This window comes from Zobellia uliginosa (assembly GCF_018860745.1).
Classification (GTDB): Bacteria; Bacteroidota; Bacteroidia; order Flavobacteriales; family Flavobacteriaceae; genus Zobellia; species Zobellia uliginosa_B.
Genome location: NZ_JAHKPY010000003.1, coordinates 978,091 through 1,035,761 on the forward strand (window position 1 = coordinate 978,091; position 57,671 = coordinate 1,035,761).

General features: G+C 35.8%; 54 protein-coding genes (2 of these 54 only partly in view). 30 read left to right on the plus strand and 24 right to left on the minus strand.

Annotated features, from left to right (window positions below; genetic code table 11):
- From KO521_RS08010 to KO521_RS08060, 11 genes are all read right to left on the minus strand, one after another.
- Nucleotides 1–200: the start of a hypothetical protein gene (locus KO521_RS08010; RefSeq protein ID WP_215939373.1), read on the minus strand. The gene continues 262 nt to the left of window position 1, outside the view; 200 of the gene's 462 nt are visible here — the first part of the coding sequence; it begins with the start codon at nt 198–200; its stop codon lies beyond the left edge, outside the window.
- Between the two features lie 200 nt (nt 201–400).
- Entirely contained in the window at nt 401–1,129 is a 729-nt protein-coding gene (locus KO521_RS08015) for an FAD-binding oxidoreductase (RefSeq protein ID WP_215939374.1), read from the minus strand.
- An 11-nt stretch (nt 1,130–1,140) separates the two neighbouring features.
- Nucleotides 1,141–2,001, minus strand: a complete 861-nt coding sequence (locus KO521_RS08020) for an SDR family oxidoreductase (RefSeq protein ID WP_215939375.1) — start codon at nt 1,999–2,001, stop codon at nt 1,141–1,143.
- A gap of 116 nt (nt 2,002–2,117) precedes the next feature.
- Nucleotides 2,118–2,744 (minus strand): ferric reductase-like transmembrane domain-containing protein, encoded by a 627-nt coding sequence (locus KO521_RS08025; RefSeq protein ID WP_215939376.1) that lies wholly within the window; start codon nt 2,742–2,744, stop codon nt 2,118–2,120.
- Nucleotides 2,745–2,748: 4 nt separating this feature from the next.
- Nucleotides 2,749–2,943 (minus strand): hypothetical protein, encoded by a 195-nt coding sequence (locus tag KO521_RS08030; protein WP_215939377.1) that lies wholly within the window; start codon nt 2,941–2,943, stop codon nt 2,749–2,751.
- Between the two features lie 363 nt (nt 2,944–3,306).
- Entirely contained in the window at nt 3,307–3,750 is a 444-nt protein-coding gene (locus KO521_RS08035) for a MoaF-related domain-containing protein (RefSeq protein WP_215939378.1), read from the minus strand.
- Between the two features lie 99 nt (nt 3,751–3,849).
- Nucleotides 3,850–4,713 carry a helix-turn-helix domain-containing protein gene (locus KO521_RS08040; protein ID WP_252729937.1) on the minus strand — a complete coding sequence of 288 codons (864 nt, stop codon included), beginning with the start codon at nt 4,711–4,713 and terminating at the stop codon, nt 3,850–3,852.
- A gap of 120 nt (nt 4,714–4,833) precedes the next feature.
- Entirely contained in the window at nt 4,834–5,937 is a 1,104-nt protein-coding gene (locus KO521_RS08045) for a DUF1574 family protein (RefSeq protein WP_215939379.1), read from the minus strand.
- Between the two features lies 1 nt (nt 5,938).
- Complete coding sequence (locus tag KO521_RS08050; RefSeq protein WP_215939380.1) at nt 5,939–7,390, minus strand: MBOAT family O-acyltransferase; 1,452 nt, start codon at nt 7,388–7,390, stop codon at nt 5,939–5,941.
- Nucleotides 7,391–7,712: 322 nt separating this feature from the next.
- The gene (locus tag KO521_RS08055; protein WP_215939381.1) at nt 7,713–8,855 is read right to left on the minus strand and encodes a DUF4394 domain-containing protein; all 1,143 of its coding nucleotides are present in this window, start codon (nt 8,853–8,855) and stop codon (nt 7,713–7,715) included.
- A 248-nt stretch (nt 8,856–9,103) separates the two neighbouring features.
- The gene (locus KO521_RS08060; RefSeq protein WP_215939382.1) at nt 9,104–10,222 is read right to left on the minus strand and encodes a histidine decarboxylase; all 1,119 of its coding nucleotides are present in this window, start codon (nt 10,220–10,222) and stop codon (nt 9,104–9,106) included.
- Nucleotides 10,223–10,389: 167 nt separating this feature from the next.
- Here KO521_RS08060 and KO521_RS08065 point away from each other — a divergent pair, with 167 nt between their 5' ends.
- The gene (locus tag KO521_RS08065) at nt 10,390–10,842 is read left to right on the plus strand and encodes an Lrp/AsnC family transcriptional regulator (RefSeq protein WP_215939383.1); all 453 of its coding nucleotides are present in this window, start codon (nt 10,390–10,392) and stop codon (nt 10,840–10,842) included.
- A 7-nt stretch (nt 10,843–10,849) separates the two neighbouring features.
- Here KO521_RS08065 and folE read toward each other — a convergent pair whose 3' ends face one another.
- Nucleotides 10,850–11,521 carry a GTP cyclohydrolase I FolE gene (gene folE / locus KO521_RS08070; RefSeq protein ID WP_215939384.1) on the minus strand — a complete coding sequence of 224 codons (672 nt, stop codon included), beginning with the start codon at nt 11,519–11,521 and terminating at the stop codon, nt 10,850–10,852.
- Nucleotides 11,514–11,918, minus strand: a complete 405-nt coding sequence (locus KO521_RS08075) for a MerC domain-containing protein (RefSeq protein WP_215939385.1) — start codon at nt 11,916–11,918, stop codon at nt 11,514–11,516. Before KO521_RS08075 ends, folE begins: the two co-directional genes overlap by 8 nt.
- 81 nt (nt 11,919–11,999) lie before the next feature.
- Here KO521_RS08075 and KO521_RS08080 point away from each other — a divergent pair, with 81 nt between their 5' ends.
- Nucleotides 12,000–12,380, plus strand: a complete 381-nt coding sequence (locus KO521_RS08080; protein WP_194527186.1) for a Fur family transcriptional regulator — start codon at nt 12,000–12,002, stop codon at nt 12,378–12,380.
- Nucleotides 12,381–12,388: 8 nt separating this feature from the next.
- On the opposite strand, the gene KO521_RS08085 is transcribed toward KO521_RS08080, so the two are convergent.
- From KO521_RS08085 to KO521_RS08100, 4 genes are all read right to left on the minus strand, one after another.
- A complete protein-coding gene (locus KO521_RS08085; RefSeq protein ID WP_215939386.1) occupies nt 12,389–13,249 on the minus strand; it encodes a hypothetical protein in 861 nt (286 codons plus the stop codon).
- Complete coding sequence (locus tag KO521_RS08090) at nt 13,250–13,960, minus strand: hypothetical protein (RefSeq protein ID WP_215939387.1); 711 nt, start codon at nt 13,958–13,960, stop codon at nt 13,250–13,252. It abuts the gene before it with no gap.
- Between the two features lie 211 nt (nt 13,961–14,171).
- The gene (locus KO521_RS08095; protein ID WP_215939388.1) at nt 14,172–14,999 is read right to left on the minus strand and encodes an alpha/beta hydrolase; all 828 of its coding nucleotides are present in this window, start codon (nt 14,997–14,999) and stop codon (nt 14,172–14,174) included.
- A gap of 124 nt (nt 15,000–15,123) precedes the next feature.
- Nucleotides 15,124–15,945: a hypothetical protein gene (locus tag KO521_RS08100; RefSeq protein ID WP_215939389.1), complete on the minus strand. Its 822-nt coding sequence runs from the start codon at nt 15,943–15,945 to the stop codon at nt 15,124–15,126.
- 286 nt (nt 15,946–16,231) lie between these two features.
- On the opposite strand from KO521_RS08100, the gene KO521_RS08105 reads away from it, so the two are divergent.
- Complete coding sequence (locus KO521_RS08105; RefSeq protein WP_215939390.1) at nt 16,232–18,793, plus strand: GDSL-type esterase/lipase family protein; 2,562 nt, start codon at nt 16,232–16,234, stop codon at nt 18,791–18,793.
- Nucleotides 18,794–18,816: 23 nt separating this feature from the next.
- On the opposite strand, the gene KO521_RS08110 is transcribed toward KO521_RS08105, so the two are convergent.
- Complete coding sequence (locus tag KO521_RS08110; RefSeq protein ID WP_215939391.1) at nt 18,817–20,115, minus strand: serine hydrolase domain-containing protein; 1,299 nt, start codon at nt 20,113–20,115, stop codon at nt 18,817–18,819.
- Nucleotides 20,116–20,342: 227 nt separating this feature from the next.
- Here KO521_RS08110 and KO521_RS08115 point away from each other — a divergent pair, with 227 nt between their 5' ends.
- The 4 genes from KO521_RS08115 (at nt 20,343) to KO521_RS08130 (ending at nt 24,615) form a co-directional block, all read left to right on the plus strand.
- Complete coding sequence (locus KO521_RS08115; RefSeq protein ID WP_215939392.1) at nt 20,343–21,536, plus strand: winged helix-turn-helix domain-containing protein; 1,194 nt, start codon at nt 20,343–20,345, stop codon at nt 21,534–21,536.
- A 125-nt stretch (nt 21,537–21,661) separates the two neighbouring features.
- A complete protein-coding gene (locus tag KO521_RS08120; protein WP_215939393.1) occupies nt 21,662–22,534 on the plus strand; it encodes an AraC family transcriptional regulator in 873 nt (290 codons plus the stop codon).
- Between the two features lie 112 nt (nt 22,535–22,646).
- Nucleotides 22,647–23,492 carry an SDR family oxidoreductase gene (locus tag KO521_RS08125; protein WP_215939394.1) on the plus strand — a complete coding sequence of 282 codons (846 nt, stop codon included), beginning with the start codon at nt 22,647–22,649 and terminating at the stop codon, nt 23,490–23,492.
- 271 nt (nt 23,493–23,763) lie between these two features.
- A complete protein-coding gene (locus KO521_RS08130; RefSeq protein WP_215939395.1) occupies nt 23,764–24,615 on the plus strand; it encodes a nuclear transport factor 2 family protein in 852 nt (283 codons plus the stop codon).
- A gap of 63 nt (nt 24,616–24,678) precedes the next feature.
- Here the strand turns inward: KO521_RS08130 and KO521_RS08135 are convergent, their stop codons facing one another.
- Nucleotides 24,679–25,062 carry a winged helix-turn-helix transcriptional regulator gene (locus KO521_RS08135; protein ID WP_215939396.1) on the minus strand — a complete coding sequence of 128 codons (384 nt, stop codon included), beginning with the start codon at nt 25,060–25,062 and terminating at the stop codon, nt 24,679–24,681.
- 264 nt (nt 25,063–25,326) lie between these two features.
- On the opposite strand from KO521_RS08135, the gene nfsB reads away from it, so the two are divergent.
- From nfsB to KO521_RS08195, 12 genes are all read left to right on the plus strand, one after another.
- Complete coding sequence (gene nfsB / locus KO521_RS08140) at nt 25,327–25,980, plus strand: oxygen-insensitive NAD(P)H nitroreductase (protein ID WP_215939397.1); 654 nt, start codon at nt 25,327–25,329, stop codon at nt 25,978–25,980.
- A 23-nt stretch (nt 25,981–26,003) separates the two neighbouring features.
- Nucleotides 26,004–26,933, plus strand: a complete 930-nt coding sequence (locus KO521_RS08145) for an alpha/beta fold hydrolase (RefSeq protein ID WP_215939398.1) — start codon at nt 26,004–26,006, stop codon at nt 26,931–26,933.
- A 3-nt stretch (nt 26,934–26,936) separates the two neighbouring features.
- Nucleotides 26,937–27,785: a hypothetical protein gene (locus KO521_RS08150; protein WP_215939399.1), complete on the plus strand. Its 849-nt coding sequence runs from the start codon at nt 26,937–26,939 to the stop codon at nt 27,783–27,785.
- A gap of 29 nt (nt 27,786–27,814) precedes the next feature.
- Complete coding sequence (locus tag KO521_RS08155; RefSeq protein ID WP_215939400.1) at nt 27,815–28,438, plus strand: putative quinol monooxygenase; 624 nt, start codon at nt 27,815–27,817, stop codon at nt 28,436–28,438.
- Between the two features lie 32 nt (nt 28,439–28,470).
- Entirely contained in the window at nt 28,471–29,328 is an 858-nt protein-coding gene (gene budA / locus KO521_RS08160; RefSeq protein WP_215939401.1) for an acetolactate decarboxylase, read from the plus strand.
- A 7-nt stretch (nt 29,329–29,335) separates the two neighbouring features.
- The gene (locus KO521_RS08165) at nt 29,336–30,907 is read left to right on the plus strand and encodes a carboxymuconolactone decarboxylase family protein (RefSeq protein WP_215939402.1); all 1,572 of its coding nucleotides are present in this window, start codon (nt 29,336–29,338) and stop codon (nt 30,905–30,907) included.
- A gap of 15 nt (nt 30,908–30,922) precedes the next feature.
- Nucleotides 30,923–31,441: a nuclear transport factor 2 family protein gene (locus KO521_RS08170; RefSeq protein WP_215939403.1), complete on the plus strand. Its 519-nt coding sequence runs from the start codon at nt 30,923–30,925 to the stop codon at nt 31,439–31,441.
- Between the two features lie 18 nt (nt 31,442–31,459).
- The gene (locus tag KO521_RS08175) at nt 31,460–32,398 is read left to right on the plus strand and encodes an NADP-dependent oxidoreductase (RefSeq protein ID WP_215939404.1); all 939 of its coding nucleotides are present in this window, start codon (nt 31,460–31,462) and stop codon (nt 32,396–32,398) included.
- Nucleotides 32,399–32,423: 25 nt separating this feature from the next.
- Complete coding sequence (locus tag KO521_RS08180) at nt 32,424–33,914, plus strand: aldehyde dehydrogenase family protein (RefSeq protein WP_215939405.1); 1,491 nt, start codon at nt 32,424–32,426, stop codon at nt 33,912–33,914.
- 118 nt (nt 33,915–34,032) lie between these two features.
- Entirely contained in the window at nt 34,033–34,653 is a 621-nt protein-coding gene (locus KO521_RS08185; RefSeq protein WP_215939406.1) for a MarC family protein, read from the plus strand.
- A gap of 38 nt (nt 34,654–34,691) precedes the next feature.
- Nucleotides 34,692–35,069: a nuclear transport factor 2 family protein gene (locus tag KO521_RS08190; RefSeq protein WP_215939407.1), complete on the plus strand. Its 378-nt coding sequence runs from the start codon at nt 34,692–34,694 to the stop codon at nt 35,067–35,069.
- Between the two features lie 117 nt (nt 35,070–35,186).
- On the plus strand, nt 35,187–35,621 hold the full coding sequence (locus KO521_RS08195) for a GNAT family N-acetyltransferase (protein WP_215939408.1): 435 nt from the start codon (nt 35,187–35,189) through the stop codon (nt 35,619–35,621).
- Nucleotides 35,622–35,628: 7 nt separating this feature from the next.
- Here the strand turns inward: KO521_RS08195 and KO521_RS08200 are convergent, their stop codons facing one another.
- A complete protein-coding gene (locus tag KO521_RS08200; RefSeq protein WP_215939409.1) occupies nt 35,629–36,393 on the minus strand; it encodes an XRE family transcriptional regulator in 765 nt (254 codons plus the stop codon).
- Between the two features lie 170 nt (nt 36,394–36,563).
- On the opposite strand from KO521_RS08200, the gene KO521_RS08205 reads away from it, so the two are divergent.
- The 7 genes from KO521_RS08205 to KO521_RS08235 all read left to right on the plus strand — a co-directional run bounded on the left by KO521_RS08205 (nt 36,564) and on the right by KO521_RS08235 (nt 48,549).
- On the plus strand, nt 36,564–37,826 hold the full coding sequence (locus tag KO521_RS08205; RefSeq protein WP_215939584.1) for a putative DNA modification/repair radical SAM protein: 1,263 nt from the start codon (nt 36,564–36,566) through the stop codon (nt 37,824–37,826).
- A 47-nt stretch (nt 37,827–37,873) separates the two neighbouring features.
- Nucleotides 37,874–38,647: a TIGR03915 family putative DNA repair protein gene (locus KO521_RS08210; protein WP_215939410.1), complete on the plus strand. Its 774-nt coding sequence runs from the start codon at nt 37,874–37,876 to the stop codon at nt 38,645–38,647.
- A 189-nt stretch (nt 38,648–38,836) separates the two neighbouring features.
- Nucleotides 38,837–41,677 (plus strand): excinuclease ABC subunit UvrA, encoded by a 2,841-nt coding sequence (gene uvrA, locus KO521_RS08215; protein ID WP_215939411.1) that lies wholly within the window; start codon nt 38,837–38,839, stop codon nt 41,675–41,677.
- A 225-nt stretch (nt 41,678–41,902) separates the two neighbouring features.
- The gene (locus KO521_RS08220; RefSeq protein WP_215939412.1) at nt 41,903–42,589 is read left to right on the plus strand and encodes a TIGR00730 family Rossman fold protein; all 687 of its coding nucleotides are present in this window, start codon (nt 41,903–41,905) and stop codon (nt 42,587–42,589) included.
- A gap of 14 nt (nt 42,590–42,603) precedes the next feature.
- Nucleotides 42,604–45,453 (plus strand): metalloprotease, encoded by a 2,850-nt coding sequence (locus KO521_RS08225; RefSeq protein WP_436801486.1) that lies wholly within the window; start codon nt 42,604–42,606, stop codon nt 45,451–45,453.
- A 164-nt stretch (nt 45,454–45,617) separates the two neighbouring features.
- Nucleotides 45,618–48,029 (plus strand): alpha-ketoacid dehydrogenase subunit alpha/beta, encoded by a 2,412-nt coding sequence (locus KO521_RS08230; protein ID WP_215939586.1) that lies wholly within the window; start codon nt 45,618–45,620, stop codon nt 48,027–48,029.
- Nucleotides 48,030–48,174: 145 nt separating this feature from the next.
- Nucleotides 48,175–48,549, plus strand: coding sequence for a DoxX family protein (locus KO521_RS08235; RefSeq protein ID WP_215939413.1), 375 nt, complete (start codon nt 48,175–48,177; stop codon nt 48,547–48,549).
- 1 nt (nt 48,550) lies between these two features.
- Here the strand turns inward: KO521_RS08235 and holA are convergent, their stop codons facing one another.
- A complete protein-coding gene (holA, locus tag KO521_RS08240; protein WP_215939414.1) occupies nt 48,551–49,552 on the minus strand; it encodes a DNA polymerase III subunit delta in 1,002 nt (333 codons plus the stop codon).
- Nucleotides 49,553–49,578: 26 nt separating this feature from the next.
- On the opposite strand from holA, the gene KO521_RS08245 reads away from it, so the two are divergent.
- From KO521_RS08245 to KO521_RS08255, 3 genes are all read left to right on the plus strand, one after another.
- Nucleotides 49,579–50,025 (plus strand): type I restriction enzyme HsdR N-terminal domain-containing protein, encoded by a 447-nt coding sequence (locus tag KO521_RS08245; protein WP_215939415.1) that lies wholly within the window; start codon nt 49,579–49,581, stop codon nt 50,023–50,025.
- 12 nt (nt 50,026–50,037) lie between these two features.
- The gene (locus KO521_RS08250; protein ID WP_215939416.1) at nt 50,038–51,039 is read left to right on the plus strand and encodes a glycosyltransferase family 2 protein; all 1,002 of its coding nucleotides are present in this window, start codon (nt 50,038–50,040) and stop codon (nt 51,037–51,039) included.
- A gap of 103 nt (nt 51,040–51,142) precedes the next feature.
- On the plus strand, nt 51,143–51,994 hold the full coding sequence (locus tag KO521_RS08255) for an OmpA/MotB family protein (protein WP_215939417.1): 852 nt from the start codon (nt 51,143–51,145) through the stop codon (nt 51,992–51,994).
- A gap of 95 nt (nt 51,995–52,089) precedes the next feature.
- On the opposite strand, the gene KO521_RS08260 is transcribed toward KO521_RS08255, so the two are convergent.
- Nucleotides 52,090–52,710 (minus strand): L-threonylcarbamoyladenylate synthase, encoded by a 621-nt coding sequence (locus KO521_RS08260; protein ID WP_215939418.1) that lies wholly within the window; start codon nt 52,708–52,710, stop codon nt 52,090–52,092.
- Between the two features lie 188 nt (nt 52,711–52,898).
- Between KO521_RS08260 and KO521_RS08265 the strand changes: the two genes are divergently transcribed.
- Nucleotides 52,899–54,824 (plus strand): DUF5018 domain-containing protein, encoded by a 1,926-nt coding sequence (locus tag KO521_RS08265; protein ID WP_215939419.1) that lies wholly within the window; start codon nt 52,899–52,901, stop codon nt 54,822–54,824.
- Nucleotides 54,825–54,916: 92 nt separating this feature from the next.
- Here the strand turns inward: KO521_RS08265 and KO521_RS08270 are convergent, their stop codons facing one another.
- Entirely contained in the window at nt 54,917–57,244 is a 2,328-nt protein-coding gene (locus KO521_RS08270; protein WP_215939420.1) for an ATP-dependent helicase, read from the minus strand.
- A gap of 199 nt (nt 57,245–57,443) precedes the next feature.
- Nucleotides 57,444–57,671, minus strand: the 3' end of a protein-coding gene (gene ychF / locus KO521_RS08275) for a redox-regulated ATPase YchF (protein WP_215939587.1). The gene runs 867 nt beyond the window's last position; 228 of the gene's 1,095 nt are visible here — the last part of the coding sequence; its start codon lies beyond the right edge, outside the window — the gene reads right to left on this strand; its stop codon occupies nt 57,444–57,446.

Genomic DNA, 57,671 nt, shown 5'->3' on the forward strand with positions numbered 1-57,671 from the left:
TGTTGCACTTTACTGGTGTCAACACTAAGCGTGTCTCCGTTTCCTAGGTTATAGAAATGGCTCAATTTCCAAACCCCATCTATAGCGCTTGAATTACTTACTTTTTCTAGATTACCGGTTGCATTACAAGAAATGCAAATGCCTATTAGGACAAATGTGCTGGCAAAAACGAAGTATTTGAGAGTGGCTTTTTGTTTCATGACTTAGGCAGGTTTCATTAGGTTAAAATTGTAACTCTTAGTTTAGTAACCAATTTACAACCTTTAATAGCCTATCCTACGAAAACACGCAAGATTTTAATTAAAAAGCTAAGCAACTAATATTTAAAAACAAAAAAGCGGCAAAAACTTCAAATTGTTGCCGCGTAGGGTACTACCTAAATCTATATATTTAAATGAGGTTACTCCAACCCCTTTTTTTCTGGATTCCAAAAAGGTTTTGTTTTAATCTGCTTAGTTGGCCACTGCAATTCTTTTCTAAAAAATTGATTTAGTGCAACACATAGCCTACTATCGCCAGCAACATAGACCATCTTCTTACCTTTTAGTTCAGGAACTATTTTCTTTAGTTTAGCAATGATTTCAGTACTTGGGTTTTGAGGAAAATCATAGAAGTCAAAGGGAGTGCTTCCATCAATATCCGGGAATAATTCGCTTTTTTGTTGACTGTATATGAGACTAGCTAGTTGTTTGTTTTCGCCAATATTTCGGTTTACCATATACAAGTGAGAAAGAGCAGAAAGGTCTCCTACCATAAGATAACTATCCGCAGAATCATCTGCTAAAAAATTGCCTTTCTTCCATTTAAAATAAATCTGGTCGCCCATTTGGCATTCTTTTGCCCATTGTGAACCAATTCCATTGCTATGCGTAGCGATTGCTAAATCTAGAAAACCTTCATTACTGTTAATATCCCACACGCTGTAACTCCTTATTTTATCTTTTAAGGATACCTCTTCATTACCAATGCCAATAGCCATTCGCAAGAAAGAACCAGGTAAAAAACTAGCGTTGAGAATACTTTCACTTTGCAGCCGGATTCTAAAAACTGACTGAGAAAGGGCTTTCTTTTCTGTAATGACAGCCTCATTTAAGACTACCTTTTTTAAGATGTTTTCTATGATGCTCACTGCTGCTCTGTTTAGATTTGTGGATGGTTTTGATGATAATTCTCTATTATCCCTAGCGGAGATTTATGAGGTCTTCCGGCTACTTTTTCAAAATCTGAAGGTACATCATTCGCGCCATTTTTAATACCTTCATAAATACCGGCAATGACGGTACCCAAAAATTCACCCAGCGCATCTTGACGTTCTTTTTTATACTCCGCAACAGGAACCGAAGTATATTTTAAATTCGTCTTGTACACCTCATTAATATATGCTGCCAGTTGTGCTTGCGTAATAGCTTCGCCCAATAGATTATAGGTATTGCCATCCAGATGATCATTGTTAAGCATTTGCGCGTAAGCAAAGCCCAGCTCTTCCCTACTGGTATAACCACATTTACCATCTGCAGCACAATTCCTGATTTCACCTTCTTTTACATAGGTATCTATATATTCTAAATCTGGCTCAATATAAATTCCGTTTCTGCCAATTATATAGTCCAATCCTGAATTACGAACATCTTCTTCCGTCTGTCGATTGCTGTTTACTACAGGGCTAAAAGCCGTTCCCGTTTCACTACCAATAATGCTTGTGTAGACTATCTTTTGTACACCATTATTCTTGGCTGCTTCTATCACATTTCTATGTTGTTCAATTCTCTTTTGAGGCTCGTCCATACCTGAGACGAGTAATATTTTATCTACTCCTTTTAGAGCGCTATTAAAATCTTCCCGATTGTTATAATCGCCTTTTCTGATTTCTACGCCTAAATGTTTTGCTTTTTCAGGGGTTCTAGCAATACCGATTACGTTGTCTTTCCCTATTAAATCAACTAAGTGCTTTACAATGGAAGCCCCCAATTTTCCACTTGCCGATGTGACTGCTATTTTCATATGTTTTCTTTTTACTTGATAATTGAGATTAAGTGTTCCGAGGCTTGCCTCGAATCATAGTATATTTCTTTTAATCCCTCGTGGGCTTGCCCAGAGATAGTTTACTTCTATTAATTTTAAGCTAGGCCTGCTCTCTTTTTACGAATGGCCATAATCTTTTTTCTCACCAATGGAATTCTAATAATAAAGCCTAAGCCTACTATTACCGCATAGATAATCCACGTTTTATCTAAAATAGCTACGTGTACCAAACTAAGGAAAATAGCGGCATAAGCTAAACTTTGTAGCTTTTTCCAGTTCTTTTTCAATAGCTTCATAGATTTTCTGTTGGAGGTAAAAAACAGAGGTACTAAAATGAGGATTGCTATAAACCCCGCTACATAATTCACTTGGGTAAAGGTTTCCATAAAACCTTCTGCCCAAATAAAAATTATAAAATGAATAAAACTCCAAACTGCTGTGGCAATACCCATAGCTTGCCTTACAAGAAGATTGGTAACACCAAAGAGAATAAAAAACGGAGTGCAGGTAAGTACCGCGGTCATCCACCTTATGGCAAACTCTCCAGAAACGTGGTACAGCATTTCTAGAGTGGTTCTTCCCTCTCCTCCTGCGCCTTCTACCAAAGTTATTGAAACCCCGTTAGATAGATTCAAGTCTAACATGTTGGTCAAGACAAGTAATGGTAAACTACCCAAGATAGCCACCAACATCCAACCATAATGATTTTTCAAAAAGTCCATGTTATTAAGATGATTTTAATTCCCTTAACTCTTCTTCTAGAGCTTCAGCTTTTAATTTAAACTTTTCCATGGCTTTTTTAAGCTGGCCAATTTTTTTGAAAGCTTCTTCATCTTGAACCGCTTCATAAGTGGTTACACCTTCTTTTTCTTTAATTTTTGACTTACTGCCACAGGTTGGGCATATCGCAACTTGACTCATCTGTATTTTATTTAATATGAGTTAGTACTAAATAACACCGCTGTTCTCTAGAAATGGGAAAGTAAGAATCTTTAAAATCTGTCGGACGCATGAGTCTCACGTGTCTTTTTGTCAAACCCTTTATTATTTTTCAATAATATCATTCTTAGCATTATCAAATAAATGATCTATGGTCAACTTTATTTTATCCAGTTCTTTAACAACTAGCCTAACTTTAAATTAGATTACAAAGTTCCCATATTTACCGTTCTAAAATAACATCAAAGCGAAACCAAGAATGGTAAATCTATAACCAAAAAAGCATCAACCTATTCATTTGTTTATGGACTACTATTTGGAGTGCTGGTATAAACCAAAATGGACTTACTCCGAAATTTTCAAATGATCGATTATACCACTCCTAAAGACGGTCTTTAAAGTTCGTTCAGGTCTGTTTTCATACCCTACTATAATAGAACTATGCACTAGCATTTTTTCAAAATCCAATACAATGGTCAAGTAATCTTTTTTACCTGTTTCGTGCCAATTAATTAGATAAAGCTTATCACCTATTTTCTTAGAGCGGTACTCAATATCCTGATTTTTGTTTCCTTTTGCAGGACCAGCAAGCCACTCGTATTTAGCTTGGCCATTGTAAAACTCAAAGTGAAGAGCTGTACCATTTTGATACTGAAAATTAAATGAATACCCATCTAATAAATGTTCCGCTACACTAAATTGGAATTTATTTTCTTCTGTAGATTGTGCTTGTGAGAACCCTATACCAACGTTTACCAATACTATTAAAATAAATGTTCCTAGTTTCATTTTCTGTAATTTTAAAATTCATTACAAAAGTGATACTACATTAAGAAACCCGGTAGGTTAATTTTGGTGTTAAAATGGTAAATATGGAAAAACCACCGCCTATATAGCGGCTTTGAACTCTTTTGGTGTCGTACCAATGTGTTTTTTAAAGAATTTGGTGAAATTCGTTACTTCATCAAAACCGACAGCAAAACCTATTTCCTTTAAACTTTTATCCGTACTCACAATTGCTCTTTTGGTTTCCAGAATAACAAAATTATCTATAAAATTCTTGGCCGTAGTAAAAGTGAACTCTTTTACAACCAGGTTTAAGTGCTTTGTAGAAACAAAGAGCATATCTGCATAATCCTTTACATTTCGGGTATTTGTGTAGTTCTTCTCAACCAAATCTTTAAAGTTCATAAAAATAGTTTGGTGTTGTTTATTGTAGTTTTTAATTGGTGCAATATGTGCATGGCGTTCCAATCTTAGAAGATACAATTCCAATATTTTAGCTACTATCTCTTTCTGGGCATAGCTATTCTCTCTATGAAGCTCACTATTTAATTGTTCTAAGAAGAAGTCGTTAAATGTGCTATTTTCTACTAAAGGAGAAGAAATATGGTAATTATACAAGTGTGAAATAACTTTGATAGACGATTTTGAAAAATATCTCAAAACAAAATCTTCGGTGAACACGACTAGATAGCCTTTATAGTTGGGATTTTCCTGAAAAGCATGCACCTGACCTTTGGCGATTTTAATCACACAACCCTTACGTACAGAATAGTGCGTTAAATCTACTTGGTGTTCCCCCTCACCTTCCGTTATGATCAGCAGAGCAAAAAATGAAATTCTATGTGGTTGCTTAGGATTGTGATTAGGGTCTTTTTTAATCCTCGAAAACATTTCGGCCAAACTAAGAAACTCAATATCCGTGGCACCTTCGCTACTCTCAAAAGTTATATTAGGAATGGTGTTCAAGGCTAAGGTTTTATTATTAGGCCGTATTAGTTTATTTAAATACTAGTTAGTTTTTATTAGAAGATAGTTCAATGGTATAGATAATTTAGAGTAGAACTATTTAAAAGAACAAATACTAATCTACCAATCACTTATAGGAATATAAGGATTATTATCATCTTTTACTTTCATAAGTTTCTTAATGGTATTTTCTTTACTATGCATACCATCATAGAAATCATCTTCGGTTAAATTAGATTTTAATGGATCATAAGAACTTAATACCTCAATATTATGTTCTTTTGCATATTGTAATATCATATTTTCAACTTCCAAAACAATCTGATATTCATTCTCTATTTTTTGATACACAAGAGGATGATAAGGTGCTAAAAAAAACACCAAGTCGACATTATTTTCAAGTATCTCTTCACATAGTTTATTAAATTCGGTAACAACCTTAGGAGAGATTTCTTCGAATTCTTCTAAAGCATAAAGTTTTACTTTAATATATTGGTGAGCTTTAATCAAGATTTGCCTTTTAGTGGCATCTCTATACTCTTTGCGATAAGATAATGACCCGTCAACAAGCTTAGTGTTTCCAGTATTATTAATTTCATTTGTAGCAACTGGATCTAAACTCCGAGCCGTGGAGTCTAACTTTTCCTCTAATACGTCGGGTAGCTTATCCAGAGAAGCTTGAAAATAGGAAAAAGAGAATAACTGTTTAGTCTTATCATTTAATATAGATTCTTTAGTTTCCTTGACTACTTTTCCTGTTATGAAATTATTGTATTCCCGTTTTAACGATTTCCAATGAACCTTTCCATTGTTTTTATTGAATATCCATGGGTCTATTCCTATAAAAATTTTCTTAGGATATAAATTTTTGGCTTTATATAATTGGAAAACACCTATGAGATCTTCTATACTTGCCGCAGAAACACTATTATTAAAAAATTTTTTGTCTTTGAAAAAAGTACTTTTTATAAGCATCGTTCTACTGGACCCCATGACTACAATATCCGGTCTGTCATCTAAGTGACCAACTATCTCTCTCTGAAATTTTCTTTCGTCATAATTTGAAATGTTGGTTGCATTATGGCCACTAAGAATAATCTTAGATATTTTTTTTTCGTAACTAGACTTGAATAGGTTTGCGCTATCACCTAAGTAGTTGGTAGAAACAAGAAAAGTTAAAATTAATATAGAAAAGATTGATGTTTTTAATACAAATTTTTTCATGTCAAAATTGAAAATATATAAATTCATTTTCTTTATAATTTCCCATTATCATAATTACAATGACAATTGCTAGGTAGAAACTATACCTAAGAACATTGCTCTTAACAGAAATAATATTTTCAATAGCATATTCTCTACTACGCCCAATCCATTCAGTAATCATAAACATTAAAATCAAAAAAGAAGTTTCCCAGGCCAGCTCTGTCTGTTCAAAATTAGGATAAGTAAATAATGATTTTGAAAAAATAGTCCCTATATATCTTGTTGCATGGTCTATATTTTCAGCTCTAAAAAATATCCAGGCAAAAACTGTCAAACTGAATGTAGTAGCTATTTGAAATAATTCTTTGGAAGTTGGCAAATGCCTTCCTTCCGCAACTCCATTTGTATTTATCCTATTTTTTTTAAGTAGAAGCAATGGCAGAAAATAAAGAGCATTCAATGCTCCCCAAATAATAAAGGTCCAATTTGCTCCATGCCAAAATCCACTAATAAGAAATATGACAAATGTATTTCTTACTTTCATCCAAGTCCCACCAAAGCTTCCTCCTAATGGGATGTATAAATAATCTCTAAACCAGGTTGATAATGAAATATGCCATCTTCGCCAAAACTCAGCACTGTCTCTGGAAAAATAGGGGAATGCAAAATTCTGTTTTAAATTAAAGCCAAATAACCTTGATGTGCCAATAGCTATATCCGAATAACCAGAGAAGTCACAATATATTTGAAATGTAAAAAATAATGCGCCAATAACTAACGTACTTCCAGAATAATCTTCCGAATTATTAAATATTTCATTTGCTATTTGAGCCGAGTTATCTGCTATAACGATTTTCTTAAATAAGCCCCATAGAATTTGTCGTAATCCATCAACGGCTTTGTTGTATTCAAATACTCTCTTTTTATAAAATTGAGGAAGTAGGTTTGTAGCCCTCTCTATAGGCCCTGCTACCAACTGTGGAAAAAAACTAACAAAAGCAGTAAACGATATAAAGTCTTTTGTTGGTTCTAGTTTTCTTTTATAAATATCAATTGTATAACTCAAAGTCTGAAAAGTGTAAAAACTAATACCAACAGGTAAAATTATATTCAAAGACCTAACACTTATTTCTTTTCCGAAAAATGAAAAAGCACTTATGAAATTATCTAAAAAGAAATTATAGTATTTGAAAAAGCCTAAAAATCCAAGATTAACCAAAATACTTATCCAGAGTAAAATCTTCCTCCCTGAAATATTTTCTTGTTTGGATAACCTAACACCGATTGAATAGTCAACTATAGTACTAAATAAAATTAATGAAAGAAAACGCCAATCCCACCAACCGTAAAAAAGATAACTAGCAATTACAATGAGAAAATTTTGAGATTTCAAGTTTTTACCACCAATGAGCCAATATAATGCAAATACTATCGGTAAGAATATTGCAAAATCTAGTGAGTTAAAAAGCATTTATAATCTTTAGTTATGTGAAATTTTACCAGGTTTTAAAGATATACACGGTAAAATTTTACCAATGCTCTTTCCTTCTAAAACAAATCTACAAACTTTAACAAACCAATCTTACAAATTCCTGTACGATTTTCAACAAAGTCACTATACAATCTTGTAACCATAAGTACGACTAAATATAGATGGTTTTAAATACAGCTTGTTTACTTGAAAAATATTGAAAGACAAAACTGTATTTAAAATTTTGCACCTGACTTTTAAAGATTTTATAAAAGATGTCCTTAAGTTTACTTTTAAACACACCCACACTAGTAGCTTAATTTTAATTTCGGATAGCTGCAGCACCTCCGGCACTAAAAGCTTCCGTGTTTTCAATAAAAGTACCTTTCCCGGTTTTGGGATCGATTATAATAAATTCTCCATTTCTGGTTAAACCGATAAGCTGGTTTCTGAAAAAAGCCAAGCCCCAAACTTCGTTGTACCCTGTTTCCCCTAAAAATTTTGTTGCTCCCGTGGTTGGGTCTATAGTAACGATTTGATCTGTAGAAGATCCTGGCACAACTAATGATCCGTATAAAAATTCATTGTTCTTATCAAAAACCAAATCACCTGATGAAAAGGCATTCAGGTCAAAAGAACTGATTACCGTTCCCTCAGCAGTTGTTGGGTCTATAGCTATAAATTGTCCATTTCTAGTAGCGCCATAAAGCACGGTTTCACTTCCTTCTAGTGCATTTACATTGGGAACACCTGTGTTACCAATCACAGTGCCTTCACCTGTTGCTAAGTCTATGGATATCAATTTGGAAGTAGCAGAAATACCATAAAGCTGACCGTTAAAAAAAGCTATATCGGTTAATTTATGCCCAATAGAGCCAATATTAATGACCTCACCAGAATCAAAATCCAAAGTGGATAATGTAGAGTTATAGGAATAGTCTGCAAAATGTATAACACGTTTCTGAGCCTCCTCCTCATCAACTACGGTATTTACTACAACTGTTTCCGACACGAATTCATTCTCATCTTTTACGCTTATTGTTGTACTGAAACTACCATTGTCTATGGTTTCAGGTATATCAATTGTAATGCTAACAGATTCTGTACTATCTCCTGTTGATCCTTCATTTTTAGTGAAGGTGTAATACTCGGATGCCCCATCTATCGTAAAATAAATTTCCTTAATGTTTGAGTCAATGTCAAAAACCAAGTCAATACGTTCTTTAGATAATTTAGTGGTCTTAATTAAATCCGGAAAACTTGCTACAGCCGGAAACGTTTTAGCACTTGCACTAGGTAGTGCGCCCTGTGTTAGAAGTCCTTCTTCTCCATTTACCAGAATGGTCAATGCATCTAAAATTTCATCTGCTTTAGTTGGCGGGATTATGGGGTTATCATCTTCGCTGCAGCCTACTAAAAACAAAACGGACATAGCAATAAAGGACAATCGAATTAGTTTTTTCATTCTCGTTGGTTGTTTATTTGAACTTTAAACCGACCTAATAGAAACAAGATTCTCAATTCTCATTATCTATTATTCCGACGAGCCAATTTACAACCTTTAACAAAAACCGCCCTACAAAAACCTTTGGGATTTTAATCGAAAATAATTTTGTAACATTTTAACAGTAAAAATAAAAAAACAGCAAAAGTAAAAACCCTTGCTAAACATAATATCAAGTAGATAGTCTAATAAGTTACCGGGAATGAACCTTAAGCAAAACTAGCCACTGCCTCCTTTTCACTTACCATATCCAGAATAAATTCATCAATCTGTGCTTTGGTTACGTTTGGCATACAGATAATATGTGTGGTTTCATCTGTTGCCAATTGCCATTTCTGTTTAATAGGAACGGAAACTTTGGGAAGTACTACAGTTATAGCACCTTCGTTGGTCCATGCCTTTATTCCTATTTTAATTAATTCTTGTTTGCAATATTCCGCTATTCGTAAACTATGGCGGTACCTTTTTTCTAAACCTTCAACGCCCATTTTCTTGATGGCATACCATAAAAATAGTGGACTATGACCATTCCTAGACCCTGTAATAGTTGTATCCAAAGAACCTATATAAGAGATACCCCTGGCTATCCTATCTCGCAAAGAACGCTTGGCAATAATAACTCCCGATGGAAAGGGCGAGCCAATAAATTTATGGCCACTAATTGATATACTATCTGCTCCATCTTCTAAATCAAATGGAATACGAGGTTCTATAAAAGGTCCGTAAGAACCCGCTAAAGCAGCATCGCAATGTATGTAATGATTTTGAATGGCTAATTTTTTCAATATCCTCTTGATCATTGAAACATCGTCTTTGGCCTCGGTCATTGTTGTGCCAAATGTGGTAAGAATAATAGCAGGTTTGTCTCTATTTAATTGCAAGGTATTTTCAAGATCTTCATAATCTACTTCTCCGTTTTCTTGTGATCTAATAGTAATACTGGGCATGTTAAGCAAATGAATGTTCTTTTTTACGCTGTAATGGGTAGATTCCGAGAAATATACCATTGCTTTTGGATGTGATTCCCGTGCTAAATACAAGCCATAAAGGTTACTTTCTGAGCCTCCATTGGTTACATAACCCCAATAATCAGATGGGTCTGCTCTAAATAAATTAGCAAAGAAATCCACCACCTCCCTTTCCATTTCATGCGTTTGAACCTTATAAGTTGTATCCTCATAAGGGTCCCCAACATTATTTATAGGGTGCTTTAAAAATTCGTATAATCTCGAATAATCAAAATCCTTTGCAACTGGATAACCTATAACCCTACTCTTTTCTTCAATAAGTTTGGTTAGCAACTCATCTATCTGTTGTTCATCGTTCATATTATTACAGTTTTAGCCTTTATTACTACACTGTAAAATTACAATTAGTAATAATTAATTACTTCTAAACGTAAAAATTAAGAATATTAAACTGCTATTTGTATTTTAGCAGTAAAAAATTTCTTTATAGCATTAAGCGCAAGCTCACTTTAGAAAAAAAATCTAGTATGGATACGACTGATTATAAGATTTTGATGCAACTTCAAGAAAATGCAAAACAAAATACCAAAGAAATAGCAAGTAAAGTGGGACTTAGTGTAACCCCTACCTATGAAAGAATTCGGAAGCTAGAACAGCAAGAAATCATAAAATCTTATGTGGCGCTACTGGATAGAAATAAAATAGGCAAAAAGCTAATTGCCTATTGCCAGGTTACCCTAACCAAACAGCAAAAAAATTTGGCAGATAGTTTTAAGCGAGAAATGCTTTTACTGTCCGATATTATGGAATGTCATCAGGTCTCCGGAAATTTTGATTATCTCTTAAAAATAGCTGTGGATGATATTGCCGGGTTCCACATATTTATCAATAAAAAATTATCCATTATTGACGGGATTGCTACCATTCACACTTCGTTTGTATTGGATTCGGTTAAGGACAGTACGGCCTATAGTTTATAGTGTTTTCTTAAACTGCCTGTTGCCCAATGATTGTCAAGAATTCATCGCGGTATGCTTTATCTGCAAAGCAACCGCCATATTCTAAGGTGGTAGTGAAGCTGTTCTTATCTTTTATCCCTCTTGAGGAAACACACAGATGTTTTGCACCCATCGACACAATGACATCTTCGGTATCCAACACCTTTTGTAAATCGTTACGTATTTGTAGTACCAGTCTTTCCTGTACTTGTGGACGATGTGCGTAATAGTCTACCAAACGGTTAATTTTGGACAACCCGATTACTTTATTCTTTGGAATATAACCTACATGAGCATGCCCAACTATGGGTAAAAAGTGATGTTCACAGGCAGAATCGATAGTAATATTCTGCTCTACCAACATTTTTTTATAGCCATATTTATTGTCGAAGGTAGAAAGCTTGGGTCTATTGGCTGGGTCTAAACCATAAAACAACTCTTTTATATACATTTTAGCCACACGATACGGTGTGCCGGATAAGCTATCATCTGTTAAATCTAAGCCCATTTCTTTCATTATCATTTCAAAATGATATTGAATGTTCTTGATTTTTTCGTCGTCAGATTTATGAAAGGCGTCTGCGCGCAAAGGAGTTTCTGTATTTGCAGAAAAATGGTGGTCTCCCAATATTTCAATCTGCTCGTTATTCTTGTTATTCATGTACACAGCATTGGTCGTTAGTAGTACAGTTACAGTACTTCTTATTATAAAGGTGAAACCCTATCAAAGCTATTGTTGGAATATAGATAGTTGCTTCAGGTATGGGGAAAAGCTCCATTTTTTCGTTCATGATAATTAAAAACAATCCGCCATAACTTAACCACAAGGCTGGTTTTATCCAGTTGATAGTTGTAGTTTGTGTGGAACGGTAGACCGCTAAGAACGATATGGCAAGAAAAAGAAAATCAAGAAATTTCCACCATGAAGGCATAGTAAGGTGATTTACTACCAAGCCGCTTTGGGCAACAAATAAAAACGGAGTGGCAACGCAATGTACCAGACACAAAGAACTTGCTAATGCACCTAAAGCGTCCGGTTTTTTTGTAATATCTATCATGTATGTATTATTAATGCAACTGTGTTGCAAATGTAAAACACAAAATTTGTTGTTGCAACTATGTTGCGTTATATTTGTACTATGGGAATTGTTAGAAGGACGAAATCGGTCGATGCCATATTGGAGGAATTTAAAATAAACTCGGGTGCTATTTCGGTGGTCAGTTTAGTGGACCAACTGAGTTCTCGCTTTAATAAAACCACTGTGTATAGGGTTTTGGACAGGCTGGAGGAAGATGGTATTTTACATTCTTTTCTTGGAAAAACAGGAATTAAATGGTACGCTAAGTGTTCCGGTTGCTCGGCTTCCGAACACCATGATGTACACCCTCATTTTCAATGCCTTAGCTGTGGAAAAGTGGATTGTTTGACCGTAAATGTTCGTATTCCGAGTATACCCAATCGTAAAGTAGAAGCTTCACAAATATTGCTGCAAGGCCAATGTGAGGCTTGCTTGGTGTAGTTTCTCAGTTATTTTTTAAGTTCAATCAGATACTTAAACGTTAGTACGCGACAATGCCATAAGGTTAAGGTCTGCTCGGCTAGAATACGTTCTTCGGAAGGATAAATATTTAATCGATCTCTAAATGAACCGACGTATTGCGACCAAAATCGTCCTTTTGAATCATTCACTAAAAAATAGAACCCGGCGTCACCAAATCGTTTCCCCGAAGAGTCCAATGTAAGTCCACCGTTGTTCTCTACTTTAGGCGACATAATTACCGTTGCATTGCCCTTTGGCAAAGGGAATACGGCTTTAACACAAGTTTCTCCCGAAGGCAAAGTACACGTACTATAGACACCTGAATAAATAACCCGACCAGAAGTCTTATCGGTTCTAAACCAGATGGTGTATTTAACTTCTTTTGTCCGAGTGTCAGTTAGGGTAATGATTTCACTGTGAATGGTGTTAGCGTCTTTAGTGTGATTTGTTGGTATATTCAATTGATCAATGCGATGACTGAACAAGATATTGACCAACATCCCAAAAATTCTAAAAAATGGATTCCAGTTCACCGAAAAGTTTAAATTATAGGCTCCAGTTTTTTCATAAAAATTGATAACTTTCTGAGAGAGCCCGGCCAAATCAGTATCGGATAAATTCAGTTTTTCAATTGAAGGAATAAGACCTTGAGAAGTAATATTTCTCTGGATGGTCAGCCCTTCCTTCTCCGCTAATTTTACAAAAAAATCATCTGCAATAGTTCCTAAATCCCCAAAAGGCCCCATGAGCCAAGGCACATCATCCGGTTCAATACGCCTACCCCACACAATGGCCCATTGCTGCGTAAACCAGTCTTGAAATTTTTGTCCAGAAAAAGCTAAACTCATTTAAATAGATTTGTGAATGGGAATAAAATTGGTCTTTCCATTCCATACGCCATGTTCAGAAATGGGTTGAAAACGGAGTGTTGTAAATTCAATATGAAAATCTTTTCTATCCCTTTCTTTCATAGCTTTCTCATGACGTTCAGGTGCGGGTACAGCACTATATCCATGTACCATATCGGTCATTTCTTTTTGAGTCTTCCAAATTGAAAAAGTAGAAACTGTTCTAGGCAACCGAATGGATGCCAAAGCCAAGGTTGTACCAGGATGATCACGGACCAACTGCTCCACTGGCCTGCCCCAACGAATAAACCTAGGAATCTGCAAAAATTGCATTCGAGCCAGCGTAACCGCCACCACAGGCGCTTCTGAATTTTCCAGTTCACGTGTTTCCTTTGGGATTTTAAAATGACTAATTCTTCCCCACTGTCGTAGATAGTTCATCCGAACATGCCATCCCTTTGCGAGTGTTTTTCCTAAACCATTGGTTTCTAAAAAGTCGTCTATGGCTTCTTCATTTTCCCATTCGGCGAATACAGCAATTTGCCGGACCAAAATTCTTGAGGTAGAGAAAATAGGCGAACCTAAGGTCATGGCCGTCATTACTTCTGCATAAATCAAACCTGGGGTCTGCTTTGCTTTAGGAGAAAAAAAGAATGCTTTAAGAGCTAATATATAGCTAGTTTTCACCAAATGGTATGTAAATACGCTCATAAGCAGTTTTTGAATAGTATATTACAAACGTAAGATGTTTGTAAATAATATATTCCACTGTTTACAGCTAAATTGAAAAGTTGAATTACTCCTTTACAATTTCCCTTGCTTTAAACTCAATACTTCGCTTTTCTAAATATTTCCAGATTTCCGTTGTATTTACCGTTTCTGATAATGAAGTAAAATCGTTTTGAGATTTGCTCTATGGGTATTATGCTAGTAAATTCCCGTTATCAGAAGTTAAATCGGTAATAAGTTCAACTACTTTTTTTGACCATAACATCTTAAAATGTCCAGTTCCTTCTATTTCAATAAAATCTGATGTTTTAATGCTTTTACTTACCTTTTTAGAGGTGTTTATTGCTATTATTTTATCTGTCTTATCATGGATAAAAGTAATGAGTTTTATTTCCACATTTTTTATAAATTCACTGGTCTTTAAAGTCATAGGTTCATAACCTGATGTTTTTCTAACTTTATCAATAAGCAACTTAGTCGTTTTTGGTGTTAACCCAAAGTGTAAAACTGCAGCCCCAATAAATTCTAAGAATCTATTTGGAGTAGTGAGTACTATTATCTGGTTAATTTTATATTTTAAATTGGACATCGCTAATAATGCAAAAGCACTACCCATAGAATGGGTGATAACTAAATCGTATTTTTCTTTTTGCAAAAAGAGCTTTACTACATCAGAAATTTCAAAGAAACTTGTCTTTCTTTTGGTACTAGCTCCATGACAAGGTGCATCAAAACCGGTTATCTCATATCCATTGTCCATTAACTTTGGAATAATTGCTCCAAAATTTGCTGCGCGACCACCCCAACCATGTACTACTAAAGCTTTTTTCATTCCACTACCCCATTTAAACACTTTAATATTAAACTTTTTAAATTTAAATGAACTTTTTTCAGCAGTATCAATAGTTAATTTTTCAAAAGACCGCATCTCCCTGTTTTTCGGTTTTGAAATAAACTGAAAAGCTATTTTTGCCGTTAATTTTGGAGATATTTTTTGGAGTATTGCTATTGTCTTTTTCAAATTCATGTATTTAACTTTAAGAGGTTACAAACTAATCGTTTTCTATACCACTAGACTTTAGTTAGTTTAGTTCTTTTTCTTTATAATCATCTTTTCGAATTACCAAAAATCCTGTTGTACTTGTCTATTTCTTTACAATTTCCCTTGCTTTAAACTCAATACTTCGCTTTTCTAAATATTTCCAGATTTCCGTTGTATTTGCTGTTTCCGATAATGAAGTGAAATCATTTTGAGACATGCAGTAGGTTAGAAATCCATCAACATTTGCTTCGGGGATATCAAAACTTTCGGCTAGGGTTTGCTTTGAGAATTTAGTAATGACCTCTCTTTCTAGCTCCATAAGTTCATCACGAAGAACCATATCCTCAAAGGATTTGGTTCTTCCAGAAGCACGGTTCATTATTTTATGAGTGTTTATTCTTAGTCCAATACCATAATAACGAATATACTTACCTCTATCAGCCTCTAAAAGTAGTCGTTCGCTTTGGCTCATGACATCCAAATCTGCATTGGGCAATGCTAAAGACCCTGAAGTAACTATAGGCTTAAGACCTAACCGGTCTAAGTCACGGTCTATTTCTCCTGTAAGATTATACGGGGTAACCGTTACATCCTTTAAATTAATGACATTCTCAACTAGGTTTATAGTAACCAAACTGAGGTTTAAGATGGTATCGGTAATACTAATATTCTTTGTAAGGTATTGAACTGCAGTGACTTTTAGCACATCCCCAACTTTAACTTCAATAGAAAATTGGCCTAAGGAATCTGTAATTGTGGTTTTCTTTGAATTAAGGTTCATAACCACCACGTCCCTAACATCATTGTTCGCATTTTGCACTTTTCCCTGAAGTAATTTGGTTTTGGTTTGCGAAAAGCTAGAATGTGCATGTAATAAAACAAATAAAAAACAACTAATTCCAAAATAGGGTTTATATGCAGCCATCCTTGTTTTTTTCCAAAAGCAAATTATAAAACAAATTAGTCTCTAGGATATAATGAGTAGGTAAAATATTGTTAAATAATAAAGTGGCAGCAGAAAGTTATGTAATTGGCAAGACCCAAAAGGCATTACTACATTAAATAATCAAAGAAAATCAACACCTAATATTATGGATGATTACAAAATAACAGAAGCTAAATGATAATTTAATTTAAATAAATGGAATGCTTCTTTTCTTACGCATACTTTAATAAGTTAGTATGTGGCACAGAATTAAAATCAGCACTATTTGAAAGAGGATATCAGTATTTCGCAACTGCAGGAAAAGTTTCCGAACGGAAAGATTAAAACGTATGAAAAGAGTCATACCATATGTTTTATACATAAGAAAGTTTCTATGTTTAGGTGGCTTATAGAAGGTAGTATGGCGTACTATATTTCTCTAGAAAATCCTGATAAAGATGTATTGGTCTGTCAAAATTCCGAGCCGTTCTCTACTTTAGGCCTAAACGGGTTTACCCCTTCAAAACGCTATGTTTACAAGGTTTTGGTGGCTTCTGAAAAAGCGGACTTTTTTGAAATTCCTTTTGAACAGATAGAAACTTATTTGCAGGAGGGACATAAAAACATTTTACTCAAAAACATAGGCTCAAAATTATATCACCTGTTGCATACAGCTTTGTTAAAGCAATCGGAACTGTTAAATCCGGTTCGCTTTCAACCGTTTGTAGAAGATCGTAAGTTTCAAATTTCGCCCGTTGCGGAAAAAGAAGAAGTAATTTCTTTAATGAGGAAATCACCTTTTTTGGATTTTTTTGAGGAGAAACATTTGTCCGCTATGGCAACATTGGCTGAGCGCAGGGAATATGAACCGGACGAGGTTCTATATGTGCAGGACGGTTATAGCAACGGTTTGTTTATTTTGATTGATGGCGAAGTCTCCATAAAACGCATTGAGAATTCTATAGAGATTAAACAGCGTTCCATTAAAAATTCAGGTTTTGTGTTCGGGTGGTCTTGTCTGCTAAAGCAAAAAGATAGCTGTTCCGCCATTACACGTACCCGAACTTCGGCCTACTTTATTCATGACCATGATCTCATGAAATTGTTCCATAAAGATGATCAGTTCGAAGGTCTGTTTTTTAAACGGTTAATATGGCTAATGGGTAACCAGCTTAACGCTGCGTTCATAAGATATGTAGGATTGCTTGGAAAGCATAATCTTCAAGCGGTTTTTCAGCTGATTAAAAATAATGAATCCCGACTATCGGTTTCTTCTTCTTTGCACCAAGTGTTGCATTTACTGAAGAGTAATAATACAAAGACTCTGGGATATGACATTTTAAACTCATTATTAGTAAACGGCAGTGCGTTAGAAAGGCATATCGCCTCTTTGAGTTTGGAATTGTTAACGGAGGACCAGAAAGAAAGCGTTTTTATAAACGGACTGCAGGAAATCTATTCAAACGTGGCAGCAAGGGACACAACGGACCTCGATTTAAATCGGAAAATTTGTGCTACGCTTACCATTAAGGTCTTTGAAAATGTACCCTATGTCATTGAAGGATGGGAAAACCTACCGGAGACTACAGGCCACATTTTTACGTATAACCATCTCATAAACGATGCACAGTACACCTTAAACAATAGTTTTCAAATTACATTGGATTCCCATTTTATAAGTGCGAAGATTTTGTTTGAAAAATATGGCGAACCTGGTATCAGAACCGTCCGCATTGGCCGTGGACAAGAATATGGTCACCAAAACTATTACAACAATTTGGGCCATATAAATATATATACCAAAGACTCGGAGAAAACATCATCCAAAAATGCGAAACAGGCCCGAAACATATTTTATGAAGAAGCCTCCAAACTTCTGAACGATAACTACAACATAATCATTAGCCCTGAAGGAACATCATACCGAACCGAAGAATCTCCTGGACCTTTTAAAATGGGCGCTTTTAAATTGGCCGCCGGTCAAGAAAAAGAACCGCTTATCGTCCCTATAGTTCTAGTGAATTTTGATCATAGAATCGGTAGATCCTTGTTCTATTGTAAGATAGGACAGCCGTTTCTTTTAAGTGAAAAAGTAGCATCAAAAATTAAGGGAGATATGCGTGAATTTGTACAACAGTACCAAGCGCAATATAAAATTGATGTTCTCAAAGCTAGGGAAAGAGCAGAAGAATTATTTCTGTCGCCGGGTGGCACAGTATTAAATGAGGAGCCACCAGCCATGTGGGCCAATGAAATTAAAAGGCTGAAAAGAAGGGTTTCAAAACTGAAAACCCAAGAAAACCTGATTGCTGTTTATGGGAGTTCCTCGGTACGTTTATGGGTGCATATGCAGAAAGATTTATTGCCTTTCCATACGGTAAATCTTGGTTTTGGAGGTTCTACATTTGCCTGGTGTATTCATTATTTTGATGAGATTTTTGCCGAGGCCAATCCATCTAAAATAGTACTTTATGCTGGTGAGAACGATTTAAACCAAGGTAGAACGCCGCAAGAAGTATTGGCAGATTGCCATACCTTGGTGGGAATGGTCAGAGCTAAATATCCAAATGCCGCCTTGGCCTTAATCAGCCTAAAACCAAGTGTAGAGCGCGAGCAAATGATTCCATTGATTATTGAAACCAATCTACTGCTTTCAAAATATATAATTACTGAATTAAATGCACAGTATATAAATGTATTTAGCCATATGATCAGTAGTGACAACCGGCCCATACCTGAACTCTATCTCTCGGACGGCTTGCATCTAAATAAAGAAGGTTATGCTATTTGGAGCAGCGTAATTAAAAACGCGCTGGAGTCTGTAGCGTTGTTGGAGGTTGAGAAGTGAGGTTGTTATTTAAACTCTTAATTTTATAAAGTTGTGGCCGAAACCTTCTCCACTTCTTTAGGTTCTGTCTCGTTATAAACCTCTTTAACTATCTCGTACAAATCCGGAATCACCGTTTTGGCCACAGGAGACATGTTGTTCAATAGCACACAGATACCCAAATCGGCTTCCGGATAAACGGCTATTTCATTTCTGTAGTTATTAACGCTTCCGCCGTGGTGCCAGATGGTTTTTTCAAAATTACTGTCACCTTCGGTAAACTTATGGATTCTCCATCCAAAGCCATAATATGATCTGGTGTGCCCTGGCCACCTTTGGTAATATTTACGGTGTCCTGCTATTTCAATAAACGGATTGAATGCCTCTCCAATAGCGTCACTTTTCATAATATCAGGATTATGACCTAGCAAAAAACGCATCCAACGCCCCATATCGTGAGCATTAGAACTTATCCCGCCCGCTGCAACGGCATTATAGTAATTATCTCGCAAATGTGCCGCTCTCCAACCATTCCTTATGCGTACGTGGGGCATAGCAATATTTAGTTCATGGGTTAAGGCCTCATAATTTGTAGTGGTAGTACACATTTCCAACGGCTTAAAGAACCGATCGTCCAAAAGTGTGTTTATCTTTTTACCCGTTGCTTTTTTCATCATCTCCCCACAAAGTGCAAACATGGCATTCTGGTAGCTATACATAACCCCCGGTTCACTAATAGGCATAACTTCTTTAAATCTGCTCGCAATTTCTTTTAGAGGCAAACCTGCTTCGACCAAATTAGTGTAACTGTGGTATGGTGTACCAGAGGTATGAGACAATACATTCGCCAAAGTAACATTTTTGGTATTGGATCCATCTCCTAACTGAAACTCCGGAAGATAATCACTTACCTTATCCGTCCAATCTAATTTTCCTTCACTTTTAATATGGGCCGCCAACATACCGGCAAAACCTTTTGACAATGAACCTAGCCTAAAAACGGTCTCACCGTTTACCGTACTACTCTCCAAACTGTTTTTCCTACCGTATCCTTCAGAGATTACTATAGAATCTCCCCTAACAATACTTACCCCTGCTCCTACCACGTCTCCTTTGGCAATGGCTTTCTTAAAATAGGCCTTTAATCTAGCCTCTATTTTCTTTTTTCTAGAACTATATAATACAACGTCTATTTTGTCCTTTGGTGCTTTATCTGCAGTCGTAATGGCTGTTTCAGCCTTTGGTAAGGTATCGGAAGATTCCGATGGATATAAGCGTGAAGCAAGCGCTGATACTGTAAAAACGACAAGCGCAGATACAATTAAAAATTTAAATCTTTGCATTGATGAACGAATATTTTGGTGGTTGAGATAAACGAAAATAGGATGAATTGCTTAAATAACGGTTAAAATGCACTTTTTCTTATTCATTTTGATTACTTTTTATGTACTTCTTAACATTTTGTGCGATAAAAGCACTTATTTGATAGAATCAGTTAACGAAACTCCCAATAATAAATAATGATGTGCTTACTTTTACATTCTTATCAAAGCTGATTCTGCACGGATACATGAGTTTAAAAAAAGAAAGCCTTTCTCTTCGCGAAGCCCAAAAATTGGTTTTGCTATCACAACTTTTACCTACACCAAAAGTGGTAGGTTCTGCCCAAGATGCAACACTGTCTGCAATTGAGCATTTGGGTTATATACAAATTGATACCATATCAGTTATTGAGCGGGCACATCATCATACGCTATACAATCGGAATTCCCGATATAAATCAGCTCATTTAGAAGAATTAATAGCGGATAAGAAAGTTTTTGAATATTGGGCACATGCCGCCTCATATCTTCCTATGACCGATTACCGCTTTACTTTACCCCGTAAACAAGCTATTGCTTCCGGTAAACAAAAACACTGGTACAAACGCGATGTACAACTTATGCAATCTGTAGCTGAACGAATAAAAGCCGAAGGCCCTTTAATGGCTAAGGATTTTAACAAAAAAGGGAAGAAGCATGGTGAATGGAAAACTGCCCCTACAAAACAGGCTTTAGAAAATTTATTTATGGAGGGTGAATTGATGATTTCAAAACGTGTCAACTTTCATAAAGTATACGACCTTACCGAAAGAGTTTTACCGAGTTCATTGAACACTACTACTCCAACGGATGATGAATATGGCAAGTTTTTGGTGAAAAAATATTTACGAGCCAACGGACTGGGAAAGTTAACAGAAATGACCTATCTCATCAAGAACACAAAACCATTGGTTACGAACGCTTTGGATACCATGCTGAAAACAGGCGAAATAGAACTGGTAAACGTTTCCAACACTGCATATTACGTACTTCCCGAAGCACTAAAACTCCTAAACCAACCTTTGGCCAGAAAGAAACTTAAAATTTTATCTCCTTTTGATAATCTCCTCATTCAAAGAAAAAGAATGACGGACCTCTTTAATTTTGATTATACCCTGGAGTGCTATGTACCCCAACACAAAAGAAAACACGGTTATTTTAGCTTGCCAATTTTATGGGACGGTAAATTAGTAGCCCGTATGGATAGCAAAGCCGATAGAAAAGAAAAGGTCCTGTACATTCACCAACTAACCTTAGAACCGAGTCTACGAAAAACCGAAGCCTTTGCAGATGCTCTAGGGAGAGAATTACAATCGTTTATGGAGTTCAATGCTTGTAACAGTATTCAATTACACCGTACAATCCCATCATCTTTCAAATTTGAACATAGAGTTCTAAATTAATGGTTCGGTGAAATTAAAAACGTTTCAACCTATAACTTTCTTTGTATCTTAATAGGCAAACCCTGTAAAAACAGGTGGAAAAACATATTTTTGCGCATTTTTAACGCTAAAAATTAAGCTGAAAGGTGATTGAAATTCAAAACATAAAATTCAATAACGAAACAAGACCAGAATCCGGTTTTGAACTTATAGACTTAGAAGAGCTTTTTAGGCGTGATATTGAGCAAGACATTACCCTGTCTCACAAGGTAGAGTTTTACCAAATTTTATTTATTACGGAAGGTAGTTCAAAACACAGCATTGATTTTACGGATTACCCGTATACCAAAAGCACTCTTTTTACGATACGAAAAGACCAAATTCATAAGTTTTATAAGAATCCAGATACAAAAGGTTTTCTTTTACTTTTTACCGAAGATTTTCTGGCAAGTCTCTTAAGTCAAAAAGAAGTGGTTCGTTCGCATGAACTTTTTAATCAATTTTTAACCTCTCCAAAACTAACAATCAATGACGAAGACTTTGATGGTATTTACTCGGTCGTAAAATATATAGAGTTAGAATATACCAAGAATTATGATGAGTTCTCAGGTGGTATTATTAGAAATGCACTTCATATTTTGGTGTATAAATTGTTTCGCATTAAGCTAAAGCAAGGCACACAATTTTCCCAACATAAATATGTAGGCGATTTTATACAGTTCCAGCAATTGATAGAAAAACGTTGTTTTGAGACCAAAAAAACACTGGATTATGCTCAACTTATGGGTTGTACACCCAAAACGCTAAACAATGTTTGCCAAACTATCGTTGGAAAATCTGCCAAAACAATCATAGATGAGATTCTAGTTACACAGATTAAGCGTTTATTGATCAACACTTCCTTGTCCATCACAGAAATAGCATACACCTCTGGCTTTGATGAACCTACCAATATGTATAAATATTTTAAAAAACATACAAAAGTTACTCCTGAAGCTTTTAGACAAAGGCACATCTAGAAACTTTCCCTTTTTTACAGTATAACTTCATTTTTCTATAGTCTTTGACTTAGGTATCCGCAATACTTTTGTGTTATATAATTTAATTAATTTTTTTAAAAAAATATAGCATATGAAAATTGCAATAACCGGAGCCACCGGACAATTAGGAAGGCTCGTAATTAACAAACTAAAAGGGAGAACAGCAAAAGCTAACATTGTAGCTTTAGCAAGAACCCCTGAAAAAGCAAATGATTTAGGGGTTGAAGTACGTGCGTTCGATTATGGGAATAGCCAACAAATGGTACAGTCCCTGGCAGGTATTGATAAACTACTTTTAATATCGGGAAGTGAACTAGGACAACGTATAAAACAGCATACCAACATTATTGGTGCCGCTAAAAAAGCGGGCGTAAAATCAATTGTCTATACCAGTCTTTTAAAAATTGAAAGTTCTACTTTGGTATTGGTGCCTGAACATTTAGGTACAGAGAAGGTTTTAGCCGAATCCGGCATTCCTTTTACGTTATTAAGAAATGGATGGTATACTGAAAACTATACGGGTTCCGTACAAGATGCCATAAAAATGGGTGCTGTCTATGGTAGCTCTGGTGACGGTAAAATTTCATCTGCTTCACGTGAAGATTTTGCAGAAGCTGCTGCAATTGTATTGACTTCTAAAAATCAAGAAGGTAAAATTTACGAGTTGGCAGGTGATGAATCTTTTACTATGAGCGACTACGCTAAAGAGATTTCAAAACAAACTGGAAAAGATATTTCTTATGTGAATCTTTCTGAAAAAGATTATGCCCATGCGTTAGAAGATGCTGGAGTTCCAACTCCAATTGCTGGGTTTTTAGCAAGTTCTCACATATCTACTGAAAAAGGAGATTTGTTTGATGATAATCATCAACTATCAAAATTATTGGGCAGACCCACTACCCCATTATCAAAAACTGTAGTTGAAGCTTTAGGTTAAATAAATCTATTTATAGGTACAGAAGGTTGTTTTTTGTTTCAAACAAAAGACAACCTTCTTTTATTCAGATCGAAATCAACGATTCACGTTCGTAGAACGTTTGTATTAAATTATTTAATCATTTTGGTTATCCATTAAAATAGACCAAAATACAAATGGTTAACCTGCATTTTTAGATTTTCCCTTTTTTACAGTGTTTTTACCTTTTTTAATAGGTACTGACCTATGTCTTCCATTTACTTTTGCTTCATTAATTAACAAAGAAAAAACAATGAGAAATACATTTTTATTTACAGTAGTAATTTCGGCTTTGAGCCTAACATCATGTAACGGTCAAGATGATGATGCTTCAACCAAAGAAATTTCCAATCAGGAAAAAGTTGTGGCATTGCTTAAATCTATTGAAACCGGAAATCAAGAACCTGCAGCTTATATTAATCCTAATAAATACATTCAACACAATTTAGATGTTGCAGATGGATTAGCTGGTTTTGGAGCAACGTTACAGGCTTTGCCCGCAAATTCGGCAAAAGTAAATACAGTACGTGCCTTTACAGATGGTGGTTTTATCTTTACTCATACGGATTACAATTTTTTTGGTCCAAAAATAGGTTTTGATATTTTTAGATTTGAAGATGGATTAATTGTAGAACATTGGGATAACCTACAAGTAACACCCGAAGAAGCCAACCCAAGTGGACACACCATGATAGATGGTTCCGTAGAAATTACAGATTTAGGTAAAACTGAAGAAAATAAAGAAATGGTTACCTCCTTTGTTACTGATATTTTGGTAAACGGAGACATGAGTAAATTGACTACTTATTTTGACGGTGATAACTATATTCAGCATAACCCAAATATACCAGATCAAGTTTCTGGTTTAGGTGGGGCTCTAGAAGCAATGGCAGCACAAGGCATTTATATGACTTATGATAAAGTTCATATGGTTCTTGGCCAAGGTAATTTTGTACTAACCGTTAGTGAAGGTCATTTAGGAGAAGATTACAATGCGTTTTATGATCTGTTTAGAATAGAAAACGGAAAAATAGCAGAACATTGGGATGTACTGCAAAACATAACACCTAAAGCAGATTGGAAAAATGAAAACGGAAAATTCTAAATAAAGTAATATTAAATGAAGGCAGCTAACGGGCTGCCTTCATATTTAAAATTAAAAGTGATTTTACTCTTCAAACAAAAACTCACCTTTGGTTTCGGCAGTCTGTAAGCCCCATTCAATAATCAGTTCTAAAATAGGAATTAACGTTTGTCCAAATTCAGTAAGTGTGTACTCTACTTTTAAAGGCGGCTTTTTGGTAAATACTTTTCTGTTAACCATACCATCTGCTTCTAATTGTTTCAATTGTAAACTTAAAGTACGTTCTGTAATACCAGAGATTTCTTTTCGTAATTGGTTGTAACGCTTTTTATCACCAATTAAATGGGTTAGTATAACACTCTTCCATTTACCACCAATGAGTTCCATTGCAGCACTGGTAGGGCAAAAGGAAATTTTTCCATTAATCTTAATTTTTGGTTTCTTTTCAAACAGCTCTTTTCTGTCCATTTCTACATATTTATTTAAAACATAACAGCTACTTAAGTTATGTAGTTGCTTCTTAATCTTTAACACAAAGTTATAACGCTTTAATTAAGTATGCAACTATATTTTTTATAGTAATAATTTTAATTTTAACTAAATGATTGTCAGTATATTACAAAAATAATTTGTACTATATTTTATAACCGTTATTGCGCAGTAAAGTAACTATACATAGTTTTGTACCTATAATTTTGATAGTACAATTAATCATCATAAAAACGAAATAAAATGAATCTAACAGAAATATTAAACAACCGCTACTCTGCAAAAGAATTTGATACAACTAAAAAAATATCCGATGCAGATATTCAACAAATAAAAGATGTATTACGTTTAAGTCCGTCTAGCGTAAACCTACAACCTTGGCATTTTTTAATAGCAGATACTCAAGAAGGTAAAGCCCGTATTGCAAAAGGAACACAAGGATTTTTCAAATTCAACACACCAAAAGTCTTAGATGCATCTCACGTAATTGTTATCGCAGCTCGCACAGATGCAAACGATGATTATATGAACAGTATTCTAGAACAAGAAGACCAAGATGGTCGTTTTGCAGCACAAGAGTTTAAAGATCAAATGCACGGTGGTCGTATGCTATTTGCAAACATTCACCGCTACGACCTTAAAGATTTACCACACTGGATGGAAAAACAAGTGTATTTAAATATGGGTGCACTTTTATTAGGTGCAGCTGCCTTAGGTATAGATGCTTGCCCAATGGAAGGCGTAGACGTAAAAGCCTTAGATGAAGAGTTTGGCTTACGCGAAAAAGGCTTCACCGCTCTAGCCGTAGTGTCTTTAGGTTATAGAAAAGACAGTGACTTTAATGCAAAATTACCAAAGTCAAGGTTTCCTGAAGAAACAGTTATTACTCAGTTATAATCAAATTTAAAACTCTAGAAAATATGAAGAAACTTTTAAAAATCATTGGTGGAATTATTGGAGTATTAGTGATTGCTGTAGCAGTCATATACTTCTTCTTTCCAAAGGTTCTTGTAGACCAAACCAATGCCAGTTATGCTCGTGCTGCCAGTCTTGAGAAAAAAACGATTGAAATAAATGGTTACACTGTTCATTTCTATGAAAGTGAAGGGAAAAATGATAAGCCAGACTTTGTTCTTGTTCACGGTATGGGAGATGATAAAAGTAGTTTTTTACAAACCGCTAAATTTTTATCAGCAGACTATCATTTAATTCTACCCGATTTAGCGGGTCACGGTGAAAATGAAAGAAAAGAAGGACTTGATTATTCTATAGACGGACAAGCAACTTTTCTGAAGTCCTTTTTAGAAAAACTTGGTGTAAATCAATTTAACCTTGTTGGTAACTCAATGGGTGGACATACCGCTGCAGCATATGCCATTAAATATCCCAATGACCTTACCAACTTGATCTTACTTGATGCTGCGGGTATTAAAATAGATGACCACGTTGTGTATGGTGGTTTTGGTAAAGAAATTGAGAATAAAGAAGAGTTAAATGCTGTGCTTTCACGCGTCTTTTATAAAGTGCCGGACCTTCCTGGACCTATAGCCGATTACATGATAGAAACCATAAACAATAGTAAAGATTTTGTAGATGGTTCTTTAATTCCTGCAATTAAAAATGGAAAATATTTCAATCTTAAAGATGATGTGCAATCCATTAAAGCAGCAACATTAGTATTACAGGGCAAACATGATGAAGTAGTAAGTTTTAACGTGGCTGAATACTACAGAGACCACATCCCCAATGCGAAGTTAGTAGTTATTGAAAACGCATCGCACTCTCCACAATTAGAAGTTCCGGAAGAAGTGGCTAATGATATTAAAAAATTCATTTCTAACACTAAATAAATTATGGAAACAGATACAAAAATTGTTCACGCAGCTATCGTACAATATCACCGTTGGTATCTTTTTTATGAACGTGATTTTGAAAACAAACAGCGACTAGAAAATCAGTTAGAAATATTAGCAGATGATATAAAAATGAAATCTGCAGCTGGAGAAATGCAAGGCAAAGCGAATTATCCTGAAAGATTAAAAGTTTATAAAGGATGGAAAAATGCGCATCATATTCAAAATATAGTAGTTAATAAATTAGAGAACGGTACTGTTAATTTAGAAGCTGATATTATATATCAAAATTTAAAGTCAGACGGTTCTAATGACAGCTATCCTTTGCATTATAGCACATTTTTAAAAGAAGTTCCTGGTGCACTTTTACCTGTATTTACAGAAATCAATATTAAGCCTACTGGCGAGATTAAAGACCCAACGTTTGAGGATGCATACCCAGAAAACCGAATGTTATCTCTTATACATTACTGGCTCTTAAATATGGAACAGTTAGATGGTAATGTCGCTCCATTTAAAGAGGTATTGGCTGATGGTTTTAAACTTAATTTTTCAACAAATAGCGAACCTATTGTTACCGTAGAGCAATTAGAACAGTGGTTGAATGGAACACCAAAACAATTGAAGGAAAGCAGTCATTTTCCAGAGAACTTTACTGTAAAAGTAATTTCAGAAAATAAATATGAAGTCAATGTAGATTTTGTTTGGAAAGGGATAACAAAAGAGGGTCAAAAATTAACCGCAACTACCGCACACCATTGGATAGTAAAGGATAATCCAAATGACAGGTTTGCAAAAATAAAAGAGGTTACCATTATTCAAAAAGTGCCACTTACTCCATTAAAATAAAATATAATTCAATTATAAAGAACATTATTATGAAAAGTACAATAGTAAAATTTACAGCAAAACCAGAACACAAAGATACGTTTGCAGCAACGCTTAAAGAAGCACAAGCTGCAACCCAAAAAGAAGCTGGCAATAAAGAGATTAGAGTATTTGTATCTAAATCAGAAGACAATGTGTTTTTTGTTTACGAACGTTGGGCAGACAAAGCTGCTATTACATCTCACGATAAGGAACCACATACCAAAAAGTTAATGGAAGTAGGGCAAACTGCGTTACAAATGGCTCCTGATTTCTACTTTTTAGGCGATACAAATCCGCTTCCAGACCATTCTAAATCTGCAAATCCTGAAGATGACGTATTTATTATTTTCTTCATTTTTAAATTGAAAACTGAATTTAGAGAAGCACTTGTAGAGCAGTTTGAAGATCACATTACCCACACAAGAAAAGAGGAAGAAGGCAACATCCTTTTTGATTTATATACAGTAGATAATCAAGAGGATACCCTAGCAGTTTATGAGCATTGGAGAAAAGAATCTGATGTTTGGGACATTCACTTTAATCAACCTTATGCAGTAAAAACAGGCAAACTGATGGAAGAAGCTGTCATTGGTGATTTAAAGCAGTATATGAATTTCGTTACAGAAATTTAAGAGAAATCAATAATCAACTAAAAAGCACTCTTATGAAAAAAGCAATTCTATTAGTTTCCTTGGCAATTTTAGCAAGCTGCGGAAATCAGGACAAAAAAGAAGCAGTTTCAACTACAGAAACGCAAGATCACGAACATCCGCATCCACACAACGTTGATGATAACGGATTAGCACCACATACGGAAAACACCATTCATCAATATGCGCCAACGGTTGCGTTGTTAAATAGTATATATGAAGGTGATTTTACGCCAGAACAAATGGTACAGCAAGGTAATATTGGTATTGGTACCGTAAATCACCTAGCAGGTGAACTGGTTGCTGTAGATGGTGTGGTATATACTATTGATGCGGAAGGCGGAATTAAAGAGGCTCCGGAAGATTTAGAATCGCCTAATATGACGATGATTAATTTTCAACCTAAAAAAACGGTAACCGTTGAAAACATTACCTCTTATGAAGAACTAAACAAAGAACTTCAAAAATACTCTACTTCTAAAAACAGTTTTTATGCCTACAGAATTAAAGGAGAGTTTGGATATCTAAAAATGGCATCTGCACATAAAGTAGAAAATGAAGATGTTTCTCTATTTGAATATTTAGATACAAGGGTAATGTATACTAGAGATAATATTAAAGGAACTTTAGTAGGCTTATTTACGCCAGATTATATTGGAAACGTAGTGATTCCGGGAATGCACTTTCACTTTTTATCTGAAGATATAACACTGGGAGGACATTTAGAAGATATCAAGTTTGATAAACTTCAAGTAGAAATTCAAGAAATAAACCAAGTAAACCTACAGCTTCCTCAAACCGAAAAATTCAGAAACAAAACGTTGAAGCAAGGTGCCTCACCTAAAGCAACCGCAAAGCAAAACGGTAAATAAGAAGATTATGAAAAAGTACATCATTTTGGTTTTAGCATTGTCTTTCTCTTTTGCAAGTAATGCGCAAAACACTAAAGAAGACAACTATAAAACAGGCGTAAAAATTGTTAATGAGGTTAATGGCGAAGGAGCTTCAAAAGGATTAGAAGCAGCTTTTAAAAGTGTCTCTCCAGATATGGCAGATTATATTATTCGCTATGGTTTTGGAGAAATTTATAACAGAAAAGGCATAGATTTTAAAACCAAAGAATTATTAATAATAGCTAGTCTTACTACACAAGCTAATGCGAAATCGCAGTTGAAATCACATATAAAGGCTGCCTTAAATTTAGGTGTTACGCCAAATCAGATTTCAGAAACTATGATTTTGTTAAGCCTGTATACGGGCTTTCCAGCTGCAAATAATGGCATTTTTACTTTAAAGGAAGTTTTAGAAGAAACAAACTATACTGCATCTAATCACATAAATACAACACAGCAATTAGTTAAAAACTGGGAGTTAGATGGTTTTTCTATGCCTGAGTCTATTGTGGCATCACCAACAGAGAATTGGTTATATGTTTCTAACGTAAATCAAAATAACAAAGGGTATATAAGTAGAATTTCAAAGGACGGAAAAGTTGATAATTATAAATGGGTAACTGGTTTAAATTCGCCAGCAGGCTTGGCATTATATCAAGACAAATTATACGTTGGCGATGGTAAGGAGCTTCATATTATCAATGTTAAAAATGGTAAAGTCGTAAATAGCATTACTTCTCCAGATGTTGTGTCATTAAATGATGTCGTGGTTTCTAAAAACGGACAGGTTTTTATTTCTGATATAGCAAGTGGTAAGATTTTCACATTAGTAAATAACAAATTAGAGGTTTGGTTTCAATCCCCTGAAATTAAGCATCCAAACGGACTTTATATTCAAAATGAAGACTTGGTTATTGCAAATTTTGGTGAAGAATTGACTTTAGAAATTTCACCAGATAAGTTTGGCAGTCTATATAAAGTTAACCTAAAAGATAAAACGATAACACGGTTTAAAAGCAGTTATCAACTAGGAGCTTTAGACGGTTTAACTGCTGTTAATGATGGTTTTTTAGTAACAGGAGGTACGGTTAGTGACTTGTTTTTTATAAATGAGAATACGCGACAATTAATTGGAAACTTCCCGAAAGGTTTAGCAGATATTACTATAGAAAACAATGTTTTATTTACTCCGGTTCTATTTAGTAATTCGATAGCATCTTACACACTTCCATCAACTATTAGTAAAGCTATACCTGTAGATGAAAATTGGAAAAGAATAAACACAAAAGAAGAATACTTAAAGATAGCTGCCGACAATTTTTATGGTGACAAAGACGGACAATCTGTTGCTACGCACGACGGACAAATATTTGGAGTTTTTGGAGGTAAAGTATTGACAGGTACTTGGGATTGGAAAAATAATTTCTTCACCAGAACCAGCAAAATCGGAAATATGGATTTAGGGTATGATGAACTTGTAATTGAAGTTACAGATACCAAAATGCGCTTAACACTTAAGCAAGGCAAGGGAATGACCGTTGTCTACAATAAAAAATAATTTAAAAGAAATATTATGAAAAAAATACAATTATCAATAATAGTTTTAGGCACATTTTTATTAGCCTCTTGTACAGACAACTCAGCTGAGTCAAAAAAGCTAAATGAAAATATCTCACGTCTTGAGACTCAAATATCTACTCAAAAAGAGGAGAAAGCAACCTTAGAAGCAAATAAAAAATTGGTAACAGATTTTTATCAAGACCTTTTCGGTAATCAGAATTATCAAAATATGGATAAATATGTAGGTCCGGTCTATGTACAGCACAATCCCAATGTTGCCGATGGTAGAGAGGCATTGCAAAAAATGCTTCCGATTTGGTTTAAAGATACTCCGAAGTATAAGCTAAATTTTAACCTTGTAATTGCTGAAAAAGACCTTGTTTTTGTGCAAGTAATTACCGAAAAAGACGGGAACAGAACATCTACAATGGACGTGTTTAGAGTTACAGATGGTAAAATATCTGAGCATTGGGATGCCTTCAATACTTTTAATGCGGGTGACAAATCTGCCAACGATAATCCATTATTTTAATCAAAAAAAACGCACAATATGAAAGCAATAGTATTAGAAAAAGCAGGAGGACCAGAAAACCTTCACTTAGCAGAAGTAGCAAAACCAGGCATAAAAAATAACGAAGTATTAGTAGCGGTAAAGGCTATTTCATTAAACCCGGCAGATGTAAAACCAAAGTATCAAGATAAGATGCTGAATATGATGTACGGTGAAAAACGACCTGTTATTTTAGGCTGGGACATAGCAGGAACCGTAACAGAAGTTGGTACTGAAGTCACCAATTTTAAAATAGGCGACAAAGTCTTTGGTATGGTAAACTTTCCTGGTGTAGGTAATGCTTACGCGGAATTTGTTGCTGCGCCAGAAGCACATTTAGCTACAATGCCAAACAACGTCTCTTTTGAAGAGGCTGCTGCTACAACCTTAGCTGCTTTAACTGCATTACAAATCTTAGAAGGAAGGATTAATAAAGGTGATAAAGTACTAATACAAGCAGGTTCTGGTGGTGTCGGGCATTTTGCGATTCAAATTGCAAAAGCAATGGGAGCTTTTGTAAATACTACTGCCTCGGCAAAAAATAGCGAATTTGTCACCTCTATTGGAGCAGATAACGCAATAGATTATCATACTGAAAAGTTTGAAGAAATTTTATCCGATATCGACTTTGTATTAGATACACAAGGTGGTGAAGTATTAGAAAATTCAGTAAAAGTTTTAAAAAGCGGTGGTACAGCTTATACAACAGTAGGTATGGACTTAGATGACTTAAAAGCATCAGCTAAAAAGGAGAACAAAACCGTTTCAGACATCTTAGTACACTCTAGTGCTGAAGATATGAACACCTTAAAAGAAATGTTAGAAAACGGTAGTATTAAACCAAACATTTACAAGACGTTTGCTTTTGAAGATATGGCTGCTGCCCATACTGAAGTTGAAAAAGGAAGAACAGTGGGTAAAGTAATCGTGACACTTTAGTATCAACTATTAAAACACAATGAAAATGAAAACACAAGATAAATTACCGAATTATACGAGAAAAATATTTGTTGGTGGCGAATGGAAAGACGGAAAAGGACCAGCAATCAAGGATATTAACCCTTGGAACCAAGAGGAGTTATTCTCTTTAAATGGAGCCACTACAGATGATGTAAATGAAGCTTTTGAACAAGCAGCAGTTGCGCAGAAAAAATGGGCAGCTGTACTACCTCCTGAAAAGAGTAGAATGATGCTTAAACTAGCCGAAGTAGTTAGAAACCGAAAGCAAGAATTTGCAGAATGGGCAAGAAAAGAAGTTGGTGCAACCTTAGCAAAAGGGTATTTTGAAGCAGAATTAGTAGCTAGCGTTTTTGAAAGTGCTGTGCATTTACCATTATTAGTAGAAGGTAAAATATTACCACAAGATATTGATGGCAAAGAATCTATCGCAGTTAGAAAACCATTAGGAGTTATTGGTTTAATTTCTCCTTGGAATTTTCCGGGTCAATTAACCGCGCGTACTTTAGGTCCTGCCTTAGCAGTAGGTAATGCGGTGGTTTTAAAACCAGCATCAACGTCTATAGTAACAGGAGGATTAATTTTTGCTTCTTTTTTAGAAGAGGCAGGTTTCCCTAAAGGGTTATTAAGTGTATTGCCTGGTGGAGGAAGTACTATTGGTACTGCAATTACAAAGCATCCTATTTCAAAACTAATTTCGTTTACAGGCTCAACACCAGTTGGTCGTCAAGTTGGTAAAAATGCTCTGGAAGCAGATATTATTAAAAATATCGAGTTAGAATTGGGAGGTAACAGTCCGTTTGTAGTATTAGAAGATGCAGATGTTAATCAGGCGGTTGAAGCTGCTGCTTGGGGTAAATTTATGAACCAAGGTCAGATTTGTATGGCTATCAACAGAATTATTGTAGAAGATAGAGTCTATGACGAATTTACAGAGAAGTTTATAGCCAAAGTAAAGACCTTAAAACGATTGGATATGAATGATCCAGATACGTTTGTAGGTCCTATTATTGATCAAAATCAGTTTGATACTGTTAAAGGGTTAATAGACGATGCAAAAGAACAAGGATATAAAATGGCATTAGGTGGTGAAGCCGAAGGTTTACATATGCCTCCACACATTTTTGTAGACGTTGACGAAAACTGCCCATTATTTCAAAATGAGATTTTTGGACCAGCAGTGTCTATTGCTAGAGCAAAAGATACGGAAGATGCGCTACGATTAGCAAATGCTACAGACTACGGTTTATCTAGTTCTGTATTTACACAAGACGAAGCAAAAGGAATGGCATTTGCACAAGGTATTGAAGCTGGTATGACACATATTAATGATCAACCAGTTAATGATAGTGCCTATGCACCATTTGGAGGAGTTAAGAATTCAGGTCTAGGACGTTTTAATGGACAATGGGGTGTAAAATCCTTTACCGTTGCACATTGGATAACCATTCAAAAAACACCAAGAAAATATCCTTTTAAAGCAGCTGACTTTCAGTAAAATAGAATATTTAATTTCAACACTATATGCTAGGGCCAGGCGCTACTCCTACCCTAGCATATTTTTATTTTGGCTAACTTGTGATCAAAATCATATTTAAAGAAACCGTAACTTATAAATGGATAACCTTATTACCTTTTCAATCACCGTATTCACTGGTTTTTTCGCCATAATGAATCCGCTTTCTAATATGCCTATATTTTTATCATTGGTTGGAGGTGCGGATAGAAAAACGCAACGGACTATTAGTAAAAAGGCTACATTAACAGCCTTTATTATCGTTACTATATTCCTTGTTCTTGGGAAATTTATATTTCTTCTTTTCGGAATTACAATACCTGCTTTTAAGATTACCGGAGGTATTCTAATCTTCTTTGTAGGTTTTGATATGCTTCAATCTAAAAAGTCTAATGTAAAACATTTAACGGATACGCATATAGACGAGGATCTTGCCATATCTCCACTGGCTATTCCTATTTTAGCGGGGCCAGGAACAATCGTTACCGGAATGAATTTTGTTTCTAATGCGGGTTACCTTAAAATTGGCGTGGTTATATTTATTTTCGGCCTGTTATGCTGGCTAACCTATTTTTCATTTATGTTGAGCGAATTGGTTATTAAAAAAATAGGTCATAACGTAATTTCGGTAATAGGGAAAATTATGGGGTTGATTATTGCCATTATTGGCACTGATATGATTATTCAGGGAATTAAAATATCATTTGAGCTTACCGCCTAACATCAAATCACTTAAGACATTTTTAAAAGTTTACTTGTATGAATACATCAGAAAATAAGAAAAACGCCATTGCTTTCTATAGAATGGCATACGAAGGCAACCCAAAAGAAGCTATTGATAAATTTTGCGGAGGTCAATACATTCAACACAATCCAGATGTGGCTAATGGACCACAAGGTTTTATAGATTATTTTGATAGAATGAAACGCGAATATCCAAAAAAGTCAATTGATTTTGTTCGTGCTGTGGCCGAAGGTGATTTAGTTGCCCTCCACACGCACCAAATCTGGCCAGATGATGATCAATATATAACAATGGACTTTTTTCGGTTTGATCATAACGGTAAAATCTGTGAGCACTGGGATTCCATTCAGCAAATTCCTAAAAAATCGGCAAACCCAAACACCATGTATTAAAGGTAGATTTTAAGCAACTACGGCCAAACCTATTCTGCTTTTGTAATAAATTTAAGATATACGAGCGTTATTGTTCTCATTATATTCTTAGTTTTATCAATCTATAAACCATATAACATGACCATAGAAATATTACATAAGTACGATCTTAATGACCAAATTCAAGAAGAAATTCAGAATTTATATAAACAGCTGAACGATAAAAATTTACAGCGCCCATTACATCAAATACTTCAAGATGGAAATCATGTAATTTTAGCAGCATGTAAGGAAGAAGGTCATATTGTAGGGATAGCGCTTTTGGTTACATATAAGGTAATTTCAGGTTACCGAGGATTAGTCGAGGATGTTGTAGTTGATGCCGAACATCGTGGAAAAGGAATCGGTAGAAAACTTATGGAAAAACTATTAAAGGAGGCTGAACATCTAAATTTGGACGAAATACTTCTTTTTTCCGGACACCATAGAACTCCAGCAATAAATTTATATACAAGCCTTGGTTTTACCTTGAGAGAAAGCGGGGTATACAATTTAAAAGTTCCACAATCTTAAAAAAAATTTACACTTTTTTTACATGCCGCAACTGACTTTTTAACTCTTCCATAGATTCTTGTAATTGTCTAAGGAGCCCCTTTTCTGTAGTAGCATCTTCTCCAAAAGTAATTCTACTGCTTACCTCCCAAATCTCCTGAATTTGAAAAGGTTTGATATCATATGGGGGATATGTTTCATTAAGCGATACCAAAGTAACATTGTTGGAATTTGGTCTTCTCTCTACTTTCTTGACCAAAACAGCATCCTCCAGCACAACCACATACATTTTATTTTGACTCACATCATCAATATGTTCTACTGCCTTGGCCAAAACCCACTCACCAGATCTTAAATTGGGCAACATACTATCTCCATCAACCTGAAAACCACGGTACGTAGCATTTCTAAATTCAGGAATGGGCAAATCAAAAGCAGGAAGTTGTTCGTACCAACTGGTATCCGCGATGTTCTGCGGATATCCTGCCGCTGCCTTAGCATTTACCAAGACCATATTATCGTTACCAGCATTATCTACGGTAACCACTTTAGGGATAACACTTACCTTGGAAGTTTCCAAATACTGGTTATCACTGTCACCAAACAGCCACAGCGGATTAATCTTGAACTGCTTTAAAAGCTCCATCACAACTTTACCTGAAAGTTTAGTACGCCCACGTTCTATATCCGCAGTAGTACTGGATACGCCAAGAAGCTTGGCAAATTCTGCTTGAGTATAGCCCAACTCACGGCGAATATCGGTGAAGCGTTTTAAAGTAATTTCATTTTCCATATAATTCTTGAATTATCTCTGTTGGTCAAAGCAATTGTAGACATTGCTATCTACACTACCCATTTTCAAATATACATAATTTGGACATAATCCAAAATTTTATTTGGAAAATATCCATAATATGGAATTTTTCCATAAATTTGGAATAAATACTAACACACAACATGTCAATATCTTTTGAAAGAATAAAGGAAAAATTGAATATACTCGCCGATGCAGCTAAGTACGATGTCTCGTGCTCAAGTAGCGGAAGTGTTCGTAAGAATAACTCCAACGGCCTAGGGGATAGTAGTGGTATGGGCATTTGCCATAGTTATACAGAAGATGGGAGATGCGTATCCCTATTAAAAATTTTACTGACCAATCATTGTATTTTTGACTGTGCCTATTGCGTTACGCGAAAAAGTAATGATGTGCAGCGCGCGGCTTTTAAAATACAGGAGGTGGTGGATTTGACTATCAATTTCTATCGTAGAAATTATATCGAAGGGCTTTTTCTCAGTTCTGGAATATTCAAAAGTCCGGATTACACCATGGAACGTTTGGTGGCAGTAGCCAAAAAATTAAGATTGGAAGAGAATTTTAATGGTTATATACATCTAAAATCAATTCCCGGGGCTAGCGATGAACTCATGCGAGAAGCAGGGCTGTACGCAGATAGATTGTCGGTTAATATTGAGGTTCCCACAATTTCCGGACTTAAACTGTTGGCGCCTGATAAAAAACATGAAGATTTCACCAAGCCGATGTTGAAGGTAAAAAATGAGATCATTCAGTACAAATCCGAGAAAAAAATAATCAAAAGCACCCCCAAGTATGCTCCCGCCGGCCAAAGTACTCAAATGATTGTGGGAGCCACAGGAGAATCAGACAAGGATATTATGTACTCTGCCACGCATTATTACAAAAATTATAATATGAAGCGGGTATATTATTCTGGTTATGTACCTGTAGCAGAAGATAGCAGGCTACCTGCTATTGGCACACGAGTTCCTATGCTTAGAGAGAATAGGTTATACCAAACAGATTGGCTATTAAGGTTTTACGGATTTGGGGTTCAGGAGATATTGAATAATGACCACCCTAATTTGGATATGGATGTAGACCCTAAATTAGGATGGGCTTTGCGGAACATGGAATACTTCCCCATAGATATAAATAAGGCAGATAAGAATGTACTTGCTCGTGTACCGGGGCTCGGAATGAAATCCGTTCAAAAAATTATTAGCGCAAGAAAGTATCGGAAGTTGAACTGGGAGCATCTAAAAAAGATTGGTGTTGCCTTAAATAGAGCTAAATACTTCATTGTTTGTGATTCTAGCAAGTGGGAACATAGGGACATGGAAGGGACTAAGATAAAAGGTTTGATTCTACAAAATTCGGTTGGGAAATTCAGAAAAGAGTATAGCACTCAATTGCAATTATTTAGTTGATCTGGGCATTTTGCCCAAAGCATGTGAACAAAATAAAACGGAGAACTATGAATACTTTAAAATCTTTAATTTACGACGGAAGTTTTAACGGATTTCTTACTGCCATTTTCGTGGCGTTCGATGAAAAAACAAGAGTGGCCGATATTCAGAAAAAATCTGCCTCCCAAAGCGGACTTTTTTCGGAAACAGAGAGTATTTTCACTCAAATGGATAAAGCACAAAGAGTGTGGAACGGAATAGATAAGAAGAGTCATACGGCTATACAAGATATCTACTTCGCCTTTCTGAGCGAAACCAAAGGAGTTGAAATGTTGTTGTATAGCTATATCCGAAAAATGTTTGCATCTACTAATTCTATTTCTTCGGATTTTTCAGATGGTACGGTGTTGAAAATTAGCCAGCTTGCTAGGTCTGTGGGAAGGGAAAAACACAGAATGGAGGCTTTTGTACGTTTTCAATTGACAAAAGATAATATTTATTTTGCCAATATAGAACCTGATTTTGATGTACTTCCTCTAATTTCTAAACATTTCAGATCAAGATATGCAGATCAACAATGGCTTATTTATGATTTTAAACGTAAATATGGTATTTACTTTGATTTAAATAAAGTTGAAATCATAACCTTAGACCTTGATTCTGCTTATACAAATAGTATAAACAAAAGTGTTCATTTTGGTGACGAAGAGTATAATTACCAGGATCTTTGGAACAATTACTTCAAAAGTACCAATATTAAATCGCGCATTAATTTGAAACTTCACAATCAGCATGTGCCCAAAAGATATTGGAAGTATTTAAGTGAGAAAAAAGCCGTGTAATTGTGCTGAAGAAAAGGTATTTACAAAAGTTATTTTGAGAATGGGATTTTATTGCAAAAAAGGTGAACTCATTTGTTATTTACCACCTTTTATTTAAGGTCTCAACCCTTATTCGTTAACATAGATATAAGTAAAGGCCGCTTCTTTCTTACAGGTCAAAAACGTACCTTTGCCACTTTGCTATAGAAAATGATAGATTACGAAGAAAATATTGAGGTTCAGGGCGCTCGTGTCCATAACCTCAAAAATATTGATGTTACCATACCAAGAGAAAAGTTAGTTGTGATTACCGGCCTCTCCGGTAGCGGCAAATCATCACTTGCTTTTGATACCATTTATGCTGAAGGCCAACGAAGGTACATTGAAACTTTTTCGGCCTATGCGAGGCAATTTTTAGGCGGACTTGAAAGACCAGATGTTGATAAGATTGATGGACTTTCGCCCGTTATTGCAATTGAACAGAAAACTACATCAAAATCTCCCCGTTCTACAGTAGGTACGATTACTGAAATTTATGATTTTCTTCGGTTGCTTTTTGCTCGAGCCGGAGATGCCTACAGTTACAATACAGGTGAGAAAATGGTAAGTTATAGTGATGAGCAAATTAAAGAACTCATCAAAAAGGATTACAACGGTAAAAAAATAAATATTCTCGCTCCGGTTATAAAATCCAGAAAAGGACATTATAGAGAGCTTTTTGAACAAATTGCGAAACAAGGTTTTGTAAAAGTCCGTATTGATGGTGAGGTTAAAGATATTATCAAGGGTATGAAAGTAGATCGCTACAAGACCCATGACATTGAGATAGTTATTGATCGCCTCAAAATTACCGATACGGAAGATATGGACAAGCGTCTTTCCGAATCTTTGCATACGGCCATGTATAGCGGAGACAATGTACTTATGGTTCTTGAAGAGGGGCAATTCTTAGCGCGGTATTTTAGTCGCGATCTAATGTGCCCTACTACTGGCATTTCCTATCCGGTTCCAGAACCAAATACTTTTTCATTCAACTCTCCAAAAGGCATGTGCCCTAATTGTAATGGGCTAGGTCATGTTTATGAAGTAAATGAAAAGAAAATTTTTCCCGATAAAAAGCTTTCCATTAAAGCTGGTGGAATTGCTCCATTGGGCGATTACAAAAATTCTTGGGCGTTCAAACAAATAGAAACTATAGCAAAACGTTACGGATTTGAACTGACAGACCCCATTTCTAAAATTTCTGAGGAAGCAATTAATATTCTTCTCAATGGCGGACACGAGAGTTTTGAGGTGGATTCCAAGTCGTTAGGCGTAAAAAGAAATTATAAGATAGATTATGAAGGCATTGCCAACTTCATAAAAAATCAATATGAAGAGGCTGGTACAACGGCATTAAAGCGTTGGGCCAAAGAGTATATGGACAAGATTACCTGTCCTGTTTGTGAAGGCTCCAGACTGCGAAAAGAATCGCTAAACTTCAAGATTGATGAGAAAAACATAGCAGAACTGGCTCATTTGGATATAGCCGAACTTGCTCTTTTCTTTAATGGGTTAGAAAAGAGACTAGAAGGGAACCAGCTAAAGATAGCGGAGGAAATTATTAAGGAGATACGTACGCGCATTCAATTTCTTTTAGATGTTGGGTTAGATTATCTTTCTTTAAACAGAAGCTCTAAATCGTTATCCGGCGGAGAGGCACAGCGTATACGATTAGCAACCCAGATTGGCTCTCAATTGGTAGGTGTTCTCTATATTTTAGATGAACCGAGTATAGGGTTGCATCAACGAGATAATACCCGACTGATCAAATCCCTTGAAGCACTAAGGGATATTGGTAACTCTGTGATCGTTGTGGAACATGACCGGGATATGATCGAGTGTGCGGATCATGTTATAGATATTGGGCCAAGAGCCGGAAAACATGGCGGGGAAATCATCTCGCAAGGCGCTCCGAAAGATTTAAAAAAGGAACATACATTAACTGCCGATTATATCACGGGAAAGAAAGAAATAGCCGTGCCAGCAAAGCGAAGAAAAGGTAATGGTAAAAAAATCACTCTTACTGGATGTACGGGAAACAACTTAAAGAATGTTTCTATCACCATTCCATTAGGTCAGATGATTGGTGTAACGGGGGTATCGGGCAGTGGCAAGTCTACATTAATAAATGAAACCCTCTACCCTATTATGAATGCTCATTATTTTAATGGCGTTAAAAAACCTATGCCCTATAAAAAGATAACAGGGCTAGAACATATAGACAAAGTTATTGACATCAATCAATCGCCCATAGGTCGTACTCCAAGATCTAATCCTGCTACCTATACTGGTGTTTTTGGAGAGATACGAGCCTTGTTTTCCAAAACTCCCGAAGCGTCTATAAGAGGTTACAAGCCAGGGCGATTCAGTTTTAATGTTAAGGGAGGACGTTGTGAAACTTGCCAAGGTGGAGGTCTTAGGGTTATTGAAATGAACTTTTTACCGGATGTTTATGTGGAATGCGAAACTTGCAACGGCAAGCGCTTCAATAGAGAAACATTAGAAATTAGGTACAAGGGGAAATCAATAGCAGATGTTTTGGAAATGACCATCAATGAAGCAGTAGACTTTTTTGAGCTTATTCCAAAAATATATCGTAAACTAAAAACGATCCAGGATGTTGGGCTAGGTTATATTTCCTTAGGACAACAGTCCACCACACTTTCAGGAGGGGAAGCGCAGCGTATTAAGCTGGCAACAGAATTATCCAAACGAGATACCGGTAACACTTTTTATATTTTGGATGAACCCACAACAGGGCTTCATTTTGAAGATATTCGCGTTTTAATGGAAGTTTTGACCCGTTTAGTAGACAAAGGAAATACCATATTGGTCATTGAACACAATATGGATGTAATAAAAATGGTAGATTACATTATTGATATTGGTTATGAAGGCGGCCGTGGCGGCGGTAAAGTAGTGGCCAAGGGAACGCCAGAGCAAATAGCTCAGGATAAAAAGAGCTATACTGCCAAATACCTAAGATCAGAATTAAATATACCAGACTAGATGTTCTGGTCGCAGGTGGTTATTTTAAAGTATATCAACTCTGCCTATCCAGACTTTAGTCAAATTAATACTAACTTCGGCTATAAATATTTATAGTTTTACAGTGCAATAAAATAAAAGCAATAAATTCACCCTCCGTAATAAATAAGTAGTTTTTTTGGATTAGCATAATAATGCTAACCAAGATACATGGAGGTGTATTTTATATAAATAAGAAAATAATACATGAGAAAAGAACAACATCACAAGGGTTGGAACGAAATAAAGACTAATGATTCTTGGGCCATTTTTAAGATAATGGGCGAATTTGTAATGGGATTTGAAAAAATGGGCTCTATTGGGCCTTGTGTTTCTATTTTTGGTTCAGCGCGTACCAAACCAGGTGATAAATATTACGGATTAGCTGTTAGCATTGCAGAAAGTATTGCAAATGCCGGTTATGGAGTTATTACAGGCGGAGGTCCCGGTATCATGGAGGCGGGTAACAAGGGTGCTAATTTAGCCGGTGGTACATCTGTGGGTTTAAACATTGATCTTCCCTTTGAACAACATGATAACCCGTATATTGATTCTGATAAAAGTTTAGACTTTGATTACTTCTTCGTTAGAAAAGTAATGTTTGTTAAGTATTCACAAGGTTTTGTAGTTATGCCCGGTGGTTTTGGGACGTTAGATGAGCTTTTTGAAGCTATCACCTTAATTCAGACCAATAAAATTGAAAAGTTTCCAATAATTTTAGTTGGTACTGAATTTTGGAGTGGCCTTATGGATTGGATTAAAAACACCATGTTAGAGATGAAAACCATAAGTGCCCATGATTTGGATCTTATAAAGATTGTTGACACGGAAGATGAAGTCGTAGATATCATTGACGCATTCTACAAGGGCCGAAACCTGAGTCCTAATTTTTAATATCGCTTTTGAAAATCAAATCCCTCATATTTTCTTTTTATCTCGGAACATTAATTTTAGGTAGTTTCGGAGAATTGGCTGCGCAACATGAAAACATACTAACCGCTACCTTAGACGGTGAGAATAAAGAAATTCATGTACAGCAGGAGTTTACATATAAGAATAACTCTAATGTAACCCTAAACACCTTGTATTTTAATGATTGGGCACATTCCTATGCCAGTAAGAATACCGGGCTTGCGAAACGCTTTGACGAACAGTTCAAAAAAAGTCTGCATCTGGCAAAAAAAAGTGAAAGAGGTTATACAACTATAATTAGTGCTGTAGATAATGAATATAGAGGTCTTTTCTGGAAGCGCACCACAGGTGAAGACATCTTAAAAATAGACCTAAATAGTCCACTTCCACCTGGTGAATCCGCCAAGCTTTTTTTGACCTACACGATAAAACTTCCTGAAAACAAGTTTACGCCTTATGGATATGACAAAAAAAGAAATGGCTATTACCTTAAGGATTGGTACTTAACACCATCCTATTTTGATGGGGCGTGGCATTTATATTCCAATAAAAACCTTGAGGATTTATTTACCGGTGTTACCGAGACAACGGTAAATTTCGTTTATCCCAGTAATTTACATCTAGCGACCAACTTTACGGTCTTAGGAAACTCTAAGATATTAAATGGCCAGATGGCCCAGCTAACTGCAGAGCAACAAAAGAATTGCGAAATTTTGTTGAGTGTGGACAATAGGTTCATGACCCATGTTACCCCGCAAATTACAGTAATTACGGATATTGAAGCTTTTAGATATGCAGATGTGTTTAAAGGACTATCAATCAACAAGGTAACAGAATTTATAGAAAGTAATTTAGGGAAATACCCCCACCGCCAGTTATTGGTTAGTCAATTGGATTATGAGAAAAACCCGCTTTACGGTATAAATCAATTACCGTCCTTCATTCGTCCTTATGAGGAGCAGTTTCAGTTTGAAATGAAATTTTTAAAAACCGCACTCATAAATATTTTGGAAGAAACCCTTTTCCTAGACCCTAGAAAGGAACAATGGCTAAGTGATGCTATTGCTAACTATCTCATGATAGAATATGTAGAGCAGTATTATCCAGACCAAAAATTATTAGGCAAGCTCTCAAAAATATGGGGTATACGAAGTTTTAACTTGGCTAAAATGGATTTCAATGAACAATATCCGTTTTTATATATGCTTACCGCTCGAACAAACTTAGACCAGCCATTAAGCACTAGCAACGATTCTTTGATTAAGTTCAATCAAAAAATTGCTAATAAATATAAAGCCGGCTTAGGTTTGGCCTACCTTGCTAGTTATATTGGAAAAGATAAAGTTGATAAAAGTATAAAGATTTTCTACAAGCACTATAAATTAAGCCAAGTAAAGACGTTGGATTTTGAGTCGATTTTAAAGAGGTCTACAGATACTGATATTGATTGGTTTTTTAAGGATTTTGTTACTACCGATCGCAAAATCGATTTTAAAATCAAGAAGGTCGAAAAGACCGAGGATTCATTGCGAGTTACTATAAAGAACAAAAAGGGAACCAATGTACCCATCTCATTATTTGGCTTAAAGAACGATTCCGTAGTCTCTAAATATTGGTTTTCGGGTATTAGCGACATCAAGACGGTTACCATTCCTAGAAACGAAGAAAAAAGACTTGTACTTAATTATGATCAAAAGATTCCTGAATTTAATCAACGGGATAACTGGAAATCGTTAGGCGGGTTTTTCTCTGGTAATAAAAAATTGAAATTCACATTTTTCCGTGATTCAGAAAACCCATATTACAATCAAGTGTTTTATGTTCCGATTTTAAATTTCAATATTTACGATGGATGGACGCCAGGTATGCGACTATACAATAAAACTTTATTGGAGCGGCCTTTCGTATACGATTTTGCTCCCTCCTATTCTTTTCGAGAAAAGGCTTTTGTTGGTTCAGGAAGAATCTCTTATCGCAAATATCTAAGCAAAAGTGGGCTGTATGTTGCCAATTATAGCATTGGGGGATCTACCTATCATTTTCAGGAAAATTCAAGATACTCAACTATTACCCCTTCTATTACTTTTGGCTGGAGACCGGCAAACCTAATATCCAACAAAAGGGAATTCTTACGGTTTAGATATGTAAATGTGTTGAGGGATAAGGCCGAGAGTTTGGGCGACTTTGAAACGCCTCCGGATTATAGCATTCTAAATGCACGTTATACCAATAGAAATCCCGGTATTATAAATTATGTTTCTTGGTTTGCAGATGCACAACATGCAAGCGATTTTACTAAAGTAGCTTTTGAATTGGAATATCGAAAGCTATTTGAAAGTAACCGTCAATTCAACTTTCGCTTCTATGCAGGTAAATTTATCCGGAATAAGACTACTGATTATAGAGACCCAAACTATTACAGCTTTGCATTAGATCGCCCTACGGACTATCTCTTTGATTATGGATATTTAGGACGTTCTGAAGATTCGGGAATTTACAGTCAGCAAATTATTATCGCAGAAGGAGGGTTTAAATCCTTTTTACCTGAGGAATATAGGTTTGCCAATGATTACCTTACTACGGTTAATGCCAGCGTAAATTTGTGGAAATGGATTGAAGTCTACAGTGACTTGGGGTATGTTAAAAATAAAGGCGTTAGTGGAAAATTCGTTTATGATTCCGGTGTTCGTCTAAACTTGCTCACGGATTACTTTGAACTTTACTTTCCTGTATACTCCAACAATGGCTGGGAACTATCACAACCACTTTATGGTGAGAAAATTAGATTTATTGTTACCGTAAGCCCTAAAACTTTAATTGGCCTATTTACAAGAAAGTGGTTCTAGGATTTACTTGTCAAATTCTTAATAAACTCTCATTTTAGCAAACTATTATTGTCAATATACCATTGGATTACTCTGTTTTTTAAATATTTTTTAATCAAGTATGTTGTGCAAGCATTGTAAAAATGCTTCTAGTTTATTATTTTTGTGAAAACTCGTACAGCTTAATGGATACTTCGCCTAAAACAAGTAATGATATTACGTTTGATGATTTCAAGACCCAAATCATAAGTGATTACAAAATTGCGGTTCTTAGTAGAACTTGTAGTTTATTGGGTAGAAAGGAAGTTTTGACCGGAAAGGCAAAATTTGGCATCTTTGGAGATGGAAAAGAACTTCCACAATTGGCCATGGCGCGATCATTTAAAGATGGAGATTTCAGAAGTGGCTATTACCGCGATCAGACTTTTATGATGGCATTAGGTCTTTTGACCCCAAAAGACATATTTCACGGTTTATATGCTACTACTGATATTGAAAAGGAACCTATGAGTGCTGGCCGGCAAATGGGTGGGCATTACGTTACTCATAGCCTCAACGAAGATGGCAGTTGGAAAAACCTTGTAAAACAGAAAAACAGTAGTGCGGATATTTCCTGTACGGCGGGCCAGATGCCCAGATTATTGGGTCTTGCCCAAGCCTCTAAAATGTACAGGGATCTAAAAGGAGTAGATGCCACTAAATTCTCGAACAAAGGAAATGAAGTTGCCTGGGGAACCATAGGTAACGCCAGTACCAGTGAGGGTATGTTCCTGGAGACCATAAATGCTGCCGGAGTACTTCAAGTACCCATGGTCATAAGTATTTGGGATGATGAGTATGGTATTTCCGTACCAGCAGAGTTTCACACTACAAAAGAAGATATTTCAGAAATACTCAGTGGTTTTAAACGAACCGAAGAACAGAAAGGTTACGAAATCCTAAAGGTTAAAGGATGGGATTATACGGCCCTCATGCATGCTTATGAAAACGCTTCGGATATTGCAAGAGATGAGCATGTGCCTGTTATTATTCACGTAACGGAACTTACACAACCCCAAGGCCACTCATCTTCTGGCTCACATGAACGTTATAAAAATGAAAAGAGGTTAGACTGGGAAAAAGAAAACGATTGCAATAAGCGCTTTCGCGAGTGGATACTGGAAACAGGGATTACTACCGATGAAGAACTAAAAGCCATAGAAAAAAGTATTGTTAGAGAAGTTCGTTCCGCAAAGAGAGAAGCGTGGTCCGAATACTTGGAAAATCACAAGACACTTAAAAAGGAATTGGTCACTCTTCTGGACAGTGCCTCAGCAAAGAGCCAAAACAAGAATTTCATAGCAAAAATAAAAAACGATCTTATTGCTATTGAGGAACCCATTAAGAAAGATTTAGCCGTTAGTGCGAGAAAAGCACTTAGGTACTTGATTGGTGAGTCGTTTCCTGAAAAACAAAATCTTCTACAGTGGACAAATATATTTCTAGAAGAAACACAACCGTTATATAGCGCGAACTTATATAACTACGGCCCTACGGGCGCTTTGAATGTAGCAGAGATAAAACCAGTGTATTCAGAAAATACTGAAAACGTGGACGGTCGCGTCATTCTAAGGGACAATTTTGACAAAATATTTGAAAAATATCCCAACGCCTTGGTTTTTGGGGAAGATAGCGGAGCTATTGGTGACGTAAATCAAGGTCTTGAAGGTCTGCAAACCAAATACGGAAAACTTAGAGTAGCAGATACTGGAATACGAGAAACTACCATAATCGGACAAGGAACGGGTATGGCCATGAGAGGACTGCGTCCTATTGCTGAAATTCAATATCTAGATTATATTTATTATGCCATAGCTACCTTAACGGATGATGTTGCTTGTTTAAGATACCGTACTTTTGGAAAGCAAAAAGCTCCATTAATCGTGAGAACCCGCGGCCACCGTCTTGAAGGAATTTGGCATTCTGGATCCCCTATGGGCACATTGATCCACGCACTACGCGGTATGTATATTCTATCTCCAAGAAACATGACGCAAGCTGCCGGTTTCTATAATACTCTTTTAAAAACCGATGAACCGGCCTTGGTAATAGAGAGTTTAAACGGATATAGATTAAAAGAACAGAAACCATTGAATTTAGGTGAGTTCTGTACACCAATTGGCAAAGTGGAAACTATTAAAGAAGGAACCGATATTACCTTGGTTTCTTATGGTTCAACCTTAAGGATTGTTATGCAAGCGGCAGAAGATCTTAAGGAGGTGGGTATTAATGCAGAAGTTATTGATGCACAGACATTATTACCTTTTGATGTTTATCAAGATACACTAAAAAGTGTAAAGAAGACAAATAGACTACTTGTAATTGATGAGGATGTTCCTGGTGGATGTTCTGCATATATTTTAAATGAAATCATAGAAAAGCAAGGTGCATACGCCTATTTGGATTCAGCACCGCAAACCCTCAGTGCTCAACCGCATAGGCCAGCATATGGTACGGATGGGGATTATTTTTCAAAACCCAATGCTGAAGATGTTTTTGAAAAAGTATATATTATCATGAATGAATTAGACCCAGAAAACTTTCCTAGATTACGCTAACTATTTGGTTATTAAACATATTGAACTCCAATACTTTTAACTAAGACATAAGGTGAAATATACTCATAGGTTTTTTTGTTTAAAATCTATTTTGACAAATTCATAAAAAAGAATACTTTTATAATTAAAGTAAACTGAAAAACGTATGTCTAACGCACTTTTAAAAGATATTGGATTAGCTTTATTACGAATTGCAGCATCAGCAATGATGGCTGTTCACGGATATGGAAAATTACAGATGTTGATTGAAGGTGTAGAGTTTGGAGACCCTATCGGTATTGGTTCAACTCCTTCTTTGTTCTTAGCGGTTCTAGCTGAGCTTGTTTGTCCTGTATTAATCATTATTGGTTTTAAAACCAGATGGGCGGCTATTCCTACATTAATCACCATGGGTATTGCTGCATTTATGGTACATGGTGCAGACCCTTTCCAAAAGAAGGAATTAGCGCTTATTTACTTTGTTGTTTTTCTGGCAATTATACTTCTAGGCCCAGGAAAATATAGTATAGACAAAAGATAATCTATATTATTTTTACCAACAATTCTTTTAAAAGATCCGCTTGCGAATTTACATTTCCGCCCACACCTTTGCCCTTTAAGTCCATTTCACGTAGGGCAGATATAATTCCGCTTACCTTTCTCATTGGATAGTTACGTGCTGCTGTTTGAAACTCGCCCACAAAGTATGGATTGATTCTTAAGGCACTTGCAACGCTTTTGGGTGAGTGATCATTTAATCCGTGGTACTGCAAAAGTTGGGTGAAGAAACTATGCAATAAGGTAACTGTTAGTACAAACGGGTTGTCCTTCGGATTCTGTGCAAAATAATTAATGATTCGCGTAGCTTTCAGTACATTTCGTTCACCAATGGCCTTTTTTAATTCAAAATTATTATAGTCCTTGCTAATTCCAATATGTGCCTCTATCTCTGCCGGAGTAATTTCACTCTGCTTTGGCAGAACTAATTGCAATTTTTCTATCTCATTATTGATACGACTCAAATCCGTTCCCAAATATTCGGTAAGCAAAATAGCAGCCTTGTGAGATATACTATACCCTCTGTTCTGTAGATTTTTCCTGATCCAGTCCGAAACTTGATTTTCATACAGTTTCTTGCTTTCAAAAAGAACTCCTGCTTTCTGAACCGCCTTGTATAATTTTTTGCGCTTATCCAATTTCTTGTACTTATAGCAAACAACAAGTACCGTGGTCATTTGTGGATTATCTACATATGAAGTTAAGTTTTCAATAGTACGCACAAGGTGTTGTGCTTCTTTTACAACAACCAATTGCCGTTCCGCCATCATTGGATAGCGTTTTGCATTAGCTACAATATCATCTATAGAAACATCTTTACCATAAAGAACCATTTGATTGAATCCTTTTTCTTCTTCTGCAAGGAGATTTTTTTCAATATATGAAGCAATGGCATCAATATAATAAGGCTCCTCTCCAAATAAAAAATATATGGGCTTAATCGTACCCTTCTTTATATCTGTAACTATTCGTTTTGCTTCATCCATCCAAAAAAAATCATCAAATTTGCGATATGGTACCCCTTAATTTTCCAGAGTATAAATTCCGCTTCAAAAATAGCGAAAATAACGTGCGTATTTTTGACAGTATACGCAAAAAATTCGTGGTATTGCAGCCAGAGGAATGGGTACGACAACATGTTGTCAATTACCTGCTTACAGAAAAAAACTATCCTAAAAGCTTGGTAAACGTTGAGAAACAACTGATTATCAACAATATCAAAAAAAGATATGATGTAGTCGTATTCAATTCAGATGGCAGTATTCACATTTTAGTGGAATGCAAAGCTCCGGAAATAACAATCAATCAAACTACCTTTGATCAAATTGCACGCTATAATCTTGAGCTCAAAGCGGATTATTTAATGGTTACAAACGGATTGGAACATTTTTATTGTAAAATGGACTTTACTTCAGAAAAATATACTTTTCTAAGGAATATTCCTGATTTTAGCCGTTAATTTGCGATTGTTTTGCGTATTGCTGTGGTCATATTAAACTGGAACGGAGAGGTACTTCTAGAAAGATACCTACCCTCTGTTATGCAACACTCCGGTGACGCAGAAATCTATGTTGTTGATAATGCTTCTACAGACGGCTCTGTTTCCTTTATTAGAAATAATTATCCTTCGGTAAAGATAGTCCAGAATAGCGAAAATGGAGGTTTCACAAAAGGATATAACGATGGTCTTAAGCATATAGATGCCGATGTTTATTGTCTATTGAATTCGGATATAGAAGTAACGGAAGACTGGCTCCCTCCTATTCAAGAAGTTTTTTCTAAAAATAATGAAATCGCCATTGTTCAGCCCAAAATACTCGATCTTATGCGTCCTGACCATTTTGAATATGCTGGAGCAGGAGGAGGTTTTATTGATAAGCTTGGATATCCTTTTTGTAGAGGCCGTATTTTTCAAGATCTTGAAAAGGATAATGGGCAATACAATGATATCACCGAAATTTTTTGGGCCACAGGTGCCTGTATGTTCATACGGAAAGAAGTTTTCTGGAGCCTCAATGGTTTTGATGAACATTATTTTGCGCATCAGGAAGAGGTTGATTTATGTTGGCGGGCCAAGAACGAAGGTCATAAAGTTTTTTATGTAGGTACTTCCAAGGTATACCACCTGGGAGGTTCAACACTTAGTAATATGAACCCTAAGAAAACCTACCTGAATTTTAGAAACACCCTTTTTTCTATTACAAAAAACCTTCCTAGAAGAACCGCACTGTCCATAATCATATTACGTCTATTACTTGATGGGATTGCAGCTGTGCGTTTTATCTTTCAATTTAGATTCAAGCATTGCCTTGCTATTTTAAGGGCACACCTTAGCTTTTACAAGCATTTTAACAAAATGTACAAGAGACGCGAAAAAGCTAATTTTATCCAAAAGTATTACTATACGAAGTCCATTGTATGGCAGCATTTCGTACATCATGTAAAGAAATTTAACGATTTAGTAAAACATTAACTAATTTTACAAATGGTAAGTTTGGCGATTATATAATTTTGTCCCTTATTGAAACTAGTGAAAAAATCAAATAACAATCATTAAATACTTAGTATCTCTCATTATGAAAAAATTAATTTTAGGCTGTTTAGGAGTGACCATGTTGTTGTCTTCTTGCGTATCATCAAAGAAGTATGCAGATTTAGAGTCAAAGCATAAAGAAGCACAAGATCTTTTGAATTCAGCAACTGTTAAATTGAACGATTGCTTAGAAGAAAAAGCTACAGCCAGTTCTAAACTCCAAACATTACAAGATCAAAACGCATTTTTAAAAGCGAATAACCAAGAGTTGATCAATAATATGGGTAACTTAACTACATTGACTTCAAAAGGTGCCGAAAACTTAGAAAAATCTTTGGAGAGCTTACAAGAAAAAGATCTTACTATTCGTAAATTACAAGATGCCATTACAAGAAGAGATTCTGTAAACCTTTCCTTGGTTCAGAGCCTTAAAGGGGTTTTGGGTAACTTAGATGATGAAGACATTCAAATAAGCGTTGAAAAAGGTGTTGTATTTGTTTCTATATCCGATAAGCTTTTGTTTAGCAGTGGTAGCTACAACGTTACTAGTAGAGCAAAAGAAATTCTTGGTAAAGTTGCACAGGTTGTAAACAACAAACCAGATTTTGAATTTATGGTTGAAGGTCATACAGATGATGTTCCTTACAGAAAAGGTGTTCTTCTTGACAACTGGGATTTAAGTGTAAAACGTGCTACAGCGGTTGTTAGAATTTTACAAAATGATTACAACGTTGATCCTAAGCGTATGACTGCTGCGGGTAGAGCAGAGTTCATTCCTGTATCTACAACTGAAAAATCCAAAAACAGAAGAACTCGTATAGTAGTACTTCCAAAAATAGATCAGTTCTACAGTATGATCGAAGAAGGCATGGATGATCCTGCCATCAACAACTAAGTAGAAACATTAGTATATTCAAAAACCGCAACTTTATAAGTTGCGGTTTTTTTATGCTCAATGAATATTTGTTATGTAAAACAAAATAGTAGCATTTAAAAGATATCCAAATCTCCCTTACCTTCTCTTATTATTTGCGGCTCTCCCCCAGATAAATCTACTACCGTAGAGGCTACATTATCTCCATAACCACCATCAATAACAATATCAACTAAATTATCCCACTTTTCCAGAATAAGCTCTGGATCCGTAGTATATTCCAGTAAATCATCTTCGTCCCTTATGGATGTTGATACTATAGGATTACCTAGGCCATCTACAAGCGCTTTGGCGATTGCGTTATCAGGAACTCTAATACCTACGGTCTTCTTCTTTTTAAAATCTTTAGGCAAGTTTGTGTTACCGGGAAGAATAAAAGTATATGGTCCTGGTAATGCTCTTTTCAATATTTTAAAAGTAGGCGTATCAATCTGCCGCACATAATCCGATAAATTACTTAAATCCGCGCAAATGAATGAAAAGTTCGCCTTAGCTAATTTTATTCCTCTGATTCGTGCTATTTTTTCTAATGCCCGTGAGTTGGTAATATCACAACCTAAACCATAAACCGTATCAGTAGGATAAATAACAAGGCCACCTTTACGCAGCACATCCACCACCCTACTAATTTCTTTAGGATTAGGGTTCTCTTCGTATATTTTTATAAACTCGGCCATAACACTGTCATCATTAACTCTACCTCAAAAATAATTCATTTTTCTTTATCATATTTAGCTAACTCATTTATTCCCAGAACCAAACCAAAAGGACAAAATTTCAGTACATCCATTCATCGAATTATATAAATAAAACATACAGTAAAACGTTATAAAAAACGACGAAATAAAATTTAAGCCCCTACTTTATGAAACTATCTCCTTTATTTAGGTTATCAATGTGTTTACTGCTGATTTTTGCTTCGTGTTCCAAAGATTCCGATGAGACCGTAGAAACACAATCAAAAAGCAACAAGAATGAAGTTCTAGAATTTAACATAAGTATTCAAGACACAAAGACTGAACTGGTAATCAATTCCAACGAAATTCGTCAAGCATTCCCTTCTACAGTTGATCTGACGAGTTTAACCCCTGAAATCGTCATTTCTGAAAAAGCCACAATTTCACCAAAATCAGGTGTAACTCAAGATTTTTCCAAAGAAGTCACTTATACGGTTACTGCTGAAAATGGTACAACCAATATGTATAAAGTTAATCTTACCAACGAAGAAGTAGAAACGGAAAATAAAAATGTGGTTTTTAGTTTCATGAACTTGCCTGAAGGCAGAAGTAATTTTAACCATATCAAACAACCGGAAGCAGAGGCAGATTCAATTCAGTATCGTATTCCTTACTTAAGTAATATTCCGGCGCTAAAGCTCCAGGTTAATCTTCCAGAGGGAGCTAAAAGTGTACCTGAATCTGACGAAACATTGGATTTTACCAATCCGGTTACCTATACAGTTACTTTTGATTCTGGGGACACTAAGAAATATATCATTAGTGTAGACAACCGTCTTGACCAAGTAAAACTACCTCCTTTTAGTATAAACATGTTTGCCGATAAAGCACCTGGCGAAACCATTACTTTTAACGCCTATCCTACTAATCCAATTTTGGACAGCGTTAAAGTCAATTTGATAAACAGCCATACCCGCGAAAGCACACCGTTAATTGTTGAAAAAATTGAAAATATATCCTATAACAGTGATGCTGTCACAGCGCGGTTACCGGAATCATATTTAAATGGAAGGTATGAGATCGAGATTTTTATAGAACATGATAATAGCACAGAAACCAATGATAGTGACCTTCGTTTCACCAAAGGAACACCCAATTTTAAATATGCCAGTGTTAACGGCGAATTGGATAGGGTTATAAGCCGACCTGGGGGGCACATTTCTGCAAACCTATACTTAGATCATTCTCGTTTGGAAGATTACACTTTTAGCCTCAAGAAAGATGGTATAGCATATGAATTTACGAATGCAACCTATAGCTCTGGGTCCGGTAATGAGAGTTTTGTTCTTACCCTTCCTGACCTGGATACTGCAGATGCCCCCAATGGTATGGATTACAAATTTGCTATTCATCTTGATGGAGAAACATATGAGTACGATCTTATTGACTACTGGGGAGAAGCTATAGCGGTAGTTTCAGGAGGAAGTCCAAAAAATGCATCCATTAATAAAAACATTTATACAAAAGGTGATATGTTAACCGTTACCGGTGAAAACCTATATTTTGAGAATAAGGGGGAATATATATTTAGAGAACTATCTGAAATTATTTTAATATCTACGGAAGATAGCGGAAAAGACCTTTTATATCGCTTAGGAACAGAGTCAACTAGCGAAAATAGCCTAAGCCTGCGGATTCCCGATGAAGTTCAAAGTGGTAGTTATGAACTTAGATTAAGAAATAATTTAATTGGATACAATGACAATAACGATGCAGAGACCGGTATAGAAATTGAAGTATTACAACCTGCATCAACACATCCTACTCTAGTTATTACCGAAGCTATAATAGGGGTTAAACCCGATAAAGCATTCTACCGGCAAGCAAATATAACATTCAACCAAAATATTGAAGGACTACAGATTAATGAAATTCTTTTTGTAGAGAACTCATTGAGCGTCAAAAATTTCTTAACCTACCCCAGCTCAATAGTTACTGGTGAAATAGAAAATGAATACCTAAATCAAATGGATGATAAGAGCGATGGCAAGGTCTTGGTTACGGATAATGGAGTAACCTATGAAATTCCATTCTCAATTGTTTTTCAACATTAATATATCTTCTGTAAAATATACAACAATATGAAATGGAAAGCCCTAAGAAATAAATTCCTAGGGCTTTTTGTTTGCTCTAAAAAAGCTATCGATTAGCTTATCACCTCCAACTTAGCAAAGCGAAGCAATAACTTCTTTATATCTCCTTTTTCAAACTGAATTTCAGCCTTTTTATCATTACCTACCCCTTCAATTTTTATCACTTTGCCACGACCGAAACGAGTATGATTAATAACACTGCCTTCAGCTAGATTAGGGTCAACAGAATTGGTGTTCCCTACTGGTGTGGATAATTCCGGTTTTAACTTTCTTAACTTCCGTAATTGAATTTCGTTTGGTTTTTTACGAGTTGGTGGTGTGCCACCGGCAGGTTTATTCTGCCTTAACCTACTTTTATCCACTTCTCCAAAAATATCATTGTCCACAAGTGGCTTGTACCGGTAACCTGTATCAATTGGAGTAAGGTTTTCTACATATTTTTCATCTATTTCCTCTAAAAACCTACTAGGTTCAGCATCAATCAATTTCCCCCATCGATATCTGTTTTGAGTATACGTTAAATACGCTTGTTTCTCTGCACGGGTAAGTGCTACATAAAACAACCTTCGCTCCTCTTCCAACTCACTACGGGTATTCATACTCATACCGGAAGGAAAAAGATCTTCTTCCATTCCAACGATATAAACATATGGAAACTCCAATCCCTTTGCCAAGTGTATGGTCATTAAGGCCACACGGTCATCATCTCCCTTATCGTTGTCCAAATCCGTTGCCAATGCAACATCTTCTAAAAACTCACTAATACTACCCGTTGCATCCGCAATTTCTTTCTGTCCTTCCACAAAGTCCTTGATGCCGTTAAGAAGCTCTTCTATATTTTCCATTTTGCCAATTCCCTCTGGAGTGCCATCTTTTTTAAACTCCAAAAGAACACCGGACTTTTTAGCTACGTGTTCGGCCAATACAAAAGCATCCGTAGTTTCGTTCATGATCTGAAAACTTTGGATCATAGTCGTGAAATCCTGCAATTTGCGTTGTGTTCCCGCATTAATTTTCAAATTGATTTTATCAAGATTCTGGATCACTTCAAAAATAGAGCGGTTATAATGGTTAGCCGCCACGGTCAACTTATCCAAGGTAGTTTGACCTATTCCACGCGTAGGGAAATTGATAATACGTTTTAACGCTTCCTCATCTTTTGGATTGATAACCAAACGTAAATAACTCAATACGTCTTTAATCTCCTTTCTCTGATAAAAGGAAAGTCCACCGTAAATACGGTATGGAATATCTCTTTTACGTAGGGCATCTTCAATAGCACGGGATTGCGAGTTAGTACGATAGAGCACTGCAAACTCACCATTGCCCAATTGTTCGTTCATCTTGTGATCCCAAATGGAACCCGCCACAAATCTACCTTCTTCAGCATCTGTAGTGCTCCTATGTATTTTAATACTTCCCCCATCATCATTTGAGGTCCAAACTACTTTTTCTAGCTGTTCCTTATTATTGGCAATGATTGAGTTGGCGGCGTTTACTATATTCCTAGTAGACCTATAATTCTGCTCCAAACGATACATGCCTACATTATCATAATCCTTCTGAAAGTTCAAGATATTGCTAATGTTCGCACCCCGAAACGAATAAATACTCTGCGCATCATCACCTACTACACAAATATTATGAAAACGGTCTGCAAGGGCTTTTACTATAAGATATTGGGAATGGTTGGTATCTTGGTACTCATCTACCAAAATATATCGGAATCGGTCTTGATACTTAGCCAATACTTCTGGAAACCGATTCAAAAGTTCATTCGTACGAAGTAGAAGGTCATCAAAATCCATCGCACCGGCTTTAAAGCAGCGATCCACATAATTTTGATATATCTCGCCCATTCTTGGTTTTTTAGCCATGGCATCTGCCTCCACCAAATCTGGATTGTTCAAGTAAGCCTTAACAGTGATAAGACTGTTCTTAAAGGACGAAATACGGTTCTGTACCTGCTTGTACTTATATATATCCTTATCCAGCCCCATTTCTTTAATAATCGAAGCTAATAAACGCTGAGAATCCTGAGTATCATAAATTGTAAAGTTGCTAGGGAAGCCTAATTTATCTCCATCATAGCGTAAAAGCTTGGCAAAGACAGAGTGAAAAGTTCCCATCCATAGGTTTTTGGTCTCTGATCTACCGGCGATCTTGGCAATACGCTCTTTCATTTCACGAGCAGCCTTGTTGGTAAACGTAAGTGCCAAAATATTAAATGGATCTACACCTTGCTGCATTAAATAGGCAATACGAAAGGTAAGCACCCTAGTTTTTCCCGATCCAGCTCCGGCAATTACCATTAATGGTCCATCCTTATGTAGAACGGGTGCTCTTTGGGCATCGTTCAATTCATCTATGAAATTCTTCAATTTGTTAAGGTATTTTTTACAATGGTGAATTTAACCATAAATAGGCTTATCCTAAAATGATGTTTATTTCTTTTATAAACAGTTTGATGTATTTATTCTTAAAATTAATGAAGACCACAAAAGATAAACTTAAGTGGTCTTAAAACAGTGCAGTAGTACAAAATTGCTAAACAATCATAATACTTGTTTTATAAAAAAATTATACGTTGAACCTAAAGTGCATGACATCCCCATCTTTAACAATATATTCTTTACCCTCTACACGCATTTTACCAGCTTCCTTTACTTTAGCTTCACTACCAAATTGCACATAATCCTCATATGCAATAACTTCTGCGCGAATAAAACCTTTTTCAAAATCAGTATGGATAACACCTGCAGCTTGAGGTGCGGTAGCGCCTACTGGGATAGTCCATGCACGTACCTC

Excerpts from the sequence above, each read along its gene's own strand:
- KO521_RS08020 (WP_215939375.1), bottom strand. The coding sequence starts at position 2,001 with ATGAAAATAGCAGTCACATCGGCAAGTGGAAAATTGGGGGCTTCCATT.
- KO521_RS08025 (WP_215939376.1), bottom strand. The coding sequence starts at position 2,744 with ATGGACTTTTTGAAAAATCATTATGGTTGGATGTTGGTGGCTATCTTG.
- KO521_RS08030 (WP_215939377.1), bottom strand. The coding sequence starts at position 2,943 with ATGAGTCAAGTTGCGATATGCCCAACCTGTGGCAGTAAGTCAAAAATT.
- KO521_RS08035 (WP_215939378.1), bottom strand. The coding sequence starts at position 3,750 with ATGAAACTAGGAACATTTATTTTAATAGTATTGGTAAACGTTGGTATA.
- KO521_RS08045 (WP_215939379.1), bottom strand. The coding sequence starts at position 5,937 with ATGAAAAAATTTGTATTAAAAACATCAATCTTTTCTATATTAATTTTA.
- KO521_RS08050 (WP_215939380.1), bottom strand. The coding sequence starts at position 7,390 with ATGCTTTTTAACTCACTAGATTTTGCAATATTCTTACCGATAGTATTT.
- KO521_RS08055 (WP_215939381.1), bottom strand. The coding sequence starts at position 8,855 with ATGAAAAAACTAATTCGATTGTCCTTTATTGCTATGTCCGTTTTGTTT.
- KO521_RS08060 (WP_215939382.1), bottom strand. The coding sequence starts at position 10,222 with ATGAACGATGAACAACAGATAGATGAGTTGCTAACCAAACTTATTGAA.
- KO521_RS08065 (WP_215939383.1), top strand. The coding sequence starts at position 10,390 with ATGGATACGACTGATTATAAGATTTTGATGCAACTTCAAGAAAATGCA.
- folE (WP_215939384.1), bottom strand. The coding sequence starts at position 11,521 with ATGAATAACAAGAATAACGAGCAGATTGAAATATTGGGAGACCACCAT.
- KO521_RS08075 (WP_215939385.1), bottom strand. The coding sequence starts at position 11,918 with ATGATAGATATTACAAAAAAACCGGACGCTTTAGGTGCATTAGCAAGT.
- KO521_RS08080 (WP_194527186.1), top strand. The coding sequence starts at position 12,000 with ATGGGAATTGTTAGAAGGACGAAATCGGTCGATGCCATATTGGAGGAA.
- KO521_RS08085 (WP_215939386.1), bottom strand. The coding sequence starts at position 13,249 with ATGAGTTTAGCTTTTTCTGGACAAAAATTTCAAGACTGGTTTACGCAG.
- KO521_RS08090 (WP_215939387.1), bottom strand. The coding sequence starts at position 13,960 with ATGAGCGTATTTACATACCATTTGGTGAAAACTAGCTATATATTAGCT.
- KO521_RS08100 (WP_215939389.1), bottom strand. The coding sequence starts at position 15,945 with ATGGCTGCATATAAACCCTATTTTGGAATTAGTTGTTTTTTATTTGTT.
- KO521_RS08110 (WP_215939391.1), bottom strand. The coding sequence starts at position 20,115 with ATGCAAAGATTTAAATTTTTAATTGTATCTGCGCTTGTCGTTTTTACA.
- KO521_RS08115 (WP_215939392.1), top strand. The coding sequence starts at position 20,343 with ATGAGTTTAAAAAAAGAAAGCCTTTCTCTTCGCGAAGCCCAAAAATTG.
- KO521_RS08125 (WP_215939394.1), top strand. The coding sequence starts at position 22,647 with ATGAAAATTGCAATAACCGGAGCCACCGGACAATTAGGAAGGCTCGTA.
- KO521_RS08130 (WP_215939395.1), top strand. The coding sequence starts at position 23,764 with ATGAGAAATACATTTTTATTTACAGTAGTAATTTCGGCTTTGAGCCTA.
- KO521_RS08135 (WP_215939396.1), bottom strand. The coding sequence starts at position 25,062 with ATGGACAGAAAAGAGCTGTTTGAAAAGAAACCAAAAATTAAGATTAAT.
- nfsB (WP_215939397.1), top strand. The coding sequence starts at position 25,327 with ATGAATCTAACAGAAATATTAAACAACCGCTACTCTGCAAAAGAATTT.
- KO521_RS08145 (WP_215939398.1), top strand. The coding sequence starts at position 26,004 with ATGAAGAAACTTTTAAAAATCATTGGTGGAATTATTGGAGTATTAGTG.
- KO521_RS08150 (WP_215939399.1), top strand. The coding sequence starts at position 26,937 with ATGGAAACAGATACAAAAATTGTTCACGCAGCTATCGTACAATATCAC.
- KO521_RS08155 (WP_215939400.1), top strand. The coding sequence starts at position 27,815 with ATGAAAAGTACAATAGTAAAATTTACAGCAAAACCAGAACACAAAGAT.
- budA (WP_215939401.1), top strand. The coding sequence starts at position 28,471 with ATGAAAAAAGCAATTCTATTAGTTTCCTTGGCAATTTTAGCAAGCTGC.
- KO521_RS08165 (WP_215939402.1), top strand. The coding sequence starts at position 29,336 with ATGAAAAAGTACATCATTTTGGTTTTAGCATTGTCTTTCTCTTTTGCA.
- KO521_RS08170 (WP_215939403.1), top strand. The coding sequence starts at position 30,923 with ATGAAAAAAATACAATTATCAATAATAGTTTTAGGCACATTTTTATTA.
- KO521_RS08175 (WP_215939404.1), top strand. The coding sequence starts at position 31,460 with ATGAAAGCAATAGTATTAGAAAAAGCAGGAGGACCAGAAAACCTTCAC.
- KO521_RS08180 (WP_215939405.1), top strand. The coding sequence starts at position 32,424 with ATGAAAACACAAGATAAATTACCGAATTATACGAGAAAAATATTTGTT.
- KO521_RS08185 (WP_215939406.1), top strand. The coding sequence starts at position 34,033 with ATGGATAACCTTATTACCTTTTCAATCACCGTATTCACTGGTTTTTTC.
- KO521_RS08190 (WP_215939407.1), top strand. The coding sequence starts at position 34,692 with ATGAATACATCAGAAAATAAGAAAAACGCCATTGCTTTCTATAGAATG.
- KO521_RS08195 (WP_215939408.1), top strand. The coding sequence starts at position 35,187 with ATGACCATAGAAATATTACATAAGTACGATCTTAATGACCAAATTCAA.
- KO521_RS08200 (WP_215939409.1), bottom strand. The coding sequence starts at position 36,393 with ATGGAAAATGAAATTACTTTAAAACGCTTCACCGATATTCGCCGTGAG.
- KO521_RS08210 (WP_215939410.1), top strand. The coding sequence starts at position 37,874 with ATGAATACTTTAAAATCTTTAATTTACGACGGAAGTTTTAACGGATTT.
- uvrA (WP_215939411.1), top strand. The coding sequence starts at position 38,837 with ATGATAGATTACGAAGAAAATATTGAGGTTCAGGGCGCTCGTGTCCAT.
- KO521_RS08220 (WP_215939412.1), top strand. The coding sequence starts at position 41,903 with ATGAGAAAAGAACAACATCACAAGGGTTGGAACGAAATAAAGACTAAT.
- KO521_RS08230 (WP_215939586.1), top strand. The coding sequence starts at position 45,618 with ATGGATACTTCGCCTAAAACAAGTAATGATATTACGTTTGATGATTTC.
- KO521_RS08235 (WP_215939413.1), top strand. The coding sequence starts at position 48,175 with ATGTCTAACGCACTTTTAAAAGATATTGGATTAGCTTTATTACGAATT.
- holA (WP_215939414.1), bottom strand. The coding sequence starts at position 49,552 with ATGGATGAAGCAAAACGAATAGTTACAGATATAAAGAAGGGTACGATT.
- KO521_RS08245 (WP_215939415.1), top strand. The coding sequence starts at position 49,579 with ATGGTACCCCTTAATTTTCCAGAGTATAAATTCCGCTTCAAAAATAGC.
- KO521_RS08255 (WP_215939417.1), top strand. The coding sequence starts at position 51,143 with ATGAAAAAATTAATTTTAGGCTGTTTAGGAGTGACCATGTTGTTGTCT.
- KO521_RS08260 (WP_215939418.1), bottom strand. The coding sequence starts at position 52,710 with ATGGCCGAGTTTATAAAAATATACGAAGAGAACCCTAATCCTAAAGAA.
- KO521_RS08265 (WP_215939419.1), top strand. The coding sequence starts at position 52,899 with ATGAAACTATCTCCTTTATTTAGGTTATCAATGTGTTTACTGCTGATT.